37 protein-coding genes and 5 tRNA genes are annotated in these 43,672 nt (G+C 54.9%); 26 read left to right on the forward strand and 16 right to left on the reverse strand.

The features are described 5' to 3' along the window. Positions 1-109: 109 nt before the first annotated feature. Entirely contained in the window at positions 110-2,140 is a 2,031-nt protein-coding gene (locus tag AK59_RS0110430) for an alpha-amylase (protein WP_029882710.1), read from the reverse strand. A 314-nt stretch (positions 2,141-2,454) separates the two neighbouring features. On the opposite strand from AK59_RS0110430, the gene AK59_RS0110435 reads away from it, so the two are divergent. Next, positions 2,455-3,279, forward strand: a complete 825-nt coding sequence (locus AK59_RS0110435; RefSeq protein WP_072007027.1) for a protein bax — start codon at positions 2,455-2,457, stop codon at positions 3,277-3,279. A gap of 37 nt (positions 3,280-3,316) precedes the next feature. On the opposite strand, the gene xylR is transcribed toward AK59_RS0110435, so the two are convergent. From xylR to xylF, 4 genes are all read right to left on the reverse strand, one after another. Then, complete coding sequence (xylR, locus tag AK59_RS0110440) at positions 3,317-4,495, reverse strand: D-xylose utilization transcriptional activator XylR (RefSeq protein WP_014830205.1); 1,179 nt, start codon at positions 4,493-4,495, stop codon at positions 3,317-3,319. A 33-nt stretch (positions 4,496-4,528) separates the two neighbouring features. Continuing rightward, positions 4,529-5,710: a xylose ABC transporter permease XylH gene (gene xylH / locus AK59_RS0110445; RefSeq protein WP_020686536.1), complete on the reverse strand. Its 1,182-nt coding sequence runs from the start codon at positions 5,708-5,710 to the stop codon at positions 4,529-4,531. After that, positions 5,688-7,229 (reverse strand): xylose ABC transporter ATP-binding protein, encoded by a 1,542-nt coding sequence (locus AK59_RS0110450; protein ID WP_013094962.1) that lies wholly within the window; start codon positions 7,227-7,229, stop codon positions 5,688-5,690. The genes xylH and AK59_RS0110450 overlap by 23 nt, the downstream gene beginning before the upstream one ends. A gap of 72 nt (positions 7,230-7,301) precedes the next feature. Further along, positions 7,302-8,294 carry a D-xylose ABC transporter substrate-binding protein gene (gene xylF, locus AK59_RS0110455; protein WP_013094963.1) on the reverse strand — a complete coding sequence of 331 codons (993 nt, stop codon included), beginning with the start codon at positions 8,292-8,294 and terminating at the stop codon, positions 7,302-7,304. Positions 8,295-8,664: 370 nt separating this feature from the next. Here xylF and xylA point away from each other — a divergent pair, with 370 nt between their 5' ends. The 4 genes from xylA (at position 8,665) to AK59_RS0110475 (ending at position 13,064) form a co-directional block, all read left to right on the forward strand. Further along, positions 8,665-9,987, forward strand: coding sequence for a xylose isomerase (gene xylA / locus AK59_RS0110460; RefSeq protein ID WP_014830210.1), 1,323 nt, complete (start codon positions 8,665-8,667; stop codon positions 9,985-9,987). A 59-nt stretch (positions 9,988-10,046) separates the two neighbouring features. Continuing rightward, positions 10,047-11,501: a xylulokinase gene (gene xylB, locus AK59_RS0110465; protein WP_029882712.1), complete on the forward strand. Its 1,455-nt coding sequence runs from the start codon at positions 10,047-10,049 to the stop codon at positions 11,499-11,501. Between the two features lie 103 nt (positions 11,502-11,604). After that, the gene (locus AK59_RS0110470; protein WP_020686540.1) at positions 11,605-12,144 is read left to right on the forward strand and encodes an isochorismatase family protein; all 540 of its coding nucleotides are present in this window, start codon (positions 11,605-11,607) and stop codon (positions 12,142-12,144) included. After that, positions 12,144-13,064, forward strand: coding sequence for a GlxA family transcriptional regulator (locus tag AK59_RS0110475; RefSeq protein ID WP_029882713.1), 921 nt, complete (start codon positions 12,144-12,146; stop codon positions 13,062-13,064). The genes AK59_RS0110470 and AK59_RS0110475 overlap by 1 nt, the downstream gene beginning before the upstream one ends. Here AK59_RS0110475 and AK59_RS0110480 read toward each other — a convergent pair. After that, a complete protein-coding gene (locus AK59_RS0110480) occupies positions 13,057-14,052 on the reverse strand; it encodes an acyltransferase (protein WP_029882714.1) in 996 nt (331 codons plus the stop codon). The genes AK59_RS0110475 and AK59_RS0110480 overlap by 8 nt on opposite strands. 183 nt (positions 14,053-14,235) lie before the next feature. Between AK59_RS0110480 and AK59_RS0110485 the strand changes: the two genes are divergently transcribed. The 4 genes from AK59_RS0110485 to AK59_RS0110500 all read left to right on the forward strand — a co-directional run bounded on the left by AK59_RS0110485 (position 14,236) and on the right by AK59_RS0110500 (position 19,544). Beyond that, on the forward strand, positions 14,236-14,541 hold the full coding sequence (locus AK59_RS0110485) for a YsaB family lipoprotein (protein WP_023620070.1): 306 nt from the start codon (positions 14,236-14,238) through the stop codon (positions 14,539-14,541). 160 nt (positions 14,542-14,701) lie between these two features. Continuing rightward, positions 14,702-15,613 (forward strand): glycine--tRNA ligase subunit alpha, encoded by a 912-nt coding sequence (glyQ, locus tag AK59_RS0110490; RefSeq protein WP_003860141.1) that lies wholly within the window; start codon positions 14,702-14,704, stop codon positions 15,611-15,613. Between the two features lie 9 nt (positions 15,614-15,622). Further along, complete coding sequence (glyS, locus tag AK59_RS0110495) at positions 15,623-17,692, forward strand: glycine--tRNA ligase subunit beta (RefSeq protein WP_013094970.1); 2,070 nt, start codon at positions 15,623-15,625, stop codon at positions 17,690-17,692. A gap of 232 nt (positions 17,693-17,924) precedes the next feature. Beyond that, positions 17,925-19,544, forward strand: a complete 1,620-nt coding sequence (locus AK59_RS0110500) for an ABC-F family ATP-binding cassette domain-containing protein (protein ID WP_029882715.1) — start codon at positions 17,925-17,927, stop codon at positions 19,542-19,544. A 46-nt stretch (positions 19,545-19,590) separates the two neighbouring features. Here AK59_RS0110500 and AK59_RS0110505 read toward each other — a convergent pair whose 3' ends face one another. Continuing rightward, entirely contained in the window at positions 19,591-19,878 is a 288-nt protein-coding gene (locus tag AK59_RS0110505; RefSeq protein WP_013094972.1) for an HTH-type transcriptional regulator, read from the reverse strand. Between the two features lie 331 nt (positions 19,879-20,209). Between AK59_RS0110505 and AK59_RS0110510 the strand changes: the two genes are divergently transcribed. Next, on the forward strand, positions 20,210-20,920 hold the full coding sequence (locus tag AK59_RS0110510; RefSeq protein ID WP_013094974.1) for a DUF3053 domain-containing protein: 711 nt from the start codon (positions 20,210-20,212) through the stop codon (positions 20,918-20,920). A gap of 245 nt (positions 20,921-21,165) precedes the next feature. Beyond that, the gene (gene cspE, locus AK59_RS0110515) at positions 21,166-21,378 is read left to right on the forward strand and encodes a transcription antiterminator/RNA stability regulator CspE (protein WP_003860775.1); all 213 of its coding nucleotides are present in this window, start codon (positions 21,166-21,168) and stop codon (positions 21,376-21,378) included. Between the two features lie 58 nt (positions 21,379-21,436). Here cspE and ghrB read toward each other — a convergent pair whose 3' ends face one another. The 6 genes from ghrB to AK59_RS0110545 all read right to left on the reverse strand — a co-directional run bounded on the left by ghrB (position 21,437) and on the right by AK59_RS0110545 (position 27,472). After that, entirely contained in the window at positions 21,437-22,411 is a 975-nt protein-coding gene (gene ghrB, locus AK59_RS0110520; protein ID WP_029882716.1) for a glyoxylate/hydroxypyruvate reductase GhrB, read from the reverse strand. 26 nt (positions 22,412-22,437) lie between these two features. Continuing rightward, positions 22,438-23,718, reverse strand: coding sequence for an MFS transporter (locus AK59_RS0110525; protein WP_013094976.1), 1,281 nt, complete (start codon positions 23,716-23,718; stop codon positions 22,438-22,440). A 115-nt stretch (positions 23,719-23,833) separates the two neighbouring features. Beyond that, positions 23,834-24,772, reverse strand: a complete 939-nt coding sequence (locus tag AK59_RS0110530) for a sugar kinase (protein ID WP_029882717.1) — start codon at positions 24,770-24,772, stop codon at positions 23,834-23,836. Between the two features lie 3 nt (positions 24,773-24,775). Next, the gene (locus AK59_RS0110535) at positions 24,776-25,525 is read right to left on the reverse strand and encodes a sugar phosphate isomerase/epimerase family protein (protein ID WP_029882718.1); all 750 of its coding nucleotides are present in this window, start codon (positions 25,523-25,525) and stop codon (positions 24,776-24,778) included. Positions 25,526-25,629: 104 nt separating this feature from the next. Further along, entirely contained in the window at positions 25,630-26,646 is a 1,017-nt protein-coding gene (locus AK59_RS0110540) for a LacI family DNA-binding transcriptional regulator (RefSeq protein WP_013094979.1), read from the reverse strand. A gap of 163 nt (positions 26,647-26,809) precedes the next feature. Further along, a complete protein-coding gene (locus tag AK59_RS0110545) occupies positions 26,810-27,472 on the reverse strand; it encodes an OmpA family lipoprotein (protein WP_023620074.1) in 663 nt (220 codons plus the stop codon). 164 nt (positions 27,473-27,636) lie between these two features. Between AK59_RS0110545 and AK59_RS0110550 the strand changes: the two genes are divergently transcribed. Further along, the gene (locus tag AK59_RS0110550) at positions 27,637-29,958 is read left to right on the forward strand and encodes a molybdopterin guanine dinucleotide-containing S/N-oxide reductase (RefSeq protein WP_029882719.1); all 2,322 of its coding nucleotides are present in this window, start codon (positions 27,637-27,639) and stop codon (positions 29,956-29,958) included. Here AK59_RS0110550 and AK59_RS0110555 read toward each other — a convergent pair. Both AK59_RS0110555 and tag read right to left on the reverse strand, forming a co-directional pair. Further along, complete coding sequence (locus AK59_RS0110555) at positions 29,921-30,367, reverse strand: N-acetyltransferase (protein ID WP_029882720.1); 447 nt, start codon at positions 30,365-30,367, stop codon at positions 29,921-29,923. The genes AK59_RS0110550 and AK59_RS0110555 overlap by 38 nt on opposite strands. Then, positions 30,345-30,926, reverse strand: coding sequence for a DNA-3-methyladenine glycosylase I (tag, locus tag AK59_RS0110560; protein WP_013094984.1), 582 nt, complete (start codon positions 30,924-30,926; stop codon positions 30,345-30,347). Before tag ends, AK59_RS0110555 begins: the two co-directional genes overlap by 23 nt. 159 nt (positions 30,927-31,085) lie before the next feature. Between tag and AK59_RS0110565 the strand changes: the two genes are divergently transcribed. The 9 genes from AK59_RS0110565 to dppF all read left to right on the forward strand — a co-directional run bounded on the left by AK59_RS0110565 (position 31,086) and on the right by dppF (position 41,666). Beyond that, a complete protein-coding gene (locus tag AK59_RS0110565; protein ID WP_023620076.1) occupies positions 31,086-31,784 on the forward strand; it encodes an autotransporter domain-containing protein in 699 nt (232 codons plus the stop codon). Between the two features lie 238 nt (positions 31,785-32,022). Next, positions 32,023-33,225, forward strand: coding sequence for an L-lactate MFS transporter (locus AK59_RS0110570; protein ID WP_029882721.1), 1,203 nt, complete (start codon positions 32,023-32,025; stop codon positions 33,223-33,225). A gap of 257 nt (positions 33,226-33,482) precedes the next feature. Beyond that, positions 33,483-35,174, forward strand: a complete 1,692-nt coding sequence (eptB, locus tag AK59_RS0110575) for a kdo(2)-lipid A phosphoethanolamine 7''-transferase (protein WP_020686552.1) — start codon at positions 33,483-33,485, stop codon at positions 35,172-35,174. A gap of 91 nt (positions 35,175-35,265) precedes the next feature. Beyond that, positions 35,266-35,342, forward strand: a tRNA-Pro gene (locus AK59_RS0110580). 620 nt (positions 35,343-35,962) lie between these two features. Then, entirely contained in the window at positions 35,963-37,570 is a 1,608-nt protein-coding gene (gene dppA / locus AK59_RS0110585; protein WP_023620080.1) for a dipeptide ABC transporter periplasmic-binding protein DppA, read from the forward strand. Positions 37,571-37,730: 160 nt separating this feature from the next. Then, positions 37,731-38,750, forward strand: coding sequence for a dipeptide ABC transporter permease DppB (dppB, locus tag AK59_RS0110590; protein WP_014830232.1), 1,020 nt, complete (start codon positions 37,731-37,733; stop codon positions 38,748-38,750). A 9-nt stretch (positions 38,751-38,759) separates the two neighbouring features. Beyond that, complete coding sequence (gene dppC / locus AK59_RS0110595; protein ID WP_020684504.1) at positions 38,760-39,662, forward strand: dipeptide ABC transporter permease DppC; 903 nt, start codon at positions 38,760-38,762, stop codon at positions 39,660-39,662. Between the two features lie 10 nt (positions 39,663-39,672). Then, the gene (gene dppD / locus AK59_RS0110600; protein ID WP_013094994.1) at positions 39,673-40,656 is read left to right on the forward strand and encodes a dipeptide ABC transporter ATP-binding protein; all 984 of its coding nucleotides are present in this window, start codon (positions 39,673-39,675) and stop codon (positions 40,654-40,656) included. Beyond that, the gene (dppF, locus tag AK59_RS0110605) at positions 40,653-41,666 is read left to right on the forward strand and encodes a dipeptide ABC transporter ATP-binding subunit DppF (RefSeq protein WP_014830234.1); all 1,014 of its coding nucleotides are present in this window, start codon (positions 40,653-40,655) and stop codon (positions 41,664-41,666) included. Before dppD ends, dppF begins: the two co-directional genes overlap by 4 nt. 43 nt (positions 41,667-41,709) lie before the next feature. Here dppF and coaA read toward each other — a convergent pair whose 3' ends face one another. Further along, positions 41,710-42,660 (reverse strand): type I pantothenate kinase, encoded by a 951-nt coding sequence (coaA, locus tag AK59_RS0110610; protein WP_013094996.1) that lies wholly within the window; start codon positions 42,658-42,660, stop codon positions 41,710-41,712. Between the two features lie 317 nt (positions 42,661-42,977). On the opposite strand from coaA, the gene AK59_RS0110615 reads away from it, so the two are divergent. From AK59_RS0110615 to AK59_RS1000000124390, 5 genes are all read left to right on the forward strand, one after another. Then, a tRNA-Thr gene (locus AK59_RS0110615) sits at positions 42,978-43,053 on the forward strand. Positions 43,054-43,061: 8 nt separating this feature from the next. Then, positions 43,062-43,146, forward strand: a tRNA-Tyr gene (locus tag AK59_RS0110620). Between the two features lie 117 nt (positions 43,147-43,263). Beyond that, positions 43,264-43,338, forward strand: a tRNA-Gly gene (locus AK59_RS0110625). 6 nt (positions 43,339-43,344) lie between these two features. Then, positions 43,345-43,420: transfer RNA gene (locus AK59_RS0110630), tRNA-Thr, on the forward strand. Between the two features lie 118 nt (positions 43,421-43,538). Then, positions 43,539-43,672, forward strand: a 134-nt coding sequence (locus AK59_RS1000000124390; RefSeq protein WP_009484166.1) for a GTP-binding protein, incomplete at its 3' end; no start/stop codon positions are given.

Raw genomic sequence — 43,672 nt, forward strand, 5'->3', positions numbered from 1 at the left:
CGTCGCTGTAAGTCATTCATTTTTCTGAAACAACATTCATCGCTTCCGGTAAAAAATTACTGGGGATGCCTCAGCCCTAAGGGAGAGGGAGAAAACCGCGATGAGGGGGCTATTGGTTCCCCGCCCAGACGACCATGACTTTATCGCCATCATGTTCACGTACGAATCCATACCCCTCTTTCAGCGAAAGCGTGGTTTGCTTGCCTTCACCTATCGCCGGATGGCGGGCGCGGAACTGACCCAGCGTTTGCCAGTGGGCGACGGTTAACGCCTGTTTGCCCGTCACATCCTGCCAGTTCATATCCGAGCGTGTTCCCTGCAGAGGGTCGGAACCCGTCGGCCCGAACGGACGCTCTGATTCATCCCCATAATAGATTTGTACGCTGCCTGGCGCTAACAGCAGCAGTTCTGCCGCGCGCTGGCCCCCTTCGCGGAACAGGCGGGTGTCATGCGAGGAGAGATAGCTCAGGACGTTAAAGCTTTGCAGTTTTTCCGCCATCTGCTGCCAGGTCAGATCGATATCGGCCAGGCAGTTCACCGCTTTTGCCGCCTGCTCCTGATAATCGAAGTTAATCATCGCATCGAAGCCGTGGCGGTAATAATCGCTCTGCATGACCCCGTGGCCCCAGGATTCACCCGCCATCCAGAACGGCGCATTGTCGAGTTTTTTGTCCGGGTGAGCACCTTTCCAGGCCGCCAGCGCCTGGCTTGCCTGGTCCTTCAACTGCTGCCAGGCCGCCAGCTCCACGTGTTTTGCCGTATCAACACGGAAACCGTCAATGCCATACTCGCGTACCCACTGGCTGAGCCAGTGGGTCAGGTAATCGCGCGGGGTGTATCCCGGGATAGCTTTTGCCTGGGTATCGGGCTTGTGCTGATAGAAGTTTGGCAAACCGGACGGCGTGGTGGATTCCGTTTTCAGGTCGGGTAAAAACGCCAGTGACATGGTCAGGTCGTCAAAGCCCGGGTTGTCGTAATCGCCAATATCGGTGCGGATCCATTTTTTACCCCACCATTTTTCCCATGCGGCTTTATCGCTGAAGTTGATGTAATCATTAAAGCTGTGCCAGCTTTGTCCCGTGCCCGGCTTCCAGTCGGTCCAGCGTTCACCCAGCGTTTTCTTCAGCTCATCACCCTGCAGATAGAGTGCGCCAAACTGGTACTCCTGCATGTCGGCAAGCGTTGCGTAGCCCACATGGTTCATGACGATATCGAACAGAATGCGGATGCCGCGCTTGTGCGCTTCATCGACGAGATGACGTAAATCATCTTCGGTGCCCATGTTGGCATCAAGCCTGGTCCAGTCCTGCGTGTAGTAGCCATGGTAGGCATAGTGGGGGAAATCCCCTTTAGTGCCACCGCCGACCCAGCCGTGGATCTGCTCAAGCGGGGAGCTTATCCAGAGCGCGTTTACCCCCAGTTGCTGCAGATAATCAAGCTTGCTCGCAAGCCCTTTCAGATCGCCGCCGTGGAAAGTGCCAATCTCCTGCATGCCGTCTTTGTGGCGGCCATAGCTATTGTCATTCGTGGGGTCACCATTCACGAAGCGGTCGGTCAGCACGAAATAGACCGTAGCGTTTTGCCAGCTAAACGGCGCGGGTTTGTCGGTTTCGGCGCGCTCAAGCAGCAGCATGCCGTTGCTGTTGGCGGCAGGCTGAAGGGTAATTTTTCCCTGCTGCACCGTCGCGGTTTGTTTGCTGTAGAAATCTCGCACCACGGAGCCTTCCGGGAAGGTGTTTCCCACCTCCAGCGTCAGGGGTTTTCCATCCCATTTTGGGCACTGGCGGATAACGTCTGCCACCGGTTGTTCTGCTGCGCTCTTGATGGTCAGCATCAGGGTTGGCGTGCCGGAACGGGTATCGACACGCATCTGGTACTCTCCGTCGCGGAACAGACGCCACTGCGGCGGCGTGCCGTCACACAGTTTGAGCGACAGCATCTCGTTGAGTTTTATCGCTTCTGTTGGCTGCCAGCACGTGTTGTCAAAACTCACTGTCAAAGGACGCGTACCCTTCGCAAGCTTTGCCTGGCTGGTGAACATTCCGGTGCCTTCGGCGCTGAACGCGTTAAATCCCGGCGATGACCAGTCAGCGTGTGCCAGTGCGGGTAACATCAGAAAAGCTACGGCGGTGCGTTTCATTCCATCTTCCTGTCGCGGCATTTTTGACCAGTGTGCCATCAGGTGAGGCGTAAAAACTCATCCCCCGGCGCTTTCTACAAGGATGACGCGAGAGGATGAGTGATCCTGCGCAAAATTAGGCAGTTATCTGCGAGATCGCACACAAATTTTCAGAATTGATGCTTAAGTGAGCACGTTTCAGGTGACATAGTTTCGGAATTGGACTATTTCTATACGTGCTCTTGAAGTCTATTTTTGATATGATTTGAGATTCCGCTCTCAAATTTGTGAAAAAAATAAGGTGTTGGAATGTTTATATCCGACCAGGAGACCTAATGATATCGACTCCCATTCGACGATATGGGGCCGCGATACTCATGTTACTCACCACGACATTTTCGGGTGGGGTGCTTGCAAAGACGCACACGGATACAACGAGTAAGAAAGCCCACGTAATAAAGACGACAAGCAGTAAGGTTAGCAGTAAACAAGAGTATTCTCGCAATAGTGCAAAGAGTAGTTCACTTCCTGATTTGCGAAAATACCCTTCCGGAACACCAAGGAAAAAAGCGTTTCTCCGGACAGTAATGCCTTACATCACAAGTCAAAACGCCGCGATTACGGCAGATCGTAACTGGTTGATCGCCAAACAGTACGATAGCCGCTGGACGCCGTCTGAGCGCGCGCGCCTGAAAGATATCGCAAAGCGCTACAAGGTAAGCTGGAACGGTAACACCCGTCGTGTGCCGTGGAACTCGCTCCTTGAGCGTGTCGACATCATCCCGGGCAGCATGGTTGCGACAATGGCTGCAGCCGAAAGTGGCTGGGGCACCTCGAAGCTGGCGCGCAACAACAACAACCTCTTCGGCATGAAGTGCGTGAAGGGGCGTTGTAAAAATGCGCCGGGCAAGGTGAAGGGGTACTCGCAGTTTGAATCGGTGAAAGACTCAGTAAATGCCTATGTGATAAATCTGAACACCCATCCGGCCTACTCGTCGTTCCGTAAGTCACGCGCACAGCTGCGTAAAGCGGATCAGGAAGTGACGGCCAGTACGATGATCCACAAGCTGAAAGGTTATTCCACCCAGGGTCAGCGCTATAACAACTATCTGTTTGCGATGTACCAGGATAACCAGCGACTTATCGCCGCCCATATGTAATCCCAATAACGCCTTCCACTGGAAGGCGTTTTCTTTTCTACATCATGACTTCGCTGTGGCGTTCCCGATACTCTTTCGGCGTGTTGTCATACTCTTTACGGAACACCGAATAAAAATACTGCAGCGACGGATAGCCGCACATCTGCGAGATTTCGTTGATCGACAGCGACGTGGAGATGAGCAAACTGCGCGCTTTCTCCAGCTTCTCTGCGTGAATGACCGCATGAATGGTTTCGCCCACTTCCTCTTTAAAACGCTTCTCCAGATTTGAACGGGAAATACCCACGGAATCCAGCACCTGATCGACCTTGATACCTTTGCAGGCGTGGTTGCGGATAAAGTGCATCGCCTGAATGACTGCCGGGTCGTTTAAGGAGCGGTAATCCGTTGAGCGACGTTCTACCACGCGGACCGGGGGAACCAGCAGGCGCTGAAGCGGCAGGGATTCGTTATCCAGCAGACGATGCAGTAATTTTGCGGCCTGATACCCCATCTGTCGGGTGCCCTGCGCCACTGAGGAAAGGGCCACGCGAGAAAGGTAGCGGGTAAGCTCTTCGTTATCGATGCCAATCACGCACAGCTTCTCCGGCACCGGAATGTGCAAATGTTCGCAGACCTGCAATACATGGCGCGCACGGGCGTCCGTCACGGCAATAATGCCGGTTTGCGGCGGCAGCGTCTGCAGCCAGTCAGCCAGACGGTTTTGCGCGTGCTGCCAGTTTTCCGGCGCGGTTTCCAGCCCCTGATAGACCACGCCGCGGTACTTCTCCTGGGCGACAAGCTGACAAAAGGCGTGTTCGCGCTCAACGGCCCAGCGCTTGCCGCTGGAGGCTGGTAAACCATAGAACGCAAAGCGATGGACGCCTTTCTCCTTTAAATGCAGAAACGCGCTTTCAACCAGCGCATGGTTATCGGTGGCGATATAGTGGACGGGAGGATAGTGCTCGGGCGAATGGTAAGAGCCGCCGACGCCCACAATCGGGACGTCGACGTCAGTCAGTAATTGCTCAATGACCGGGTCGTCATAGTCAGCGATGACGCCATCGCCCAGCCAGTCTTTGATGTTCTCGAGTCGGGTGCGGAAATCCTCTTCGATAAAGATATCCCACTCAGATTGCGACGCCTGCAAATATTCACCAACGCCCTCTACCACCTGTCGGTCGTAAGCTTTGTTGGCATTGAATAACAACGTAATGCGGTGACGCTTTTCAAACATGGCTCGCTTCCCAAATAAGTCACAATACGGTTATCAGGTACGCCGCTTGGTGGCAGAGTCCATCCAGACTGCCAGCAAAAGAATGGCCCCCTTGACGATATACTGCCAAAACGTCGGGACGTCCATCATACTCATCCCGTTATCCAACGAAGCCATGATAAATGCCCCCATCACCGCGCCCGCCACGCTGCCGACACCGCCTGCGAGGCTGGTACCGCCAATGACGCAGGCGGCGATAGCATCCAGCTCGGCAATGTTCCCGGCAGACGGCGAACCCGCCCCGAGACGCGAGCTGAGGATCAACCCTGCGATAGCAACCATCAGGCCGTTAATGGCAAAGACCGCCAGTTTGGTGCGCTCTACGTTAATGCCCGACAGACGGGCGGCCTCAAGGTTACCGCCGATGGCGTAAATACGGCGGCCAAACGCGGTACGCGTGGCCATAAACATGCCGCCCAGCAGCAGGAGGGCCAGCAGGAGAACTGGCGTAGGCACGCCGCGATAGTCATTCAGGAGCCAAATCGCGCCGAGCACGATCACCGCAGTCAGTGCCTGACGTCCCACCACGGATGTTGATGGGGAGGAGGCCAGCCCCAGCGACTGACGGCGCATACGGCCACGCCATTGCCAGGCCACGAACGCCAGCAGCCCGACCACGCCGATGGTAAAGCCCACGCTGTCCGAGAGGTAGCTCTGACCAATCTGCGACATGGCGGCGCTGGTGGGAGAGACGGTGGTGCCGTTGGTGATGCCAATCAATACGCCGCGGAAGGCCAGCATTCCTGCCAGAGTAACAATGAACGACGGGACCTTCCGGTAGGCAACCCACCAGCCGTTCCAGGCACCCAGCACCAGACCTAATACCAGCGTCACCGCCACGGTCAGCGGCAGCGGCCAGCCGAGCCAGACGTCAAAAATGGCCGCGACGCCGCCGAGCAGGCCCATCATCGACCCCACCGACAGGTCGATTTCCGCCGAAATAATGACGAAGACCATGCCCACGGCCAGAATGCCGGTGATGGCAGTCTGGCGCAGCAGGTTAGAGACGTTACGCGCGCTCAGGTAGGAGCCATCGGTCATCCAGGTAAAAAACAGCATGATGGCGATAATGGCCGCGATCATCACGAATACCTGAAGGTTCAGCGCTTTTAACCCCGCGAATGCGCCGGGCGTCTGAACAGCGACTTTGATATCAGACGGATTGCTTTTCGACATGACGTTCGCTCCTTAAAGCGGCTTCCATCACCTGCTCCTGCGTCAGGTTCTGGTTAATCAGATTGGCTTTCAGTTTGCCCTCGTGCATGACCAGCACACGGTCGCTCAGGCCGAGCACTTCGGGTAATTCAGAGGAGATGACAATGACGGCGATCCCTTGCTGTACAAGCTGATTAATCAGTTTGTAGATTTCGTACTTCGCACCGATATCAATGCCGCGCGTCGGCTCATCCAGGATCAAGATGCGTGGATTGAGGAGCAGACAGCGCGCCAGAATGGCTTTTTGCTGGTTGCCTCCGCTCAGGCGTCCAATGGCCAGTTCCGGTGAGGATGTTTTCACTTTGAGGCGGGCGAGAGATTGCAAAATGCACTGCTGCTCTGCGGCATCATCAAGGCTGCTCAGCGCGCCGGAGAACTGATCGAGTGCCGCGAGCGTGATGTTTTTACCCACCGCCATTACCGGCACGATGCCGTCTTTTTTGCGGTCTTCCGGCACCATGGCAATTCCGTGGGCAATTGCCTGCTGGCAGTTGTCGATTTTCACCGGCTTGCCATCAATATAAACCGTGCCTTCCCAGCGCCCTGGCCAGACGCCGAACAGGCACTGCACGGCTTCAGTACGTCCGGCGCCGACGAGCCCGGCAACACCGAGAATTTCACCCCGGTGCAGGGAAAAGGAGATGTTGTTTACGCGTTTGATATGGCGATTTACCGGGTGCCACGCGGTCAGGTTCTCCACACGTAACACTTCATCACCCGTTGTGTGAGGCTCATTCGGGTAGAGCGCCGTCAGTTCGCGGCCCACCATCATGGTGATGATGTCATCCTCGCTCATGCCTTCGGCTTCGCGTGTGCCGATGTGTTGACCATCGCGGATCACGCAGATGGTGTCCGAAATGGCTTTGACCTCGTTGAGTTTGTGAGAAATGTAGATGCAGGCGATACCGTGATTTTGCAGATCGCGGATGATATCCAGCAGTACGGCCGTTTCCTGTTCGGTGAGAGAGGCCGTGGGTTCGTCGAGGATCAGCAGCCTGACCTGTTTGTTCAGCGCCTTAGCGATTTCAACCAGCTGTTGCTGCCCCAGACCCAGGTCTCCCACGCGGGTATCCGGCGAAATGGCCAGACTGACCTGCGCCAGCAGTTTTTCACAGCGTAGCGTCATGGTGTCGTAATCCAGCACGCCGTGGCGCGAAATTTCGGCCCCGAGGAAAATGTTCTCCAGCACGGTGAGATGCTTCACCAGCGCCAGCTCCTGGTGGATGATGGCGATACCTTTACGTTCAGTATCGCGAATGTGGGTGGCCTGAATGACCTCGCCGGCAAAGACAATTTCACCTTCGTAGCTGCCATGCGGATAGATCCCGCACAACACTTTCATCAGCGTCGACTTACCCGAACCATTTTCGCCGCAGAGCGAAACCACTTCACCAGGATTTAGCCGCAGGCTCACGTTATCGACCGCTTTCACCGCGCCAAAACGCTTGGTGATGCTCTTCATTTCAAGTAAATAAGGCATAACTGCTCCACATGACCCGAGGTAAAAACAGTACAAGTCGATGCGCCCCCGCAGGGCAGGGGCTGCGCTGGGTTACAGTTCACTCTTCTTGTGGAAACCGTCTTTGATAACGGTGGCGTCAATGTTCTCTTTATTGACTTCAATTGGCGTGAGCAGGCGTGCCGGCACATCTTTCAGACCGTTGTTCAGCGTCGCGTCGGCTTTCGGTTGTTTACCGTTCCCCAGCTCTACGGCGATCTCTGCAGCCGTGTTGGCCAGTTCAGTGATGGGCTTATACACCGTCATGGTCTGGGTGCCCGCAATGATGCGTTTTACACCGGCGAGATCCGCATCCTGGCCTGAAATGGCCACTTTCCCGGCCAGCCCCTGCGCGCTCAGCGCCTGAATGGCCCCCCCGGCGGTGGCGTCGTTGGAGGCGACGACAGCATCAATTTTGTTGTTATTCGCAGTTAGCGCGTTTTCCATAATTTTCAGCGCGTTTTCAGGCAACCAGCCGTCCGCCCACTGATCGCCAACCACTTTAATCTTGCCGCTGTCGATATACGGCTTGAGGACTTTCATCTGGCCTTCGCGGAACAGTTTAGCGTTGTTATCCACCGGTGAGCCGCCCATCAGGAAATAATTGCCCTGCGGCACTTTATCGACCAGGCTTTTTGCCTGCAGTTCACCCACTTTTTCATTGTCGAACGAAATATAATAATCAATGTCCGCATTATTAATCATGCGGTCATACGCCAGAACTTTAATCCCTTCTTGCTTCGCTTCTTTCACGACGTTACTTAATACCTGGCCGTTATAAGGGATAATGACCAGTACATCAACGCCACGGTTAATCATATTCTCAATTTGCGACATCTGCGTTTCTTCGTTGCCATTTGCAGACTGCACAAACACACTTGCGCCAAGTGATTCCGCTTTTTTAACAAAAATATCGCGATCTTTTTGCCAGCGCTCCAGACGCAGGTCGTCAATCGCCATGCCAATTTTGACCTCTTTGGCATGTCCTGCAAAGCTTGCAAGGAGGAGAGTAGTGCAGAGCGTTAGGGTCAGGTTCTTTATCTTCATAATTATTAGGCCTTTTGTAGGGGTATGTGTTGCTGAGATAAAAGAAACATTCACTGCTTAGACGCAGCAAATTTTTAACGCGGAAAGGCGGGCTGGCAATTACAGATTTTTATCTTCTCATTACGATATTTGGTTTATTTCTGAATTTATGACCGCGATCGGATTTTAAAATACGTAAGGTCTTAATTACATTTGATTATGGAATCTGCGCCGAAAAATAGTTTGCTTGCACATTATTTTGCGAGCCAGCGCACAGTTGCGCATTCTCTCAATAGCAGTGTGAAATAACGTAATTGAGCAACCCAAAATGTCTATTCACTATTACTCCTGTATCAACGACTCGCCGCATACCCTGATTATGGAGCTCAATATGCAAGCTTATTTCGACCAACTCGATCGTGTTCGTTACGAAGGCCCGAAAACGACCAATCCTTTAGCATTTCGTCACTACAACCCGGATGAGCTGGTGCTGGGTAAGCGCATGGAAGATCATCTGCGCTTTGCCGCCTGTTACTGGCATACCTTCTGCTGGAACGGCGCCGATATGTTCGGTGTGGGTTCCTTTGACCGTCCGTGGCAACAGCCGGGAGAGGCTATCGAGCTGGCGAAACGCAAAGCGGATGTGGCATTTGAATTCTTCCACAAGCTGAACGTGCCGTATTACTGCTTCCATGACGTGGATGTGTCGCCGGAAGGCGCATCGCTGAAAGAGTACCTGAACAACTTTGCGCAGATGGTGGATGTGCTGGCGGCGAAGCAGCAGCAAAGTGGCGTGAAGCTGCTGTGGGGCACGGCCAACTGCTTCACGAACCCTCGCTATGGTGCCGGGGCAGCAACTAACCCGGATCCAGAAGTGTTTAGCTGGGCGGCCACGCAGGTCGTGACCGCAATGAACGCCACGCATCAGTTGGGCGGCGAGAATTATGTTCTGTGGGGCGGCCGTGAGGGTTATGAAACCCTGCTGAATACCGATCTGCGTCAGGAGCGCGAGCAGATTGGCCGCTTCATGCAGATGGTGGTTGAGCATAAGCATAAAATCGGTTTCCGCGGCACGCTGCTGATTGAACCGAAGCCACAGGAACCAACCAAGCACCAGTACGATTACGACGTCGCGACCGTGTACGGCTTCCTGAAGCAGTTCGGCCTGGAAAAAGAGATTAAAGTTAACATTGAAGCCAACCATGCCACCCTGGCGGGTCACTCTTTCCATCACGAAATTGCGTCTGCCATTGCGCTGGGTATCTTCGGCTCGGTCGATGCTAACCGTGGTGATGCGCAGCTGGGCTGGGATACTGACCAGTTCCCGAACAGCGTGGAAGAGAATGCGCTGGTGATGTATGAAATCATCAAAGCGGGTGGTTTCACTACCGGCGGCCTGAACTTTGACGCCAAAGTGCGTCGTCAGAGCACCGATAAATACGATCTGTTCTACGGCCACATTGGCGCGATGGATACCATGGCGCTGGCGCTAAAAGTCGCTGCGCGCATGATTGAAGACGGTGAGCTGGATAAACGTGTCGCGAAGCGTTATAGCGGCTGGAACAGTGAGCTGGGCCAGCAAATTTTGAAAGGCCAGTTATCGCTTGCAGAAATCGCGAAGTACGCTGAACAACATCAGCTGGCGCCGCAGCATCAGAGCGGACACCAGGAACTGCTGGAAAATCTGGTCAATCACTATTTGTTCGACAAGTAAAAACATAGGCCCGGTAAGCGGAAGCGCCACCGGGCATTTCTGTCAAAGGAGCCACCACAATGTATATCGGGATTGATCTTGGCACATCGGGTGTGAAAGCCATCCTCTTAAGCGAGCAGGGTGACGTGTTGGCAACGCAGACTGAAAAACTGCAGGTTTCGCGTCCGCATCCGTTATGGTCGGAACAGGATCCGGAGCAGTGGTGGCAAGCGACGGATCGCGCAATCAAGGGGTTAGGTGAACAGCACAGTTTGCGTGAGGTCACCGCGCTGGGTATCGCTGGACAGATGCACGGCGCTACGCTGCTGGACAGCCAGCATCGTGTGCTGCGCCCTGCGATCCTCTGGAACGATGGCCGCTGTGCGGAAGAGTGCGCGCTCCTTGAAGAGCGAGTGCCTGCGTCCCGTGACATCACCGGCAACCTTATGATGCCCGGCTTCACCGCGCCGAAGCTTCTCTGGGTGCAACGCCATGAGCCGGAGATTTTCCGTCAGGTGGCGAAGGTCTTACTGCCAAAAGATTATCTGCGTTTTCGCATGACGGGGGATTTTGCCAGCGACATGTCCGACGCCGCTGGCACCATGTGGCTCGACGTGGCGAAACGCGACTGGAGCGAGGCGATGCTGGATGCCTGTTATCTCACCCGTGAGCATATGCCCGCACTCTTTGAAGGCAGCGAAATTACCGGCACCTTACAGTCCGCCGTTGCGGAACGCTGGAACATGCCTGCTGTGCCGGTGGTGGCTGGCGGCGGGGATAACGCGGCGGGCGCCGTGGGTGTCGGCATGGTTGATGCGGGCCAGGCCATGCTGTCTCTCGGCACCTCTGGCGTCTATTTTGCCGTCAGCGACGGATATCGCAGCAACCCGGAAAGTGCGGTGCACAGTTTTTGCCATGCGCTGCCAGGAAAATGGCATTTGATGTCGGTGATGCTCAGTGCAGCTTCTTGCCTGGACTGGGCGGCGAAGCTGACCGGGATGGCCGATGTTCCGGCATTGATTACCGCAGCACAGCAGGCGGATGAAAACGCTGGTACCGTCTGGTTTTTACCGTATCTCTCCGGTGAGCGTACGCCGCACAACAACCCGGAAGCGAAAGGGGTATTTTTTGGCTTAACCCATCAGCACGGTCCTGCGGAACTGGCGCGTGCGGTTCTGGAAGGCGTGGGCTATGCGCTGGCGGATGGAATGGACGTGGTCCATGACTGCGGCCTGAAACCAGCAAGCATCACCCTGATCGGCGGCGGCGCACGCAGCAGCTACTGGCGCCAGATGCTCTCTGATATCAGTGGATTGCAGCTGGACTATCGTACCGGGGGCGATGTGGGCCCGGCGCTTGGTGCTGCGCGGCTGGCGCAGATAGCCATGAACCCGGAAAAACCGCTTTCGCAACTGTTGCCGCAGCTCACGCTGGAACAGGCTCATCTGCCCGACGCAACTCGCCACGCGCGATATGCTGAAAGGCGCGATGTGTTCCGCAAAATTTATCAGCAGTTGCTGCCGCTGATGTCATAAGCGTGATTGTCTGTCAGAGGCACGAGGATGTCCTTTTTTGGTCTGTCCGCGTGCCTGTTTCCTCGCCAGTATGTATTTATACCCACTGGCGAGGAGCACCATCATGTCACGTATTGCATTAATCAACATCGATACCCAACAGTCTTTTCATCACCGCGATTACTGGCAGGAGCAAGATGTTCCGGCCTTTCAGCAGGCAATGCTGGGGCTGACAGAAGGCTGTCAGTCTCGCGGTATTCCCGTCGTTGATATTTTCCATGTGGATGAAAAAGGCCCTTTCTCACTGCAAAGCGGCTATGTCAAACCGATGGCCTTTTTACGTCATCAGCCGGATGTGGTTTTCCAGAAACATGTTCATAATGCCTTCACGGATACGGGCCTGGATCGCTGGCTGCGCGAGCGTGATATCAACCAGCTGATCCTATGCGGTATTCGTACTGAACAGTGCTGCGAAACCACCGCACGGGTGGCATCCGATCTGGGTTATGCTGTGACCTTTGTTAGCGAGGCAATGCTCACGTTTCCTATGACGTACAAGGGCGTAACCCTTAGCGCTGCGGAAATTCGTCATCGTACCGAAACGGTACTGTCAGGGCGATTTGCCGCGATTAAAACGGTAGCGGAGACGCTGGAGTCACTGTAATGCGCATCGACGTTTGGTTCGTTATGTTGCCCGGGGTGTTGTCATTAGACATGACTGGCCCGGCAGAAACCTTTGTCCTGGCAGGCGATGCGTTTCGTCTGCATTACATTGGTCCGCAACCTGAGGTGCAAACGTCGATTGGTTTGATGATGAGCGGTATCGCGCCATTACCGGAAAGGCTTCCGGAAGGGAGCCTGCTGGTTCTGCCTGGTGTAAGCGACTCCCGCGTTCAGTTTTCTACGCCGCAGGCGATGCAGATCCAGCACTGGATGATGCGCCTGCAGCCAGCTATTCAGCGTCAGGATATCACCGTGATGTGCGTCTGCTCAGGGGCTTTGCTGGCAGCAAAATCAGGGCTGCTGAACAACCGGCAGTGCACAACGCATCATGAGGTTATCGGCCGTTTACGCGTTGCCGCCCCCACGGCGACGATCAAAGAGAACCGGATATTCGTGCAGGATGAGAATGTCTGGACCAGCGCAGGGATCACCTCGGGTATCGACCTGGCGCTGCATATGATTAACCGTCTGTGCGGGCCAGAAAAGGCGCTGGCCGTGGCACGCGAGATGGTGGTCTGGTTCCGCCGGTCCGGGGACGATCCGCAGCTATCGCCATGGTTACGCTATCGCAATCATCTTCATCCGGCTATCCACCGTGCTCAGGATGCGCTAACCGCAGACCCGCAAAAAGCGTGGAACGTGCCGGATATTGCCGCGCTGGCGCATGTCAGCCCGCGCCATTTAACCCGTCTTTTCCAGACGCATTTGGGGATAAGCGTTCGCGATTACCTGGAACAGCTGCGTCTGGCGGTGGCGGAGCAATGGCTATTGCAGGGGCGCGGCGTGGAGCAGGCCTCACTGGCGGCAGGGTTTTCCTCCCCGCGCCAGTTTCATCGGGCCCGACAGCGCGTCGTTAACTGACGAAGCGGCGGGTGTCTAGCTTCTGTAGCAGCATCGACAGCAACAGGCTCACGACCAGTGTGGCGGAGAAAATCCAGACGATATCCAGCACTGGCCAGCTTTTGAGTTCGACGCCTCTCGTGCGTAGTGCGTGGATCACCAGCGCGTGAAAACCATAAATCCCCAGCGAGTGCCGCGAGATAAAACCCAGCACGGGAAGAGGGCGCGCGTTCAGGGTGTTTTTAACGAGCGTCAGCAGGGAAACGGCACAAATGAAGACCATCGGCCCGCAGTACAGGTACCATGTATCGGCAAAATTGCCGCGCCATTGCAGCTCATGCAGCGTCCCGCGTGAAATGATAATCACCCCGATGATAAACAACGCGCCACATAGCCAGCTGATACCCCGCTTTTGGGTATCCATCATCCCGATGGCGCGCCCCAGCATGCCGTAGAGCACGTAGTAAAACGTATCGCCATTGATGTAGAGGTTTACCGGTAGCCACTCAAAACCGTCGATTTTCTGTGAGACGGTATTCGGATTGGCGATGATTCCTATCACCACCATCAGCGCCAGAAGCATCTTTCCGCTGACGTTTTTTACCTGAATCAACGGTGATACCAGGTAGATAACGATAATGGCGAAGAAAAACCACAGGTGGTAAAACACCGGCTTTTGCAGCAGATATTTGAGTGACAGGCCGGGGCTAATGGAGGTAAACAGCGTGATGTAAATCAGCGCGACGGCGCTATAAAACCCGAGACACGCGGCGATACGAATAAAATGTCGCGGTTGTGCGCTACGCTCGCCAAAAAAGAGAAAGCCGGAAATCATAAAGAACAGCGGAACGCTGACACGCGACGCGGAGTTGAGAATATTCGCGACATCCCAGTTAACAGGGCTGATACTGTGTGCGTTCGTAACATACCAGGTCGTCGTGTGGATCATCACCACCATCAGACACGCTATTCCTCGCAGATTATCAATCCAGCTAATTTTTGACTGCATCAGTTCCTCTTTTTCCCTGTAAATAGAGTGTGACTGCTATTGTGTAAAAGTCTTTCCTTGGAAAAATCTGAGTTTTATATCGCGGACTTGTCTGGCCATCGCGAGATTCGCAGAATGCCAGACCGTAATCTATAAAAGCTTTGCTACTAAAAATAACAGCCACTGACCGGGTCGGTAATAAAAATGATGATGAAGCGTGTGGGGTCACTCTTTCTGCTGGTGGTACTGGCCGGATGCAGTACGCCTCAGGAAGCACCTGCGCAAAAAGCGCAGCAGGGCAAAATGAGCCCGGAACGTTCGTTGAATATGGAACAGCTGTGTAAAGATCAGGCGGCTCACCGCTATAACCTGGATACCCAGAAAATTGATGTCACCGGCTTTGAGCGTTTTCAGGGCAGCTATGAGCTTCGGGGCCATACCTCTCGTAAAGAGGGCTTTGTCTGCTCGTTTGATGCGGACGGCCAGTTTTTACATCTCTCCATGCGCTAATCTGCTCGCATAATCGACAGCCAGACGCTCGACGCGTTCTGGCTCGAACGCTTATTTCCCAATTTTCCCTAAACAACCCCGTTTCGTACTGTATATCTTGCAGCCAGCGGGTATACTGGTCCCTTCCATTTAAAACCACACGTATCCAGCACGAAATACTATGCAAAAGTTTGATACCAAGACCTTCCAGGGCCTGATCCTGACCTTACAGGATTACTGGGCTCGCCAGGGCTGCACCATTGTTCAACCTTTGGACATGGAAGTCGGCGCAGGCACCTCACACCCGATGACCAGCTTACGCGCGTTGGGGCCAGAGCCAATGGCGACTGCTTATGTGCAGCCTTCCCGTCGTCCGACCGATGGCCGTTACGGCGAAAACCCAAACCGTCTGCAGCACTACTATCAGTTCCAGGTGGTCATTAAGCCATCGCCAGACAATATTCAGGAACTGTACCTTGGGTCACTGAAAGAGCTGGGTATGGATCCGACCATTCACGACATTCGTTTCGTGGAAGATAACTGGGAAAACCCAACGCTGGGTGCCTGGGGTCTGGGTTGGGAAGTGTGGCTGAACGGCATGGAAGTGACCCAGTTTACCTACTTCCAGCAGGTTGGCGGTCTGGAATGTAAGCCGATCACCGGTGAAATCACCTATGGTCTGGAACGTCTGGCAATGTACATTCAGGGCGTAGACAGCGTTTACGACCTGGTCTGGAGCGACGGCCCGCTGGGTAAAACCACTTACGGCGACGTGTTCCATCAGAACGAAGTGGAGCAATCCACCTATAACTTCGAATACGCGGACGTGGACTTCCTGTTCACCTGCTTCGAGCAGTACGAGAAAGAAGCGCAGCAGCTGCTGGCGCTGGAGACTCCGCTGCCGCTGCCTGCCTACGAGCGTATTCTGAAGGCCGCCCACAGCTTCAACCTGCTGGACGCCCGCAAAGCGATCTCCGTGACTGAACGTCAGCGCTACATTCTGCGTATTCGTACCCTGACCAAAGCCGTTGCAGAAGCTTACTACGCGTCCCGTGAAGCCCTTGGCTTCCCGATGTGCAACCGAAACAAATAAGAGGCGGCCATGTCTGAGAAAACTTTCCTGGTGGAAATTGGCACCGAAGAGCTGCCACCAAAAGCCCTGCGCAGCCTGGCTGAATCTTTTGCTGCGAACGTGACTGCCGAGCTGGATAACGCTGGCCTGGCGCACGGTAAAATTGAGTGGTTTGCTGCTCCGCGTCGTCTGGCGCTGAAAGTGGCGAACCTGGCGGCATCCCAGCCGGATCGTGAAGTGGAAAAACGTGGCCCGGCGATTGCCCAGGCGTTCGACGCGGAAGGCAAGCCAAGCAAAGCGGCAGAAGGCTGGGCGCGCGGTTGCGGTATTACCGTTGACCAGGCCGAGCGTCTGACCACTGACAAAGGCGAATGGCTGCTGTATCGCGCTCACGTAAAAGGTGAACGCGCCGAAGCACTGCTGCCAAACATGATCGCCACTTCGCTGGCTAAGCTACCCATTCCTAAGCTGATGCGCTGGGGTGCGTCCGACGTTCACTTCGTGCGTCCGGTACACACCGTGACCCTGCTGCTGGGCGACACCGTTATTCCGGCAACCATTCTGGGCGTCGCGTCCGATCGCGTCATTCGCGGCCACCGCTTTATGGGCGAGCCAGAGTTCACCATCGACAATGCCGACCAGTATCCGCAGATCCTGCTGGAGCGCGGTAAAGTCATTGCTGACTACGAACAGCGTAAAGCCAAAATCAAAGCCGACGCTGAAGAGGCGGCGCGCAAGATTGGCGGTAACGCTGACCTGAGCGACAGCCTGCTGGAAGAGGTCACCTCGCTGGTGGAATGGCCGGTTGTGCTGACCGCGAAGTTCGAAGAGAAATTCCTCGCGGTTCCGGCAGAAGCGCTGGTATACACCATGAAGGGTGACCAGAAATACTTCCCGGTTTATGCCAACGACGGCAAGCTGCTGCCAAACTTTATCTTCGTGGCGAACATCGAATCGAAAGATCCGCAGCAGATTATCTCCGGTAACGAGAAAGTGGTGCGTCCACGTCTGGCGGATGCGGAGTTCTTCTTCAATACCGACCGTAAAAAACGTCTGGAAGATAACCTGCCGCGCCTGCAGACCGTGCTGTTCCAGCAGCAGCTGGGTACGCTGCGCGACAAGACCGACCGTATCGCGGAGCTGTCCGGCTGGATCGCCCGTGAAATTGGCGCGGACGTTAACCATGCCACCCGTGCGGGTCTGCTCTCCAAGTGCGACCTGATGACCAACATGGTGTTCGAGTTTACCGACACCCAGGGCGTTATGGGTATGCACTACGCGCGTCACGATGGCGAAGCGGAAGATGTGGCGGTTGCCCTGAACGAACAGTATCAGCCGCGCTTTGCTGGCGATGAACTGCCGTCTAACCCGGTTGCCTGTGCGGTCGCGATTGCCGATAAAATGGATACCCTGGCGGGGATCTTCGGTATCGGCCAGCATCCAAAAGGCGACAAAGACCCGTTCGCGCTGCGTCGTGCGGCGCTGGGCGTGCTGCGTATCATCGTTGAGAAGAACCTGAACCTCGATCTGCAGACTCTGACTGAAGAAGCGGTGCGTCTGTACGGTGACAAGCTGACCAATGCCAACGTGGTGGATGACGTGATCGACTTTATGCTCGGTCGCTTCCGCGCGTGGTATCAGGACGAAGGTTACACCGTGGATACCATTCAGGCGGTGCTGGCGCGTCGTCCAACGCGTCCGGCTGACTTCGATGCGCGTATGAAGGCGGTTTCTCACTTCCGTACGCTTGAAGCGGCATCTGCCCTGGCGGCGGCGAACAAGCGTGTCTCCAACATTCTGGCGAAATCTGACGAAACGCTGAACGAGCGTGTGAACGCCGCGACGCTGAAAGAGCCGGAAGAGATCGCCCTGGCGATGCAGGTTGTGGTGCTGCGTGACAAGCTGGAGCCATACTTCGCAGAAGGCCGTTATCAGGAAGCGCTGGTAGAACTGGCGGAACTGCGTGACGTTATCGACGCCTTCTTCGAAAAAGTGATGGTCAACGTGGAAGATAAAGATCTGCGTATTAACCGTCTCTCTATGCTCGAAAAACTGCGCGAGCTGTTCCTGCGCGTGGCGGATATCTCGCTGCTGCAGTAATGTGCCCGCCGGGCATGTACAGGCTAAAAACCCGCTTCGGCGGGTTTTTTTATGGCGTGCGGGTGAAAATTTAATCTTGAAATGGTCAACATATTACCGCTATCCTTATCGGCGTTAACTTTCTCCCTCAGGAGCGCATTCCGAAAATGAACAAACACGACTGATGAATTTCGATCCTTGCTAAACGCGACCGCGTCGGCAGGGGATGTTTTGATTTCATTCAGGAGTGCTTATGGCTCATTTTGCGCAGTCCCCTTCTTTTATTTTGCATCAGGTCACCTGTCAGTTTGCGACGGGCGATATTCTTTTTGGCCCGCTGAACCTCTCTCTGGAGACATCCCTGTGTGCGCTGGTTGGTCGTAATGGCAGCGGGAAAACGCGTCTGCTGCGCATGCTGGCGAGGCTGGATGAACCTGCCAGTGGTCATATTGAGCGTTTTGCCTCACATGTCTATGTGGCACAACAGCAGGATATCTCCCCACAGGCAACGCTTGCTGAACTGCTTGGTTATGACGCGATTTTTGCAGCGCGTAAGCGCATCGATCGCGGCGATTACCAGCCTGACGATCTGGAGATGCTCGACGGCTACTGGGATTTAGCAGAACGCCTGAACGAGGCGTTTCTCCAGGCGAAACTGCCACCGTTAGACCCCGATAAACCTGCCGCCGAATTCAGCGGTGGCGAGCGGATCCGTGCCCTGCTGTGCGGTGCATTTACGGCTGAGGCGGATTTCCTGTTGCTGGATGAACCCACCAACCATCTGGATCGACAAGGCCGGGCGTGGTTTTACGACCAGTTGCGCCGTTATCAGGGCGGCGTGCTGGTTGCCTCTCACGATCGTGAGTTACTGGCGCAGGTGCCACGTATTCTTGAACTGAGCCCCTCCGGGCTGCGCAGCTACGGCGGCAATTATGCAGACTATAAACAGCAACGGGATGCCGAACAGCAGGCTGCCCGCGCGGCGCTGGAGCATGCGGCAACGGAGCGCAAACGCACCCGCGCGCGAATGCAAAAAGAGCATGATGACAGCCAGCGGCGTTCGGCGAAGACCATACGCACGGTCGATACCCTGAATATCGCGTCGTTTGAGCGGGTCAAATATAAAGCGGCGGCAAAAGAGCGTATCGGCTCGTGGAAAAAACAGCACAGCGATCAAAACGATGTGCTGAATGCCGCGGTAAACAAGGCGCGGGAACGGGTTGAAGAAGACGCCCCGATCATGTTTACCCTGCCGGGAAGCCAGATTGCTGAGGGAAAACAGGTGCTGGTGCTGGAGGCACTGCAATTGCCGCATGTTTCACTTCCACCAATGAACTGGCGGATGGACGGCCCGATGCGCGTGGCGCTCAGGGGGCCCAATGGCTGCGGTAAATCAACGCTGTTAAAAGTCATTCTCGGTGAAACCGCACCCCGTGCAGGCAGTTGTAAGGTATCGGTGACGTGTGCGTATCTCGATCAGCACCTGTCGCAGCTGGATCTGACGCAGTCGGTGATGGCTCATCTCAATCTGAGCAATACGCCGCTGGAAGAGGGGATGTTGCGTACCCGCCTGGCACAGCTTCAACTGGGGGCAGATAAAGTCTCACTGCCGCTGGCAGAGTTGAGCGGAGGTGAGCGTCTGAAAGCCGCCCTGGCCTGCGTGTTGTGGCGCGAGCATGCCACGCAGCTTTTACTGCTTGATGAACCGACCAACCATCTGGACCTGGCATCGGTCCAGGCGATTGAAGCGGCGCTGGCCGGTTTCCCCGGAGCACTGCTGGTGGTGTCCCATGATGAAAGCTTTCTGCAAGGGTTGGCGTTAACGCATGAACTGGTGTGGGAGGAGACGGGCTGGCGTTGTGAAGGCCTTTAAAACACAAACCCCCGCAAAGGCGGGGGCGGTAATTCACGGTACTGCATCACGCTATCTGTTTGCTGAGTGCAGGGTTGGCCTGAATCAGGCGCATCAGCTTTAACTCGGTTGGCGTGGGTTTCTCTCGTTTCGACTCCCACTCCAGCACCATCGCTACGCTGACACCCATCGCTCTGGCGAATTCATCTGTTTTTAAACCTGTCCCTTTGCGCAATTGCTCATATTCTGTAAAGGGATTGGATTTCTGTTGCAGGGTCACTGTCTGCGGTACATCTTTAAAAATAATCTGTTCCAGGCTGCTCAGCAGCTCAAACTCAGGATCTTTATATTCCATTGAGAACTCCTCTTAAATCACACACCGGGATCAAGAACATCAGAGAGCCCATTAAGAATAGTCCCTAATACAAACGAAGGATCATCACGCTTGTGATTAATCGTGCGGTAACGATCGCTTTATCCGTTTCAGCTATGCGGATAGTTATGCTAATTACCTGATTAACCATATGTCGGCTTCGCCAGGTATTTTTTTGTAAAGAGTAAGAAATAAAATGGCAATAGCCGTTTTGCATGAAAAGAGTATCTTGCAGCGCTGACCTGGACTATCCTTGTCAGCGTTGGGCACGCGTGTGCCGATGTGCGCTTTTTTGGGTGAAAGGAGTAATGAAATGGCGACAGGAAAGTCCTGCTCTCGCTGGTTTGCGCCTATTGCGGCGTTGTTGATGGTTGTTAGCCTGAGTGGGTGTTTTGATAAAGAAGGCGATCAGCGCAAAGCGTTTATCGATTTTCTGCAGAATACAGTGATGCGCAGCGGCGAGCGTTTGCCGACGCTGACTGCGGATCAGAAAAAACAGTTTGGCCCCTTCGTGTCTGATTACGCCATTCTGTATGGTTATTCACAGCAGGTAAGCCAGGCGATGGACTCCGGCATTCGTCCGGTTGTGGATAGCGTTAACGCCATCCGTGTCCCGCAGGATTATGTCACCCAACGTGAACCGCTTCGCCAGTCTAACGGTGCGCTCGGCGTGCTGAGCCAGCAATTGCAGAACGCGAAAATGCAGGCTGACGCGTCACGTTCCGCGCTGAAACAGGGCGACGATCTCAAACCGGTCTTCGACAAAGTGTATGAGAAAGTGGTGACCAAACCTTCGGATGCCCTGCAACCGCTGATCCCCGCCGCGCAGATCTTCACGCAGCAGCTGGTTCAGGTAGGGGATTTTATCTCCCAGCAGGGAACGCAGGTGAGCTTTGTTGCCAACGGTATTCAGTTCCCAACCTCGCAGCAGGCGAGTCAGTACAATACGCTGATTGGGCCGCTGGCCTCCCAGCACCAGGCCTTTAGTCAGGCGTGGAGCGCAGCCGTCGCTGCCACAGAATAAACAGAAAAACCCCGCTTCAGGCGGGGTTTTTTACATATGACTAAAATAACGCTTGTCATTCCTCTACCACATCGGTATAACTGTTCGCGTCGGTTTGTTACACAGACCTAAAGCAGTTTAGTAAAGCAGTCCAGATTGTTATCCATAGATACCCTTCGTAGTGACCCTTCCTTCATCGCTTAAAAATCTGTAACGCAACCCATCAAGCCGGAAGGCACAATATATTTGTTAATTAAGGTAATTCTATGTCTGCTAAAATGACTGGTCTGGTAAAATGGTTCAACGCTGATAAAGGTTTCGGCTTCATCACTCCTGACGATGGCTCTAAAGACGTGTTCGTACACTTCTCTGCTATCCAGAACGATGGCTACAAATCTCTGGACGAAGGTCAGAAAGTGTCCTTCACCATCGAAAGCGGCGCTAAAGGCCCAGCAGCTGGTAACGTTGTAAGCCTGTAAGCTTCCAACCCAGTAGCAAAGAATTTAAAAACCCGCCTTCTGGCGGGTTTTTTCGTTTCTACTGTTGAACCTGTGGATTGACGCAGTTTTTCTCCACGTTTCCGTTCAGCGCGGCGATCAGATTATCCACCGCGGTGGCCGCCATGTTGTAACGCGTCTCGTGCGTCGCAGAACCAATATGGGGCAGCGCGACCACGTTAGGCAGCGAAAGCAGCGGCGAATCCACCGGCAGCGGCTCCTGTTCAAACACGTCCAGACCGGCCGCATGGATCTCACCGTTTTGCAGCGCCTCAATTAACGCCTTCTCATCCACGACCGGGCCACGACCCGCGTTGATGAAAATGGCGGATTTCTTCATCTTTTCAAACGCCACTTTGCCAATCAGATGCCGGGTTTCGTCCGTCAGAGGCAGGATCAGACAGACAAAATCCGCTTCCTGCAACAGCGTATCCAACTCGCAATAGCGGGCGTTGAAGCGTTCTTCGGCTTCGCTGTGATGGCGACGTGCGTTATACAGAATCGGCATGTTAAAACCGAAATGCGCACGCTGCGCCAGCGCCATGCCGATCCGGCCCATGCCAACAATCCCCAGCGTTTTGCCATGAACATCCACACCGAACCAGTCCGGGCCGATGCTTTTTGTCCACTCGCCCGCTTTGACGCGATCGGCCACCTCCACCACGCGGCGGGCAGTGCTGAGCATCAGCGCCATCAGCGTGTCGGCCACCGTCTCCGTCAGGGCATGTGGCGTATGCATCAGCAGGATGTTGCGCGCGTTGAGGGCGTCCACGTCAAAATTGTCGTAACCCACGGAAACGGTTGAGGTAGCACGAAGCTTCGGCATTTTTTCCAGCAACGCGACATCCACTTTTTCGCTTGAACCCAGCAGGCCTTCGGCCCGGGCGAACGCCCCGGCGTGTTGTGCCACCGTCTCCGGGCTTAGGTTCTTCACCTGCGTGACGGCGAAGTGTTCTTCCAGGCGTTTTTGCAGATCATCAGGCAGTGCTTTATACAAAATGACGGACGGCTTCATGCTTATCTCCGTTGATTTTTAATGATTCAGGCGTGGCGTGCGCCGACGGGGAGTTGTTGATTATTAGCAGGCTTAACAATCAGAGTAAGCCATACTGAGGCGAAAAGCGCCACTCCCATAAAGATGTATGAGGCTGACGGGCTGCCGGTTGCACCGTTCAGGTAACCGACGAACCAGGAGCCGCAGAACGAACCGAGCGCACCCATACTGTTAATCAGTGCCATCGCGCCGCCTGCCACATTACGCGGCAGCATCTCCGGGATGATGGCGAAGAAGGGACCATACGGGGCGTACATCGCCGCACCGGCAATCACCAGCAGCGTATAGGAGACCCAGAAGTGGTTTGCGCCCACGGCCCAGGAGCCGATGAAAGCAAAGGCAGCGATCAGCAGCAGTGGCCAGACAAACAGCTTACGATTTTGCAGTTTGTCCGATGCCCAGGAGACGATGATCATCGCGATAGTTGCCGCCAGATAGGGCACGGAGGAGAGCCAGCCGACTTCCACCATACCGAGATTTTCCCCGCCGCTGCGGATAATTGACGGCAACCACAGTACGAAACCGTACACGCCGATACTCCAGGTAAAATACTGCGCGCACAGCAGGATCACGTTGCGGGAGCGGAAGGCTTCGCCATAGTTACGCACCGCCTTCAGCCCTTGCTGCTCTTTATCCAGCTGCGCCTGCAGTGCGGCTTTTTCATCTTCGGAGAGCCATTTCGCCTGAGCAGGCTTATCTTTTACCAGCACCCACCAGCAGAAGGCCCAGATGATTGCCGGCACCCCTTCGATGATAAACATCTCACGCCAGCCGAAAGACTGGATCAGGTAGCCGGACACCACTGACATCCACAGTACGGTGACCGGGTTACCGAGGATCAGGAAGGTGTTCGCACGGGAACGTTCAGATTTGGTAAACCAGTTGCTGATGTAGATCAGCATTGCGGGCATCACCGCCGCCTCAACTACCCCAAGGATAAAGCGAATAGCGGCCAGGGCAGGGATATTATTGACCACGCCGGTAAGCGACGCGCAGGCGCCCCACAGGATCAGACAGACGAAGATCAGCTTACGCACGCTGCGGCGTTCGGCGTAGATCGCGCCGGGGATCTGGAAGAAGAAGTAGCCCAGGAAGAAAAGGGCACCCAGCAGAGATGAAATACCTTTGGTGATCCCGAGGTCTTCAGTGATCCCCGCGGCGGATGCGAAACTGAAGTTGGCACGATCAAGGTACGCCAGGCTGTACGTGATAAACACGATTGGCATGATGTACCACCAGCGTTTTACTGCATTGGTCGAACTGTTCATAGGCTTGCCTCTGTTGTTGAGGTGGTTACCGCCGTTGTCTGTAGGGTACACGGTGGTTTAATTATATGTGCGGGTCGTTGCCCTCACCCTGGCCCTCTCCCACGGGAGAAGGGATTTACTCGTTAAGCTGCGCGCGCGTCGGCAATCCTTCACTGTCGCCCTGCACCTGAATGGCCAGCGAGCCGATCCAATTGCCCCGGGCGATGGCCTGCGGCAGCGGTTTGCCTTCCAGCAGGGCGCTAATGACCCCGACGGCAAAGCCATCGCCCGCGCCGACGGTATCGACTACGTTCTCAACCTTCACGGCCGCGACCGCGCCCTGTTCACCATCCGCGGTTTTAAACCATGCGCCATCAGCACCGGTTTTCAGTACCACCGCTTTTACCCCTTTATTCAGGTAAAAATCGGCAATTCCTTCCGGCGTATTTTCACCGGTGAGGATCACACCTTCTTTCACCCCCGGCAGAACCCAGTCCGCCTGGAATGCCAGACGGTTCAGCTTCTCGACCATCTCCGCCTCGCTTTTCCACAACACCGGGCGCAGGTTAGGATCGAAAGAGATCGTTTTCCCCTGAGCCTTCATGGTGGTCGCGGCATGATCGAGCAGCTCATACGAGCTGGCTGACAACGCGGCTGCCACACCACTCAGGTGCAGATGGCGTGCACTCGCAAAGTAGTCGGCGTGATAATCTTCCACCGAGAGATGGCTTGCCGCCGACCCTTTGCGGAAGTATTCCACGATGGGATCGGTTCCATTTTCGACTTTAGATTTAAGCTGAAAGCCGGTCGGGAAGCGGCCATCGAGCGTCACGCCTGCGGCATCAATCCCCTCTTTTTTCAGCGTATCAAGAACGAAGTGACCAAAGCTGTCGTCACCCACGCGGCTGACCCAGCCTGTTTTCAGGCCGAGGCGTGCCAGCCCCGTTGCCACATTCAGCTCTGCGCCTGCCACGCGTTTGATAAAGTGCTCAACCGTGCTCAGCTCACCGGTTTCGGTAGCGACAAACATCGCCATGGCTTCACCGATAGTGATCACATCCAGTGTCTTGTGCATGGTTTACTCCTCGCGCAGCAGGTTAACGTAATGCCGGGTGACAGCGGTTAAGTCCGCCCCTTCCAGCGGGAACTCGATCCCGCGTGGGGCATCGGCAGGCAACTGACTGAGCAGAGCCAGCCAGCGCGCATCGGCGCGATCCGGCGCGACGGCGCGGAACTGTGCTTTATGCGGTACGGCGGCTTTCACGTGGATATAGCTGACCGCCGGAGCCAGACGGGTTGCCGCTTCTTCCGGCGAGTCGCCGACCCACAGCCAGTTACCCATGTCGAAGGTCAGCGTGACGGGGAGCGCCATTTCCCGGCAGGTGGCCTGGAAGCGCTGCATCGGCGCAAGCTGGCCGCAGTCGGTCTGGTCGTTTTCCACCACCAGTGCCATGCCGCTCTCATTGAGCAAAGCGCGCAGGGCGGTAAGCGGCCGGGTGCCGCTGAAATGACCCAGGGATACCTTCAGCCACAGCGCGTTGAGCGTGCTGGCTTCGGAAAGGTAGCGGGGAAGGTCGGGGTTGAGGGCACCGTCGGGCATAAACAGGGGGGCGGGTGCGGAATAACACGCCAGCAGGCCCAGCAGCTCAATGGATTCACCCAGCGCAGGCAGCGCCTGTAGCTCTTCGCTGTTGAACAGCTCCCGGCGGATCTCAACGCCGTCGGCACCCGCACCGGCAATCACGGGCAGCATCGCCCGTTGGCCGCCAGCCTGTCGCACCTGATCCGCACCATACGCGGCGGTGACCACCATTATTTTTCTGCCCATTCAGGAACTCCATCAAACGTACATCGATACTATTACGCTAGATGGAACCGGTTCCAAAGAAAAGTTCAGGATGTTGAATTTATGATCGTCATCACAAGGGGAAATTAACGGGCGGTGGAGCCGCGGACAATCAGCTCGCCGGAAAAGACCTGCTCGCGTACGGCATCGCTGATCCCTTCAATGCGCCGAACCACTTGTTCAACAGCGGCATAGCCGATTTGCCAGGTCGGCTGTTTGAGCGTGGTGATGCCTACCCCGGCCAGTTCTGCCCACTCCAGTTCATCGAAGCCCAGCAGGCCGATATCGCTGCCCCAGTGCAGGCCAATGCGTTTGAGCGAGCGGGCGACCTGAAGCGTCAGCGCCCCATTGGCCGAAATCACAGCTTTGCGCATCCCGCGATGGCGCGTGTGGAACTGACGCAGGGTATTGTCGAGCTGGTCGGCTTCATGAAGCGGAGTTTCGGCGTTTTCGGCGATCACTCCGGGATAACGCTCCAGGGTGGCACGAAATGCATTCAGGCGCTCGCGACGGGTATTCACCATGCCCAGCGGCTCGCTCAGGAACAGAATTGCTTCGAAGCCCTGTTCGATCAGATGTTCGGTGGCAGTCGTGGCCGCCTGGGTATTATCCAGCCCGACAACGTCGCAGGCGAATTCCGGGATTTTACGATCGATGAGCACCATCGGCAGGGAAGACTGTTGCAGCCGGTTTAACCCTTCCTCGCGCATACCCACGGCATTGACCACGATACCTTCCACCTGGTAGCTGCGCAGCAGATCGAGATAATGCAGCTCCTGGTCCACCTCGTTGTTGGTGTTACAGACCAGCGGGGTAAAACCTTTCTCGCGACAGGCGGCTTCGATACCGCTCAGCACGTTTACCGAGTAGGGGTTGGTAATATCGGCGATGATAAGCCCGATAAGGCGGGTACGGCCACGTTTAAGTCCGCGCGCCATGATGCTGGGGCGGTAGTCGAGATCGGCAATGGCCTGTTCAATACGTGCCAGCAGCGCATCGGAAAGCAGGTGTTTCTCGCCGTTGAGATAGCGTGAAATACTCGTTTTACCGGTTCTGGCGGCTTTCGCCACGTCGCTGATGGTGGCCCGCGTTGGTTTGCTCATCACTGAATTCCCTGACTTTAGTGAGAATACCTTAGCGGGAAAATCAACGATGGCAAGTGGTTCATTATGGAAGGTGCTGCTTGATGCCCTCACCCTAACCCTCTCCCACGGGAGAGGGCGCAAACACTTAAAACGGCAACGAATGTTGCCGTTTTGCTTCCACCTACTGCACAGGACTCAACGTAATCTCAACGCGGCGGTTCTGCGCTTTGCCTTCCGCCGTGCTGTTGCTGGCGATAGGGTTTGCCGGGCCCATACCGCTGGTGCGGATACGGTTCGCTTCAACGCCCTGGGTGATCAGCGAGCTGGCCACGGAATCCGCACGCTGCTGAGACAGACGCATGTTCAGCTCCTGGCTGCCGGTGCTGTCGGTGTAGCCAATCACATTCACGGCAGTCTTGTTGTACTCTTTTAGCACCATCGCCACGCCGGTCAGGGTATTCGCACCGGCAGGTTTCAGCGTTGCGCTGCTGCTGTCGAAGGTCACGTTGTTAGGCATATTCAGGATGATGTTGTCACCGCTGCGCGTGACGCTCACGCCTGTGCCTTTCATTTTGTCGCGCAGCTTCGCTTCCTGCACATCCATGTAATAACCCACGCCGCCGCCGAGTGCTGCGCCTGCCGCTGCGCCAATCAGCGCGCCTTTACCGCGGTCTTTTTTGGAGGAGGAGAGCGCACCTACACCCGCCCCGACCAGTGAACCGATACCCGCGCCGATGCCGGATTTACCCGCTTCGCGTTCACCGGTGTATGGGTTTGTTGTGCAGCCAGAAACCGCCAGTGCACCGCTCACCAGAGCGGCAATAACGAGTACGCGTTTTTTCATCTTCTTTCCTTAATCCTTTTTATTCTTTGCCACGACGGACGTGGCAGTTGATTATGACGTCCGGATACGGAGAAAATTCCGGGGATAACTCTGAAATTTGTGACAAACCATAAACGGCCTCAATAACAAGACCGTAAACCTGCACGCAACCAGGAGCGCACGCTTTGAGCACCTCAACAAAAACCATTCTGACTGCCGCCCACTGGGGGCCGATGCTGGTCGAAACCGACGGCGAAAATGTCCTGTCTTCCCGTGGGGCATTGCCAACACAACACCCTAACTCTTTACAGACCGTCGTTCGCGATCAGGTGCACAGCAAAACCCGCGTGCGCTGGCCGATGGTGCGTAAAGGATTTCTGGCTTCGCCGGACAAGCCGCAGGGCATTCGTGGTCAGGATGAGTTTGTGCGTGTGAGCTGGGATGACGCGCTGGCGCTGATCCACGCCCAGCACAAGCGCATCCGCGACAGCTATGGGCCAGCATCCATTTTTGCCGGCTCTTACGGCTGGCGTTCTAACGGCGTGCTGCATAAAGCATCGACATTGCTGCAGCGCTACATGAGCCTGGCCGGCGGCTACACGGGCCATCTGGGGGATTACTCCACCGGCGCGGCGCAGGCGATCATGCCGTACGTCGTCGGTGGTAATGAGGTTTATCAGCAGCAGACCAGCTGGCCGCTGGTACTGGAGCATACCGAGGTGGTGGTGCTGTGGAGTGCCAACCCTCTCAACACGCTGAAAATTGCCTGGAATGCTTCCGACGAGCAGGGTATTGGCTATTTTGATGCGCTGCGCAAGAGCGGTAAGCGCATCATCTGTATTGACCCCATGCGCTCTGAAACCATGGATTTCTTTGGTGACAGTGCCGAATGGCTCGCCCCGCATATGGGTACTGACGTGGCGATGATGCTGGGTATCGCCCACACGCTGGTAGAGAATGGCTGGCACGACGCCGACTTCCTCGCGCGTTGCACATCGGGCTTCGACAAATTCGCCGATTATCTGACGGGTAAAACGGATGGTGTTGCCAAAACGGCAGCGTGGGCAGCAGGTATTTGTGGCATTCCTGCTGACAAGCTCCGTGAACTGGCAGCATTGTTCCATGAAAATGCCACGATGTTGATGTCCGGTTGGGGCATGCAGCGCCAGCAGTTTGGCGAGCAAAAACACTGGATGCTGGTGACGCTTGCCGCGATGCTCGGGCAAATTGGTACGCCGGGCGGCGGGTTTGGGCTCTCTTATCACTTCGCCAATGGCGGCAACCCCACCCGTAAAGCCGCCGTGCTGGCCTCCATGCAGGGATCGGTGAAGGGCGGCGTTGATGCCGTGGATAAAATTCCGGTGGCGCGTATTGTTGAAGCCCTGGAAAACCCGGGCGGGTTTTATCAGCATAACGGTCTGGACCGCCATTTCCCGGATATTAAGTTTGTCTGGTGGGCGGGTGGGGCGAATTTCACGCACCATCAGGATACCAATCGTCTGATCCGCGCCTGGCAGAAGCCGGAGCTGGTGGTGATTTCGGAATGCTTCTGGACCGCCTCCGCCAAACATGCCGATATCGTGCTGCCGGCCACGACTTCGTACGAGCGTAACGATCTCACCATGACCGGTGACTACAGCAATCAGCATATGGTGCCGATGAAGCGTGTGGTCGCACCGCGGGATGAAGCGCGTGATGATTTTGACGTATTTGCAGAACTGAGCGAACGGTGGGAAGCGGGCGGTCGTGAGCGTTTCACTGAAGGGAAAACCGATCTTGAGTGGCTGGAAACGTTCTATCAGATAGCCGCTCAGCGCGGTGCGGCCCAGGGGGTGACGCTGCCGCCGTTTGCGGAATTCTGGGAAGCGAACGCGATTTTCGAAATGCCAGAGAGCGAGCAGAACGCGCAGTTTGTCCGTTTCGCCGATTTCCGTCGCGACCCGGAGAACCATCCGCTGAAAACTGAGAGCGGAAAGATTGTGATTTACAGTGAGCGCATTGCCCGCTTTGGGTACGCGGATTGTCCTGCGCATCCCACATGGCTTGAACCGGATGAGTGGCACGGCAATGCCCAGCCGGAGCAGCTCCAGGTGTTATCCGCGCACCCCGCGCATCGCCTGCACAGCCAGCTTAACTATTCGTCGCTGCGCGAGCAGTATGCGGTCGCCGGGCGGGAGCCGATCACGCTTCATGCTGAAGATGCGAAAGCGCGCGGGATTGCGGATGGCGATCTGGTGCGCGTCTGGAACCATCGTGGGCAGGTGTTGGCCGGAGCGGTGGTGAGCGACGGAATCAAACCAGGCGTGATCTGCATCCACCAGGGCGCGTGGCCGGACCTGGACGAGAGCGGTATTTGTAAAAACGGTGCCGTTAACGTATTGACCAAAGATCTCCCCAGCTCGAAGCTGGGGAATGGCTGCGCAGGCAATACGGCGCTGGCATGGGTTGAGAAATATCAGGGCCCCGAGCTTACTCTGACGGCGTTTGATCCGCCTGCCAGCTCATGATCCACGTCGGGTGTTGGGTGTCGTCCTGCCAGGCGCTGTCCTCGATGCGAAAGCCCTGAGCATGGTAGAAATTCACCGCCCGGACATTTTTTTGATACACCTCCAGGCTTAAGTGCGGGAAGCGCTGTTGAACGTGGTTCAGCAGCGCGCGTCCGATGCCTTTGCCGATGTACGCCGGTGCGACAAATAGTGCGCCGACAAACTGAGACTGCATCACGCTGATAAACCCGTAAGGTTCGCCATCCTGTTCCCAGACCCAGGTTTCGGCCGACGGCAGATAAACGTCCCGCACCATGGCTTCGTTCTCTTTCCAGTAGCTCGCCTCAATAAACGGATGCGCTTCCGTGGTACTTTCAAGCCATAGGCTCAACAGCGACGCGGTATTATCACTTTGCCATTTGCGGATCATGATGGCCTCCCGGATGACAGAAGCAGCCGGTAACATGGTCATTGACCAGGCCACAGGCCTGCATAAAGGCGTAGCAGATGGTGGAGCCGACAAACTTAAAGCCGCGTTTTTTCAGCGCTTTCGAGAGTGCGTCCGAGGCCGGAGTCGAGGCGGGAATTTCCGCGAGCGTGGCGGCCTGCGTGATTTGCGGATCGTTATTCACAAACGTCCAGACAAACTCTGAGAACGGTTCACCGTTTTGTTCCATTGCCAGGTAAGCGCGTGCGTTACCGATAATGGCCTGGATCTTACCGCGATGGCGGATGATGCCTGCATCCTGCACCAGTCGCTCCACGTCGTCGTCGGTCATCGCGGCGACCCGGACGGGATCGAACTGATGAAAGGCATTGCGGTAGTTTTCGCGTTTCTTCAATACCGTAATCCATGACAAACCCGCCTGCTGACCCTCCAGGCAGATCATCTCGAAAAGTTTTTTGCCGTCCGTTTCCGGCACGCCCCATTCCCGATCGTGATAGTCGATATAGAGCTGATCCTGGCTTACCCAACCGCAACGTTGCATCGGTTATCTCCCTTATGACACGGTTATCGCAAAAATTTCATTCCGTCAGGCTTGACGTGTGACCTGTAAAGACAATAGTTAATACAGGGCCATAAGCCCTAAAAACCTCTTCCTGAACAATGATAAAAATCGCCGAATTCGGCTCTCTCTGGAGTCGCTTTGATGATAAAAAAAATCAGTGGTCGCCATGCTGTTTCTGGCCTGGTGGGGATTTCAGCCTGTCTGCTTTCTGGTCACTCAGCATTTGCCTGGCAACAGGAATATATCGTTTCAGACCCGCAAAGTAATACGGCGGAACGCTATACATGGGATGCGGATCACCAACCGCGTTATGACGATATCCTGGCGGAGCGCATCCAGTCTTCGCAAAATGCGCCGGGGCTGGCTCTGAATCTGCCCTCTGGCTCGACCTCCGCGGGGGCGATGAGCGTCGGCTGGAATTTTCCGCTGGCGGGTCATGTCACGACCGGCCCGGTGGTGGCATGGCGTTATGACGGCACCACGCCCATGATGATTAATGAGTTTGGTGATAGCGTGACAACCCAGGCGCTGACCGATCCCCTGTGGCATGCCAGCGTGAGTACGCTAGGCTGGCGCGTGGATACGCAATATGGCGAACTTCGTCCCTGGGCGCAGATTAGCTATAACCAGCAGTATGGTGAAAATCAGTGGAAATCCCAGTTCGGGATGCCGCAAACGCCTGCCCCGGCTCAAAATGGCAACTGGATGGATGTCACCGTAGGCACCGATATTCCTTTCACCTCGCACATGGCGGCGTATGCTTCCTTAGCGCAGGGGGAGGACAGCACGACGGGAGAGCAGTTTTTGTACACGCTGGGCGTAAGTGCAAATTTCTAACGTTGTTACTATTTTAAACGTCACGTTAACATCTTGAATACAATAACCGTGGGGGTTGTAGCGATAGCGGGCACTAACATTCTGTCGCTTCACTCCCCGGCAAGGTCGTTCATTCCCGATTCCAGGCATTTCATTCCGTTTCTCCTGCATCTCATGCCGTTTTCCCCCAGCGGTATCAGGGTTTTGTTTATCGTTGTCCTCAGCAAATTCCCTTACTTTCTCTTGCAGGACAACTGCCATGAATACATCTTCCTACAATCGTACACGCTGGCTGACGCTCTTTGGCACCATCGTCACCCAGTTTGCGTTGGGCTCGGTCTATACCTGGAGCCTGTTTAACAGTGCCCTTTCCGACAAGCTCGGCGCGCCGATCAGTCAGGTGGCGTTCTCTTTCGGTTTGCTAAGCCTTGGGCTGGCGCTGTCCTCTTCGGTTGCGGGCAAATTGCAGGAGCGGTTCGGCGTGAAACGCGTCACGATGGCCTCGGGGATCCTGCTGGGATTGGGCTTTTTCCTGACGGCGTATTCAAACAACCTGATGATGCTCTGGCTGAGCGCCGGGGTACTGGTTGGTCTGGCGGACGGTGCCGGTTATCTGCTGACCCTGTCAAACTGCGTCAAATGGTTCCCGGAGCGTAAAGGGTTAATCTCCGCGTTTGCCATCGGTTCTTATGGCCTGGGCAGCCTCGGATTTAAATTTATCGACTCTCATCTGCTGGCGTCGGTTGGCCTCGAAAAAACCTTCATGATCTGGGGGGCTATCGTCCTGGTGATGATCCTGTTTGGCGCGACGCTGATGAAAGACGCACCGCAGCAGGAAGTGAAAACCGTTAACGGCGTGGTGGAGAATGACTTCACCCTGGCTCAATCCATGCGTAAACCCCAGTACTGGATGCTGGCGGTGATGTTCCTGACGGCCTGCATGAGTGGCCTGTATGTGATTGGTGTGGCGAAAGATATCGCGCAGGGCATGGTTAAACTGGATGCCATGACGGCGGCAAACGCGGTGACCGTGATCTCTATCGCTAACCTGTCTGGTCGTCTGGTGCTGGGTATCCTGTCCGACAAGATTGCCCGTATCCGCGTGATTACCCTTGGACAGGTGGTTTCACTGGTGGGTATGGCGGCTCTGCTGTTTGCGCCCCTGAATGAAGCGACTTTCTTTGCTGCGATTGCCTGCGTGGCCTTTAACTTCGGCGGCACCATCACGGTGTTCCCGTCACTGGTGAGCGAGTTCTTTGGTCTGAACAACCTGGCGAAAAATTACGGCGTGATTTACTTAGGCTTTGGCATCGGCAGCATTTGCGGCTCGTTAATTGCCTCGCTGTTCGGCGGATTCTATGTCACCTTCTGCGTGATATTCGCCCTGTTGATTATTTCGCTGGCCCTGTCGACGACGATTCGGCAGCCGCAGCGCGAAGTGTTTAATGAAGCACATGCCTGAAGATAAGACAAACGGCCGGGTTTCCGGCCTTTTTCTTGTCTAAAAACCGGAACTTAAGTGATATCGTCTGTTTAAGGACTTTCTTTTTTGTAAAAAACTGTACCGATCACACTCTCTGTTGCCACTTTTCCGCTTCCCTGTGGTCTACTTACCACGCTTGTAGACGTTTCTTATAACGATTCCCTGAGCGAATATCTAAGCTGTCCATTTTTTAGTGAAGTGGACGGCGGTACTGTCCCTTTTTCCGGGTAGCTTGCATGAAATACATTAAATCGATGGCGCAACAAAAGCTCTGCTTTTTGCTGGCGTTGTACATCGGCCTTTTTATGAATGGCGCAGTTTTTTTCCGTCGGTTTGACGGTTACGCGCAAGATTTCACCGTCTGGAAAGGAATTGCAGCGGTTGTCGAATTGGTCGCTGCAGTACTGGTTACCTTCTTTTTATTACGTATTCTTACACTGTTTGGTCGCCGCGTGTGGCGTGTGCTGGCAACGTTCATCGTGCTTTGCTCAGCCGGTGCCAGCTATTACATGACGTTTATGAACGTCGTCATAGGATATGGCATTATTGCTTCCGTCATGACGACAGATATAGACCTTTCTAAAGAAGTCGTTGGGTTGCATTTTATCCTCTGGCTGGTAGCGGTAAGTGCTTTGCCGCTGTTGCTCATCTGGAGTAACCGCTGCCGGTATACGCTTGTGCATCAGATCCGCACGCCAGGTAAACGCCTCAGAAGTGTTGCACTGGTACTGCTGGCAGGTCTCATGGTCTGGGGGCCGATTCGCTTGCTTGAAGTCAAGCAGAGAAGTGATGAACGCACCTCTGGCGTGGATATGCCAAGCTACGGTGGTGTAGTCGCAAACTCTTACCTGCCTTCTAACTGGATCTCTGCTCTAGGGTTATATGCATGGGCGCAGGTGGACGAATCTTCTGATAACAAATCGCTTATGAACCCGGCGAAGAAGTTTACTTATGTAGCGCCGAAAGATATCGACGATACCTATGTCGTCTTTATCATTGGCGAGACGACGCGCTGGGATCATATGGGTATTCTTGGTTATGACCGTGATACCACGCCTGAATTGGCTCAGGAGAAAAACCTGATTGCCTATCGCGGCTACTCCTGTGATACCGCCACCAAGCTCTCCTTACGCTGCATGTTTGTTCGTGAAGGGGGGGCGAGCGATAATCCGCAGCGTACCTTGAAAGAACAGAATGTGTTTTCTGTGCTTCATCAACTCGGGTTTAGCGCTGACCTCTACGCTATGCAAAGCGAGATGTGGTTCTACAGCAACACCATGGCGAAGAACATCGCTTACCGTGAGCAAATTGGCGCGGAGCCGCGAAATCGTGGCAAGGCTGTCGATGATATGCTGCTGATCGATGAGATGAAAAACTCTCTTAATGGCAACCCGGATGGCAAGCATATGATCATCCTGCATACCAAAGGGTCTCACTATAACTATACCCAGCGTTATCCTCGCAGCTTTGCGAAATGGACGCCGGAATGTGTTGGCGTTGACAAAGACTGTACCAAAGAGCAGTTAATTAACTCTTACGACAACTCAGTGTTGTATGTGGATCATTTTATCGATTCGGTGATTGACCAGGTACGGGATAAGAAAGCGATCGTATTCTATGCGGCTGACCATGGTGAATCCATCAATGATTATGAGCATCTGCACGGTACGCCACGCAAGATGGCGCCACCAGAACAGTTCCGCGTGCCGATGATGGTGTGGATGTCTGATAAATATCTGGAAGATCCAGAGAAAGCCAAAATGTTTGCTCATCTGAAACAGCAGGCAGAAATTAAGGTACCGCGCCGTCACGTTGAGTTGTACGACACCATCATGGGTTGCCTGGGTTATACCTCTCCGGACGGGGGGATTAACGAAAATAACAACTGGTGCAAACTGCCTGAAAGCAGCCAGAAAGCCGCGCAGTAGCTTGCCTGGCGAGTTTATCGCCAGTTGGATGGCTTTTTTAAATTAAGGGATTGACGGGGGCGCACCTCAGCAGTAAGATGCGCTCCGCATTCGGCGAGTAGCGCAGCTTGGTAGCGCAACTGGTTTGGGACCAGTGGGTCGGAGGTTCGAATCCTCTCTCGCCGACCACATTCAAAAAAGGGCTAACCGCAAGGTTAGCCCTTTTTGCATTAACGCTTTATTCGTCCAGATTAGCCAAAACACCTCTTAGTCCTGCTTCTTCCTGCCTGTTCGTGATTTTGTGACATAATCCATTGTATTTTTTTATATATAGATTGATCTTTTTTCGCGTTGCTTATGGATAACCTCAGCATTTTTCGCTGTGCGTTTTAACGTTCGCGGTATTTAGTGCTCAGATAATCACCGTTCTGCAAGAAAATTTACCCATTCTGAATAAAAGTTAATCACTGATTGTTGCGAAATATGAAGATATTTGTGCTGCAACATGACGAGTAGCATAAATTTCCCTGCTGAAAACTGGCGTACATAGTTTTTTTAATCTTTGTTTGCGGTTTCTCACACTCAGCGTAAATCCCCGTCACCTGTATTGACGTTTTCACATTCTGTTGACAGATTGTAGGGCACGAGGGGCATTTCAGGGACGATCTGCGCTGCAACTCCAACGCTCTTCTGAAAGGATTCTCCATCCCTTTAACGCCTTCGGGCATCACCGACCGGACCGGGTAAAAAATAAATAAAGGTCAGGCGGCGTAACACAACAAAGCAAAACATCACATTGGAGCAGAATAATGAGTATTTCCTTGAAGAAGTCAGGGATGCTGAAGCTTGGTCTGAGCCTGGTGGCTATGACCGTGGCAGCAAGCGTACAGGCAAAAACCCTGGTTTACTGTTCTGAAGGCTCGCCGGAAGGCTTTAACCCACAGCTCTTTACCTCTGGTACGACTTACGACGCAAGCTCTGTGCCGATCTATAACCGTCTGGTTGAATTCAAAACCGGCACCACGGAAGTGATTCCTGGCCTGGCGGAGAAGTGGGACGTCAGCGAAGACGGTAAAACCTATACCTTCCACCTGCGCCAGGGCGTGAAGTGGCAGGACAGCAAAGAATTCAAACCAACGCGCGACTTCAACGCCGATGACGTTGTGTTCTCCTTCGATCGTCAGAAAAACGCTCAGAACCCGTACCACAAAGTGTCCGGCGGCAGCTATGAGTACTTCGAAGGGATGGGTCTGCCAGACCTGATCGCTGAAGTGAAAAAAGTGGACGATAAAACCGTTCAGTTCGTGCTGACTCGCCCGGAAGCGCCATTCCTGGCTGACCTGGCCATGGACTTCGCCTCTATCCTCTCTAAAGAGTACGCGGACAACATGCTGAAAGCCGGCACGCCGGAAAAAGTGGACCTGAACCCAATCGGTACCGGTCCGTTCCAGCTGCTGCAGTACCAGAAAGACTCCCGTATTCTGTACAAAGCGTTCCCGGGCTACTGGGGTACCAAACCACAGATCGACCGTCTGGTCTTCTCCATCACGCCTGACGCGTCTGTGCGTTACGCAAAACTGCAGAAAAACGAATGCCAGGTTATGCCATACCCGAACCCGGCTGATATCGCCCGCATGAAGCAGGACAAGAATATCAACCTGATGGAGCAGGCTGGCCTGAACGTGGGCTATCTCTCTTTCAACACCGAGAAGAAACCGTTTGATGACGTGAAAGTGCGTCAGGCGCTGACCTATGCGGTGAACAAAGAAGCGATCATCAAGGCCGTTTACCAGGGCGCTGGCGTTGCGGCTAAAAACCTGATCCCGCCAACCATGTGGGGCTATAACGATGACGTTAAAGACTACACCTACGATCCAGAGAAAGCGAAAGCGCTGCTGAAGGAAGCAGGGCAGGATAAAGGCTTTACCGTTGAACTGTGGGCGATGCCGGTACAGCGTCCGTACAACCCGAACGCACGCCGTATGGCTGAAATGGTTCAGGCTGACTGGGCGAAAATCGGCGTTCAGGCCAAGATTGTCACCTACGAGTGGGGCGAGTATCTGAAGCGCGCCAAAGCGGGTGAGCATCAGGCAGTGATGATGGGCTGGACCGGTGACAACGGGGATCCGGACAACTTCTTCGCCACCCTCTTCAGCTGTGCGGCGGCAAAAGACGGCTCTAACTACTCTCGCTGGTGTTACAAGCCGTTTGAAGACCTGATCCAGCCGGCGCGTGCCACCGACGATCACAACAAACGTATTGAACTCTACAAGCAGGCACAGGTTGTTATGCACGATCAGGCTCCGGCTCTGATTGTTGCTCACTCCACCGTGTACGAGCCAGTGCGCAAAGAAGTGAAAGGCTACGTGGTTGATCCGCTGGGCAAACACCACTTCGAAAACGTATCTGTTGAATAATCAGTAGGGCGTTCTCCCTCTCCCTGTGGGAGAGGGCAGGGGTGAGGGGCTTGCATGCTAGTCCTCACCCTAACCCTCTCCTGCGGGAGAGGGAATTTACATTTGTGAGCAATACAGACGCCACGCCACTGGTCGTGCGTCTTCAGAGAGAATCCGGGTTATGTTGCAGTTCATCCTCCGACGTCTGGGACTTGTCATCCCCACGTTTATCGGTATCACCCTTCTCACTTTTGCCTTCGTCCATATGATCCCCGGCGACCCGGTAATGATTATGGCGGGCGAGCGTGGTATTTCCCCTGAACGTCATGCGCAGCTGCTGGCTGAACTCGGCCTCGATAAGCCGATGTGGCAGCAGTACCTCCACTATATCTGGGGCGTTATGCATGGTGACTTAGGGATTTCACTGAAAAGCCGTCTTCCGGTGTGGGACGAGTTCGTGCCGCGTTTTAAAGCGACACTGGAGCTTGGCATCTGCGCCATGATTTTTGCCACTGCGGTGGGTATCCCTGTCGGGGTGCTGGCTGCCGTTAAACGTGGCTCTATTTTTGACCATACCGCCGTGGGCCTGGCGCTGACCGGCTACTCCATGCCGATCTTCTGGTGGGGCATGATGCTGATTATGCTGGTCTCGGTGCAGCTTAACCTGACGCCGGTCTCCGGACGCGTCAGCGATATGGTCTTCCTCGATGATTCCAACCCGTTGACCGGCTTCATGCTGATTGATACGGCGATATGGGGTGAAGAGGGCAACTTTATTGATGCGGTCGCGCATATGATCCTGCCGGCGATGGTGCTCGGCACGATCCCTCTGGCGGTAATCGTGCGTATGACCCGTTCGTCAATGCTGGAAGTGCTGGGCGAGGATTATATTCGTACCGCGCGTGCCAAGGGCCTGACGCGTATGCGTGTCATCATCGTTCATGCGCTGCGTAACGCCATGCTGCCGGTGGTGACCGTTATCGGTCTGCAGGTGGGTACGCTGCTGGCAGGGGCGATCCTGACCGAAACCATCTTCTCCTGGCCGGGCCTTGGCCGCTGGCTGATTGACGCGCTGCAACGCCGTGACTATCCGGTCGTGCAGGGCGGTGTATTGCTGGTCGCGACGATGATTATTCTCGTCAACCTGCTGGTCGATTTACTGTACGGCGTGGTGAACCCGCGTATTCGTCATAAGAAGTAAGGGGCCATCATGTCACACGTTTCTGAAAATAAAGTGGTTGCTGCACCGGTTCCAATGACGCCGCTGCAGGAATTCTGGCACTACTTCAAGCGTAATAAAGGCGCGGTAGTGGGGCTGGTCTATGTCTCTGTCATGATCCTGATTGCCGTGTTTGCAAACGTGCTTGCACCGTATAACCCGGCCGATCAGTTCCGTGACGCGCTGCTGGCCCCCCCTGCATGGCAGGACGGCGGGAGCCTGGCTCACCTGTTGGGTACCGATGATGTGGGTCGCGACGTGTTGTCGCGTCTGATGTACGGCGCGCGTTTGTCGCTGCTGGTGGGCTGCCTGGTGGTGGTGCTGTCCCTGATCATGGGGATCATCCTCGGCCTGGTTGCGGGTTATTTTGGCGGCATTGTTGATAACATCATCATGCGTATCGTCGACATCATGCTGGCGCTGCCAAGCCTGCTGCTGGCCCTGGTGCTGGTGGCGATATTTGGCCCGTCGATCGGTAACGCCGCGCTTGCGCTGACCTTCGTGGCACTCCCCCACTACGTGCGTTTAACCCGTGCGGCAGTGCTGGTGGAAGTGAACCGCGACTACGTCACCGCGTCCCGCGTGGCCGGTGCCGGTGCGATGCGCCAGATGTTCGTCAATATCTTCCCGAACTGCCTTGCGCCGCTGATTGTTCAGGCGTCGCTCGGCTTCTCTAACGCCATTCTTGATATGGCCGCTCTTGGCTTCCTGGGCATGGGTGCGCAGCCGCCAACACCGGAGTGGGGCACGATGCTCTCCGACGTGTTGCAGTTCGCACAAAGCGCCTGGTGGGTTGTCACCTTCCCGGGTCTGGCAATTCTGCTGACGGTGCTGGCATTTAACCTGATGGGTGATGGTCTGCGCGATGCACTTGATCCCAAACTGAAGCAGTAAGAGGCACGAGATGGCGTTATTAAATGTAGATAAATTATCGGTGCACTTCGGCGATGAAGGCACCCCGTTTCGCGCCGTGGACCGCATCAGCTACAGCGTAAATCAGGGCGAAGTGGTTGGCATTGTTGGGGAATCCGGTTCCGGTAAGTCCGTAAGCTCGCTGGCGATTATGGGGCTGATCGATTATCCGGGCCGCGTGATGGCGGAAAACCTGCAGTTCAATGGTCAGGATCTGAAGCGCATTTCCGAGAAACAGCGCCGCCAGCTGGTGGGCGCGGAAGTGGCGATGATCTTCCAGGACCCGATGACCAGCCTGAACCCCTGCTACACTGTGGGCTTCCAGATTATGGAGGCGATCAAGGTCCATCAGGGCGGTAACAAGAAAACCCGTCGTCAGCGGGCGATCGACCTGCTGAACCAGGTGGGGATCCCTGATCCGGCATCGCGCCTTGATGTCTACCCGCATCAGCTTTCTGGCGGGATGAGTCAGCGTGTGATGATCGCGATGGCAATTGCCTGTCGGCCAAAACTGCTGATTGCCGATGAGCCGACCACAGCGCTGGACGTGACCATCCAGGCGCAAATCATCGAGCTGCTGCTGGAACTGCAGCAGAAAGAGAACATGGCGCTGGTGCTGATTACGCACGACCTGGCGCTGGTGGCTGAAGCTGCACACAAAATCATCGTGATGTATGCAGGACAGGTGGTGGAGACCGGAAGTTCGCACGATATCTTCCGCGCACCGCGTCATCCGTATACCCAGGCGCTTTTACGTGCGCTGCCGGAGTTTGCCCAGGATAAAGCGCGTCTGGCGTCGCTGCCGGGTGTGGTACCGGGTAAATATGACCGTCCGCAGGGCTGCCTGCTGAATCCGCGTTGCCCGTATGCGACGGATAAATGCCGTGCCGAAGAGCCTGAGCTGAACCAGCTGGCTGACGGTCGTCAGTCGAAATGCCACTACCCACTCGATGATGCCGGGAGGCCAACACTATGAGTACGCAACAGGCCACCACGCAACAACCGCTGTTGCAGGCTATCGACCTGAAAAAACACTACCCGGTGAAGAAGGGGATTTTTGCCCCTGAGCGCCTGGTGAAAGCGCTGGACGGCGTCTCCTTTACCCTCGAACGCGGCAAAACGCTGGCGGTGGTCGGGGAGTCGGGCTGCGGCAAATCAACCTTAGGCCGTCTGCTGACGATGATTGAAACGCCTACCGGCGGCGAGCTCTATTATCAGGGACAGGATCTGCTCAAGCACGATCCGCAGGCGCAGAAGCTGCGTCGCCAGAAAATCCAGATTGTGTTCCAGAACCCGTACGGTTCATTGAACCCGCGCAAGAAAGTGGGGCAGATTCTGGAAGAGCCGCTGCTGATTAACAGTAATCTCAGCAAAGAGCAGCGTCGTGAAAAAGCGCTGGCGATGATGGCGAAAGTCGGCCTGAAAACCGAGCATTACGATCGCTACCCGCATATGTTCTCTGGCGGTCAGCGCCAGCGTATCGCCATCGCCCGTGGCCTGATGCTCGATCCGGATGTCGTGATTGCCGATGAACCGGTCTCAGCGCTCGACGTTTCCGTGCGCGCACAGGTGCTGAATCTGATGATGGATCTGCAGCAGGAGCTGGGGCTGTCTTACGTATTTATCTCCCACGACCTGTCGGTGGTAGAGCATATCGCTGATGAAGTGATGGTGATGTATCTGGGGCGCTGCGTGGAGAAGGGGACGAAAGATCAGATCTTTAATAACCCTCGCCACCCATACACCCAGGCGCTGCTCTCTGCGACACCGCGCCTGAACCCGGACGATCGTCGCGAGCGTATTAAGCTGACCGGTGAACTGCCAAGTCCGCTGAATCCACCTCCGGGATGTGCATTCAACGCCCGTTGCAGTCGCCGCTTTGGCCCTTGCACCCAGCTACAACCGCAGCTGAAAGATTATCGCGGTCAGCTGGTGGCCTGCTTTGCGGTCGATCAGGATGAAAACGGCGAAAAACCGCAGGCGTAAACAAAAAAACCGGCGTTGAGCCGGTTTTTTTATGTCTGCTAACCTATTTCCGCAAACGAATCTGGTCGACAGCGTGTTTCTCGCTCTTGGTGAGGATCAGGCTCGCCCGCTCGCGGGTAGGGAGAATGTTCTCTTTCAGGTTTACGTAGTTGATCTCGTTCCACAGACCTGTCGCCACCTTCACCGCCTCTTCTTCAGAAAGCTGGGCGTAGTGATGGAAATAGGAGTCCGGGTCAGTGAACGCCCCTTCGCGGAACTTCAGGAAGCGGTTGATATACCAGCTTTGCAGCAAATCTTCCGGTGCATCGACATAAATAGAGAAATCGACGAAGTCAGAGACAAACACGTGATGCGGATCGTGAGGATAATCCATCCCACTTTGCAGCACATTTAACCCTTCCAGAATCAGAATGTCTGGCTGCACCACCGTTTTGTCTCCGCCCGGAATGCGATCGTAGATCAGGTGCGAATAGACCGGCGCCGTGACGTTAGGCACGCCGGATTTCAGGTCAGAGACAAATTTCACCAGACGGTGCATGTCATAAGAGAGCGGGAAGCCCTTCTTCTTCATCAGCCCGCGTTCTTTTAACACCTCATTGGGGTGCAGAAAGCCGTCGGTGGTGATCAACTCCACGCTGCGGTGTTCTGGCCAGCGGCTCAGGAGAGCCTGCAAGACACGCGCGGTGGTGCTTTTACCTACCGCCACGCTGCCAGCAATACTGATGATATAAGGAATGCGTTGACCATTGGTTCCAAGGAACTGCTCCAGCACCGCCTGACGGCGCAGGTTGGAACTGATATAGAAGTTAAGCAAGCGTGAGAGGGGGAGATAAATTTCTGCCACTTCTTCCAGGGACAGATCTTCGTTTATCCCTTTTAACCGTGCGATTTCACCTTCCGTCAGCGTCATAGGGACGGAATCACGCAGGGCAGCCCACTGGCTGCGGTTAAAGTGAAGATAAGGCGTCATTAACGTTTGCTCTTTTTTGCTCATAAGCATGCTTCAGTGAGCCAGCATCACACTGCCGGATCATGGCTCATCACACAGTTAATTTTGGACAATGGGCAGGAGGTTAACACCAGATGACAGGAATAATAAGAAAAAAGATGGAAAGCGCTGCGTTACGCGGAAGCCGTCACGCTACGGTGTATGCGATGCAATTCGCTCATATATGTTGAATATTTGACCGCGAATGACTACTTTTACAGCGCTTGATGCGTGGTTAGCATAAAATGTGAGCGAAAGAACGTTTTATGCAAATTTTTAGTTGCATGACCGCGCAGGTATCCATAGAATGCGCGCTACTTGATGCCGACTTAGCTCAGTAGGTAGAGCAACTGACTTGTAATCAGTAGGTCACCAGTTCGATTCCGGTAGTCGGCACCATCAAGTCCGGTGGGGTTCCCGAGCGGCCAAAGGGAGCAGACTGTAAATCTGCCGTCACAGACTTCGAAGGTTCGAATCCTTCCCCCACCACCACTTTCTGGCAGCGTAAATGCCGCCGGAGCTGGTTTAAAAGCTGAATCAGCTCGAACTTAAAAAGAGAGAAATCTCTTTTTTTGTTACAGAAAGAACTGGGTAGCCGAGTTTCAGGATGCGGGCATCGTATAATGGCTATTACCTCAGCCTTCCAAGCTGATGATGCGGGTTCGATTCCCGCTGCCCGCTCCAATACGTGCTGATATGGCTCAGTTGGTAGAGCGCACCCTTGGTAAGGGTGAGGTCCCCAGTTCGACTCTGGGTATCAGCACCACTTCACTTCTCCTTCCCGTTTCTCTCTGTTTCAATTTTACTTGATTCAACAGTTCAGGCATTTCGCCTGGTTGATGTGGTGATATCACCGATTTATCCGTGTCTTAGAGGGACAATCGATGTCTAAAGAAAAGTTTGAACGTACAAAACCGCACGTTAACGTCGGTACTATCGGCCACGTTGACCATGGTAAAACAACGCTGACCGCTGCAATCACTACCGTTCTGGCAAAAACCTACGGTGGTTCTGCTCG

The organism is Enterobacter sp. T1-1, assembly GCF_000710795.1.
In the GTDB taxonomy this organism is placed as follows: domain Bacteria; phylum Pseudomonadota; class Gammaproteobacteria; order Enterobacterales; family Enterobacteriaceae; genus Enterobacter; species Enterobacter cloacae.

What these genes read in the sequence shown, in the direction of transcription:
- AK59_RS0110430 (WP_029882710.1), bottom strand. Translation starts at nt 2,140, where the DNA reads ATGAAACGCACCGCCGTAGCTTTTCTGATGTTACCCGCACTGGCACAC.
- AK59_RS0110435 (WP_072007027.1), top strand. Translation starts at nt 2,455, where the DNA reads ATGATATCGACTCCCATTCGACGATATGGGGCCGCGATACTCATGTTA.
- xylR (WP_014830205.1), bottom strand. Translation starts at nt 4,495, where the DNA reads ATGTTTGAAAAGCGTCACCGCATTACGTTGTTATTCAATGCCAACAAA.
- xylH (WP_020686536.1), bottom strand. Translation starts at nt 5,710, where the DNA reads ATGTCGAAAAGCAATCCGTCTGATATCAAAGTCGCTGTTCAGACGCCC.
- AK59_RS0110450 (WP_013094962.1), bottom strand. Translation starts at nt 7,229, where the DNA reads ATGCCTTATTTACTTGAAATGAAGAGCATCACCAAGCGTTTTGGCGCG.
- xylF (WP_013094963.1), bottom strand. Translation starts at nt 8,294, where the DNA reads ATGAAGATAAAGAACCTGACCCTAACGCTCTGCACTACTCTCCTCCTT.
- xylA (WP_014830210.1), top strand. Translation starts at nt 8,665, where the DNA reads ATGCAAGCTTATTTCGACCAACTCGATCGTGTTCGTTACGAAGGCCCG.
- xylB (WP_029882712.1), top strand. Translation starts at nt 10,047, where the DNA reads ATGTATATCGGGATTGATCTTGGCACATCGGGTGTGAAAGCCATCCTC.
- AK59_RS0110470 (WP_020686540.1), top strand. Translation starts at nt 11,605, where the DNA reads ATGTCACGTATTGCATTAATCAACATCGATACCCAACAGTCTTTTCAT.
- AK59_RS0110475 (WP_029882713.1), top strand. Translation starts at nt 12,144, where the DNA reads ATGCGCATCGACGTTTGGTTCGTTATGTTGCCCGGGGTGTTGTCATTA.
- AK59_RS0110480 (WP_029882714.1), bottom strand. Translation starts at nt 14,052, where the DNA reads ATGCAGTCAAAAATTAGCTGGATTGATAATCTGCGAGGAATAGCGTGT.
- AK59_RS0110485 (WP_023620070.1), top strand. Translation starts at nt 14,236, where the DNA reads ATGATGATGAAGCGTGTGGGGTCACTCTTTCTGCTGGTGGTACTGGCC.
- glyQ (WP_003860141.1), top strand. Translation starts at nt 14,702, where the DNA reads ATGCAAAAGTTTGATACCAAGACCTTCCAGGGCCTGATCCTGACCTTA.
- glyS (WP_013094970.1), top strand. Translation starts at nt 15,623, where the DNA reads ATGTCTGAGAAAACTTTCCTGGTGGAAATTGGCACCGAAGAGCTGCCA.
- AK59_RS0110500 (WP_029882715.1), top strand. Translation starts at nt 17,925, where the DNA reads ATGGCTCATTTTGCGCAGTCCCCTTCTTTTATTTTGCATCAGGTCACC.
- AK59_RS0110505 (WP_013094972.1), bottom strand. Translation starts at nt 19,878, where the DNA reads ATGGAATATAAAGATCCTGAGTTTGAGCTGCTGAGCAGCCTGGAACAG.
- AK59_RS0110510 (WP_013094974.1), top strand. Translation starts at nt 20,210, where the DNA reads ATGGCGACAGGAAAGTCCTGCTCTCGCTGGTTTGCGCCTATTGCGGCG.
- cspE (WP_003860775.1), top strand. Translation starts at nt 21,166, where the DNA reads ATGTCTGCTAAAATGACTGGTCTGGTAAAATGGTTCAACGCTGATAAA.
- ghrB (WP_029882716.1), bottom strand. Translation starts at nt 22,411, where the DNA reads ATGAAGCCGTCCGTCATTTTGTATAAAGCACTGCCTGATGATCTGCAA.
- AK59_RS0110525 (WP_013094976.1), bottom strand. Translation starts at nt 23,718, where the DNA reads ATGAACAGTTCGACCAATGCAGTAAAACGCTGGTGGTACATCATGCCA.
- AK59_RS0110530 (WP_029882717.1), bottom strand. Translation starts at nt 24,772, where the DNA reads ATGCACAAGACACTGGATGTGATCACTATCGGTGAAGCCATGGCGATG.
- AK59_RS0110535 (WP_029882718.1), bottom strand. Translation starts at nt 25,525, where the DNA reads ATGGGCAGAAAAATAATGGTGGTCACCGCCGCGTATGGTGCGGATCAG.
- AK59_RS0110540 (WP_013094979.1), bottom strand. Translation starts at nt 26,646, where the DNA reads ATGAGCAAACCAACGCGGGCCACCATCAGCGACGTGGCGAAAGCCGCC.
- AK59_RS0110545 (WP_023620074.1), bottom strand. Translation starts at nt 27,472, where the DNA reads ATGAAAAAACGCGTACTCGTTATTGCCGCTCTGGTGAGCGGTGCACTG.
- AK59_RS0110555 (WP_029882720.1), bottom strand. Translation starts at nt 30,367, where the DNA reads ATGATCCGCAAATGGCAAAGTGATAATACCGCGTCGCTGTTGAGCCTA.
- tag (WP_013094984.1), bottom strand. Translation starts at nt 30,926, where the DNA reads ATGCAACGTTGCGGTTGGGTAAGCCAGGATCAGCTCTATATCGACTAT.
- AK59_RS0110570 (WP_029882721.1), top strand. Translation starts at nt 32,023, where the DNA reads ATGAATACATCTTCCTACAATCGTACACGCTGGCTGACGCTCTTTGGC.
- eptB (WP_020686552.1), top strand. Translation starts at nt 33,483, where the DNA reads ATGAAATACATTAAATCGATGGCGCAACAAAAGCTCTGCTTTTTGCTG.
- dppA (WP_023620080.1), top strand. Translation starts at nt 35,963, where the DNA reads ATGAGTATTTCCTTGAAGAAGTCAGGGATGCTGAAGCTTGGTCTGAGC.
- dppB (WP_014830232.1), top strand. Translation starts at nt 37,731, where the DNA reads ATGTTGCAGTTCATCCTCCGACGTCTGGGACTTGTCATCCCCACGTTT.
- dppC (WP_020684504.1), top strand. Translation starts at nt 38,760, where the DNA reads ATGTCACACGTTTCTGAAAATAAAGTGGTTGCTGCACCGGTTCCAATG.
- dppD (WP_013094994.1), top strand. Translation starts at nt 39,673, where the DNA reads ATGGCGTTATTAAATGTAGATAAATTATCGGTGCACTTCGGCGATGAA.
- dppF (WP_014830234.1), top strand. Translation starts at nt 40,653, where the DNA reads ATGAGTACGCAACAGGCCACCACGCAACAACCGCTGTTGCAGGCTATC.
- coaA (WP_013094996.1), bottom strand. Translation starts at nt 42,660, where the DNA reads ATGAGCAAAAAAGAGCAAACGTTAATGACGCCTTATCTTCACTTTAAC.